Annotated in this window: 51 protein-coding genes and 2 tRNA genes (1 of these 53 cut by a window edge); 29 read left to right on the top strand and 24 right to left on the bottom strand. The window is 69.0% G+C overall.

The genetic code is table 11. The annotated features are described in order from the left end of the window. The 3 genes from dnaK to C9F13_RS09620 all read left to right on the top strand — a co-directional run. Positions 1–1,261, top strand: partial view of a molecular chaperone DnaK gene (gene dnaK / locus C9F13_RS09630; protein ID WP_108446056.1) — the 3' portion only. The gene continues 668 nt to the left of window position 1, outside the view; the window shows 1,261 of its 1,929 coding nt (coding positions 669–1,929); its start codon lies off the left edge, out of view; it ends in the stop codon at positions 1,259–1,261. A gap of 92 nt (positions 1,262–1,353) precedes the next feature. Next, on the top strand, positions 1,354–2,493 hold the full coding sequence (gene dnaJ / locus C9F13_RS09625) for a molecular chaperone DnaJ (protein WP_108446055.1): 1,140 nt from the start codon (positions 1,354–1,356) through the stop codon (positions 2,491–2,493). Positions 2,494–2,761: 268 nt separating this feature from the next. Beyond that, a complete protein-coding gene (locus C9F13_RS09620) occupies positions 2,762–3,667 on the top strand; it encodes a DMT family transporter (RefSeq protein ID WP_108446054.1) in 906 nt (301 codons plus the stop codon). On the opposite strand, the gene C9F13_RS09615 is transcribed toward C9F13_RS09620, so the two are convergent. The 4 genes from C9F13_RS09615 to corA all read right to left on the bottom strand — a co-directional run bounded on the left by C9F13_RS09615 (position 3,645) and on the right by corA (position 7,731). Next, a complete protein-coding gene (locus C9F13_RS09615; RefSeq protein ID WP_108446053.1) occupies positions 3,645–4,394 on the bottom strand; it encodes an ABC transporter ATP-binding protein in 750 nt (249 codons plus the stop codon). The genes C9F13_RS09620 and C9F13_RS09615 overlap by 23 nt on opposite strands. After that, a complete protein-coding gene (locus C9F13_RS09610; RefSeq protein WP_108446052.1) occupies positions 4,388–5,476 on the bottom strand; it encodes a FecCD family ABC transporter permease in 1,089 nt (362 codons plus the stop codon). Before C9F13_RS09610 ends, C9F13_RS09615 begins: the two co-directional genes overlap by 7 nt. Position 5,477: 1 nt before the next feature. Then, positions 5,478–6,605, bottom strand: coding sequence for an ABC transporter substrate-binding protein (locus C9F13_RS09605; RefSeq protein WP_108446051.1), 1,128 nt, complete (start codon positions 6,603–6,605; stop codon positions 5,478–5,480). Positions 6,606–6,765: 160 nt separating this feature from the next. Beyond that, entirely contained in the window at positions 6,766–7,731 is a 966-nt protein-coding gene (gene corA / locus C9F13_RS09600) for a magnesium/cobalt transporter CorA (RefSeq protein ID WP_108446050.1), read from the bottom strand. Between the two features lie 143 nt (positions 7,732–7,874). Between corA and C9F13_RS09595 the strand changes: the two genes are divergently transcribed. From C9F13_RS09595 to greA, 6 genes are all read left to right on the top strand, one after another. Continuing rightward, positions 7,875–8,153, top strand: a complete 279-nt coding sequence (locus C9F13_RS09595; protein WP_108446049.1) for a DUF2218 domain-containing protein — start codon at positions 7,875–7,877, stop codon at positions 8,151–8,153. Next, a complete protein-coding gene (locus C9F13_RS09590; RefSeq protein ID WP_245888751.1) occupies positions 8,150–9,073 on the top strand; it encodes a DMT family transporter in 924 nt (307 codons plus the stop codon). Before C9F13_RS09595 ends, C9F13_RS09590 begins: the two co-directional genes overlap by 4 nt. A 75-nt stretch (positions 9,074–9,148) precedes the next feature. After that, the gene (gene dapB / locus C9F13_RS09585; protein WP_108446048.1) at positions 9,149–9,952 is read left to right on the top strand and encodes a 4-hydroxy-tetrahydrodipicolinate reductase; all 804 of its coding nucleotides are present in this window, start codon (positions 9,149–9,151) and stop codon (positions 9,950–9,952) included. 386 nt (positions 9,953–10,338) lie between these two features. Continuing rightward, the gene (gene carA, locus C9F13_RS09580; protein WP_108446047.1) at positions 10,339–11,484 is read left to right on the top strand and encodes a glutamine-hydrolyzing carbamoyl-phosphate synthase small subunit; all 1,146 of its coding nucleotides are present in this window, start codon (positions 10,339–10,341) and stop codon (positions 11,482–11,484) included. Between the two features lie 54 nt (positions 11,485–11,538). Next, on the top strand, positions 11,539–14,769 hold the full coding sequence (gene carB, locus C9F13_RS09575) for a carbamoyl-phosphate synthase large subunit (protein ID WP_108446046.1): 3,231 nt from the start codon (positions 11,539–11,541) through the stop codon (positions 14,767–14,769). Next, the gene (gene greA, locus C9F13_RS09570) at positions 14,766–15,242 is read left to right on the top strand and encodes a transcription elongation factor GreA (RefSeq protein ID WP_108446045.1); all 477 of its coding nucleotides are present in this window, start codon (positions 14,766–14,768) and stop codon (positions 15,240–15,242) included. Before carB ends, greA begins: the two co-directional genes overlap by 4 nt. A 182-nt stretch (positions 15,243–15,424) precedes the next feature. Here greA and yhbY read toward each other — a convergent pair whose 3' ends face one another. Continuing rightward, positions 15,425–15,751 carry a ribosome assembly RNA-binding protein YhbY gene (gene yhbY / locus C9F13_RS09565; RefSeq protein WP_108446044.1) on the bottom strand — a complete coding sequence of 109 codons (327 nt, stop codon included), beginning with the start codon at positions 15,749–15,751 and terminating at the stop codon, positions 15,425–15,427. A 192-nt stretch (positions 15,752–15,943) separates the two neighbouring features. On the opposite strand from yhbY, the gene rlmE reads away from it, so the two are divergent. The 15 genes from rlmE (at position 15,944) to pnp (ending at position 31,558) form a co-directional block, all read left to right on the top strand. Next, positions 15,944–16,624, top strand: a complete 681-nt coding sequence (gene rlmE, locus C9F13_RS09560; protein ID WP_108446043.1) for a 23S rRNA (uridine(2552)-2'-O)-methyltransferase RlmE — start codon at positions 15,944–15,946, stop codon at positions 16,622–16,624. Between the two features lie 200 nt (positions 16,625–16,824). Further along, on the top strand, positions 16,825–18,789 hold the full coding sequence (gene ftsH / locus C9F13_RS09555) for an ATP-dependent zinc metalloprotease FtsH (RefSeq protein ID WP_108446042.1): 1,965 nt from the start codon (positions 16,825–16,827) through the stop codon (positions 18,787–18,789). Positions 18,790–18,854: 65 nt separating this feature from the next. Further along, a complete protein-coding gene (folP, locus tag C9F13_RS09550) occupies positions 18,855–19,718 on the top strand; it encodes a dihydropteroate synthase (protein WP_108446041.1) in 864 nt (287 codons plus the stop codon). Further along, complete coding sequence (gene glmM / locus C9F13_RS09545; RefSeq protein ID WP_108446040.1) at positions 19,711–21,060, top strand: phosphoglucosamine mutase; 1,350 nt, start codon at positions 19,711–19,713, stop codon at positions 21,058–21,060. Before folP ends, glmM begins: the two co-directional genes overlap by 8 nt. 80 nt (positions 21,061–21,140) lie before the next feature. After that, positions 21,141–21,890 (top strand): triose-phosphate isomerase, encoded by a 750-nt coding sequence (tpiA, locus tag C9F13_RS09540; RefSeq protein ID WP_108446039.1) that lies wholly within the window; start codon positions 21,141–21,143, stop codon positions 21,888–21,890. A gap of 4 nt (positions 21,891–21,894) precedes the next feature. After that, a complete protein-coding gene (secG, locus tag C9F13_RS09535) occupies positions 21,895–22,254 on the top strand; it encodes a preprotein translocase subunit SecG (protein ID WP_108446038.1) in 360 nt (119 codons plus the stop codon). 25 nt (positions 22,255–22,279) lie between these two features. Continuing rightward, positions 22,280–22,366, top strand: a tRNA-Leu gene (locus tag C9F13_RS09530). Between the two features lie 107 nt (positions 22,367–22,473). After that, positions 22,474–22,550 (top strand) — tRNA-Met (locus C9F13_RS09525). A gap of 218 nt (positions 22,551–22,768) precedes the next feature. Beyond that, positions 22,769–23,227, top strand: a complete 459-nt coding sequence (rimP, locus tag C9F13_RS09520; RefSeq protein ID WP_108446037.1) for a ribosome maturation factor RimP — start codon at positions 22,769–22,771, stop codon at positions 23,225–23,227. 43 nt (positions 23,228–23,270) lie between these two features. Further along, on the top strand, positions 23,271–24,764 hold the full coding sequence (gene nusA, locus C9F13_RS09515; protein ID WP_108446036.1) for a transcription termination factor NusA: 1,494 nt from the start codon (positions 23,271–23,273) through the stop codon (positions 24,762–24,764). Between the two features lie 27 nt (positions 24,765–24,791). Beyond that, positions 24,792–27,314: a translation initiation factor IF-2 gene (gene infB / locus C9F13_RS09510; RefSeq protein WP_108446035.1), complete on the top strand. Its 2,523-nt coding sequence runs from the start codon at positions 24,792–24,794 to the stop codon at positions 27,312–27,314. Positions 27,315–27,332: 18 nt separating this feature from the next. Beyond that, on the top strand, positions 27,333–27,752 hold the full coding sequence (gene rbfA / locus C9F13_RS09505) for a 30S ribosome-binding factor RbfA (protein ID WP_108446034.1): 420 nt from the start codon (positions 27,333–27,335) through the stop codon (positions 27,750–27,752). Then, positions 27,752–28,669 carry a tRNA pseudouridine(55) synthase TruB gene (gene truB / locus C9F13_RS09500; RefSeq protein WP_108446033.1) on the top strand — a complete coding sequence of 306 codons (918 nt, stop codon included), beginning with the start codon at positions 27,752–27,754 and terminating at the stop codon, positions 28,667–28,669. The genes rbfA and truB overlap by 1 nt, the downstream gene beginning before the upstream one ends. Positions 28,670–28,747: 78 nt before the next feature. Further along, the gene (gene rpsO / locus C9F13_RS09495; protein ID WP_108446032.1) at positions 28,748–29,017 is read left to right on the top strand and encodes a 30S ribosomal protein S15; all 270 of its coding nucleotides are present in this window, start codon (positions 28,748–28,750) and stop codon (positions 29,015–29,017) included. A gap of 405 nt (positions 29,018–29,422) precedes the next feature. After that, positions 29,423–31,558 (top strand): polyribonucleotide nucleotidyltransferase, encoded by a 2,136-nt coding sequence (pnp, locus tag C9F13_RS09490; protein ID WP_211310944.1) that lies wholly within the window; start codon positions 29,423–29,425, stop codon positions 31,556–31,558. Between the two features lie 207 nt (positions 31,559–31,765). Here pnp and C9F13_RS09485 read toward each other — a convergent pair whose 3' ends face one another. The 11 genes from C9F13_RS09485 to dksA all read right to left on the bottom strand — a co-directional run bounded on the left by C9F13_RS09485 (position 31,766) and on the right by dksA (position 44,079). Continuing rightward, positions 31,766–32,941 (bottom strand): acetyl-CoA C-acetyltransferase, encoded by a 1,176-nt coding sequence (locus C9F13_RS09485; RefSeq protein ID WP_108446030.1) that lies wholly within the window; start codon positions 32,939–32,941, stop codon positions 31,766–31,768. A 258-nt stretch (positions 32,942–33,199) separates the two neighbouring features. Next, positions 33,200–33,580: an aspartate 1-decarboxylase gene (gene panD / locus C9F13_RS09480; protein WP_108446029.1), complete on the bottom strand. Its 381-nt coding sequence runs from the start codon at positions 33,578–33,580 to the stop codon at positions 33,200–33,202. 35 nt (positions 33,581–33,615) lie between these two features. Beyond that, positions 33,616–34,464, bottom strand: a complete 849-nt coding sequence (gene panC, locus C9F13_RS09475) for a pantoate--beta-alanine ligase (RefSeq protein ID WP_108446028.1) — start codon at positions 34,462–34,464, stop codon at positions 33,616–33,618. Beyond that, positions 34,464–35,255 (bottom strand): 3-methyl-2-oxobutanoate hydroxymethyltransferase, encoded by a 792-nt coding sequence (panB, locus tag C9F13_RS09470; protein ID WP_108446027.1) that lies wholly within the window; start codon positions 35,253–35,255, stop codon positions 34,464–34,466. The genes panC and panB overlap by 1 nt, the downstream gene beginning before the upstream one ends. A gap of 113 nt (positions 35,256–35,368) precedes the next feature. After that, positions 35,369–35,869 (bottom strand): 2-amino-4-hydroxy-6-hydroxymethyldihydropteridine diphosphokinase, encoded by a 501-nt coding sequence (gene folK / locus C9F13_RS09465; protein WP_108446026.1) that lies wholly within the window; start codon positions 35,867–35,869, stop codon positions 35,369–35,371. 1 nt (position 35,870) lies between these two features. Beyond that, on the bottom strand, positions 35,871–37,268 hold the full coding sequence (pcnB, locus tag C9F13_RS09460; RefSeq protein WP_108446025.1) for a polynucleotide adenylyltransferase PcnB: 1,398 nt from the start codon (positions 37,266–37,268) through the stop codon (positions 35,871–35,873). Positions 37,269–38,155: 887 nt separating this feature from the next. Further along, positions 38,156–39,544 (bottom strand): sigma-54-dependent transcriptional regulator, encoded by a 1,389-nt coding sequence (locus tag C9F13_RS09455; protein ID WP_108446024.1) that lies wholly within the window; start codon positions 39,542–39,544, stop codon positions 38,156–38,158. Next, a complete protein-coding gene (locus C9F13_RS09450; RefSeq protein WP_108446023.1) occupies positions 39,522–42,482 on the bottom strand; it encodes an ATP-binding protein in 2,961 nt (986 codons plus the stop codon). Before C9F13_RS09450 ends, C9F13_RS09455 begins: the two co-directional genes overlap by 23 nt. After that, complete coding sequence (locus C9F13_RS17580) at positions 42,472–42,648, bottom strand: hypothetical protein (protein ID WP_170121140.1); 177 nt, start codon at positions 42,646–42,648, stop codon at positions 42,472–42,474. Before C9F13_RS17580 ends, C9F13_RS09450 begins: the two co-directional genes overlap by 11 nt. 11 nt (positions 42,649–42,659) lie before the next feature. Continuing rightward, a complete protein-coding gene (gluQRS, locus tag C9F13_RS09445) occupies positions 42,660–43,553 on the bottom strand; it encodes a tRNA glutamyl-Q(34) synthetase GluQRS (protein ID WP_108446022.1) in 894 nt (297 codons plus the stop codon). Between the two features lie 88 nt (positions 43,554–43,641). Beyond that, the gene (gene dksA / locus C9F13_RS09440) at positions 43,642–44,079 is read right to left on the bottom strand and encodes an RNA polymerase-binding protein DksA (protein ID WP_108446021.1); all 438 of its coding nucleotides are present in this window, start codon (positions 44,077–44,079) and stop codon (positions 43,642–43,644) included. 218 nt (positions 44,080–44,297) lie between these two features. Here dksA and C9F13_RS09435 point away from each other — a divergent pair, with 218 nt between their 5' ends. Both C9F13_RS09435 and sfsA read left to right on the top strand, forming a co-directional pair. Then, complete coding sequence (locus C9F13_RS09435; RefSeq protein ID WP_108446020.1) at positions 44,298–45,458, top strand: aminotransferase class I/II-fold pyridoxal phosphate-dependent enzyme; 1,161 nt, start codon at positions 44,298–44,300, stop codon at positions 45,456–45,458. Continuing rightward, complete coding sequence (gene sfsA, locus C9F13_RS09430) at positions 45,458–46,255, top strand: DNA/RNA nuclease SfsA (protein ID WP_108446019.1); 798 nt, start codon at positions 45,458–45,460, stop codon at positions 46,253–46,255. Before C9F13_RS09435 ends, sfsA begins: the two co-directional genes overlap by 1 nt. Here the strand turns inward: sfsA and C9F13_RS09425 are convergent. The 7 genes from C9F13_RS09425 to C9F13_RS09395 form a co-directional block, all read right to left on the bottom strand. Further along, the gene (locus tag C9F13_RS09425) at positions 46,214–46,558 is read right to left on the bottom strand and encodes a Rieske (2Fe-2S) protein (RefSeq protein WP_108446018.1); all 345 of its coding nucleotides are present in this window, start codon (positions 46,556–46,558) and stop codon (positions 46,214–46,216) included. The genes sfsA and C9F13_RS09425 overlap by 42 nt on opposite strands. Beyond that, a complete protein-coding gene (locus C9F13_RS09420; protein ID WP_108446017.1) occupies positions 46,555–47,007 on the bottom strand; it encodes a DUF4426 domain-containing protein in 453 nt (150 codons plus the stop codon). Before C9F13_RS09420 ends, C9F13_RS09425 begins: the two co-directional genes overlap by 4 nt. Positions 47,008–47,069: 62 nt before the next feature. Continuing rightward, positions 47,070–47,666 carry a methionine biosynthesis protein MetW gene (gene metW / locus C9F13_RS09415; protein ID WP_108446427.1) on the bottom strand — a complete coding sequence of 199 codons (597 nt, stop codon included), beginning with the start codon at positions 47,664–47,666 and terminating at the stop codon, positions 47,070–47,072. Then, positions 47,666–48,823: a homoserine O-succinyltransferase MetX gene (gene metX / locus C9F13_RS09410; RefSeq protein ID WP_108446016.1), complete on the bottom strand. Its 1,158-nt coding sequence runs from the start codon at positions 48,821–48,823 to the stop codon at positions 47,666–47,668. The genes metW and metX overlap by 1 nt, the downstream gene beginning before the upstream one ends. A gap of 40 nt (positions 48,824–48,863) precedes the next feature. Next, positions 48,864–49,457, bottom strand: coding sequence for a YggT family protein (locus C9F13_RS09405; protein ID WP_108446015.1), 594 nt, complete (start codon positions 49,455–49,457; stop codon positions 48,864–48,866). Between the two features lie 56 nt (positions 49,458–49,513). After that, positions 49,514–50,338: a pyrroline-5-carboxylate reductase gene (gene proC / locus C9F13_RS09400; RefSeq protein WP_108446014.1), complete on the bottom strand. Its 825-nt coding sequence runs from the start codon at positions 50,336–50,338 to the stop codon at positions 49,514–49,516. 55 nt (positions 50,339–50,393) lie between these two features. After that, positions 50,394–51,098, bottom strand: coding sequence for a YggS family pyridoxal phosphate-dependent enzyme (locus C9F13_RS09395; protein WP_108446013.1), 705 nt, complete (start codon positions 51,096–51,098; stop codon positions 50,394–50,396). Positions 51,099–51,161: 63 nt separating this feature from the next. Between C9F13_RS09395 and C9F13_RS09390 the strand changes: the two genes are divergently transcribed. Together C9F13_RS09390 and C9F13_RS09385 are read left to right on the top strand one after the other, a co-directional pair. After that, entirely contained in the window at positions 51,162–52,193 is a 1,032-nt protein-coding gene (locus tag C9F13_RS09390; RefSeq protein ID WP_108446012.1) for a type IV pilus twitching motility protein PilT, read from the top strand. A gap of 25 nt (positions 52,194–52,218) precedes the next feature. Then, positions 52,219–53,361 carry a PilT/PilU family type 4a pilus ATPase gene (locus C9F13_RS09385; protein WP_108446011.1) on the top strand — a complete coding sequence of 381 codons (1,143 nt, stop codon included), beginning with the start codon at positions 52,219–52,221 and terminating at the stop codon, positions 53,359–53,361. A gap of 24 nt (positions 53,362–53,385) precedes the next feature. Here the strand turns inward: C9F13_RS09385 and C9F13_RS09380 are convergent, their stop codons facing one another. Next, entirely contained in the window at positions 53,386–54,516 is a 1,131-nt protein-coding gene (locus C9F13_RS09380; RefSeq protein ID WP_108446010.1) for an anhydro-N-acetylmuramic acid kinase, read from the bottom strand. Positions 54,517–54,629: 113 nt separating this feature from the next. Between C9F13_RS09380 and tyrS the strand changes: the two genes are divergently transcribed. After that, on the top strand, positions 54,630–55,829 hold the full coding sequence (tyrS, locus tag C9F13_RS09375; RefSeq protein ID WP_108446009.1) for a tyrosine--tRNA ligase: 1,200 nt from the start codon (positions 54,630–54,632) through the stop codon (positions 55,827–55,829). Positions 55,830–56,425 lie beyond the last annotated feature (596 nt).

The following is a 56,425-nucleotide window of genomic DNA, read 5'->3' as shown; positions in this document are numbered from 1 at the left end:
CGACACCTTCCTGGGCGGCGAAGACTTCGACATGAAGCTGATCAACTACTTGGTCGATCAGTTCAAGGCCGACAGCGGCATCGACCTCTCCGGCGACAACCTGGCCATGCAGCGCCTCAAGGAAGCCGCCGAGAAGGCCAAGATCGAGCTGTCCAGCGCCCAGCAGACCGACGTCAACCTGCCGTACATCACGGCGGACAACACCGGTCCCAAGCACCTCAACGTGAAGGTGACCCGGGCCAAGCTGGAGTCGCTGGTCGAGGAGCTGGTCAAGCGCTCCCTCGAGCCGTGCAAGACCGCGCTCAAGGACGCCGGCCTCTCCAGCGGCGAGATCGACGACGTCATCCTGGTCGGCGGCCAGACCCGCATGCCCATGGTGCAGAAGTCCGTGGCCGAGTTCTTCGGCAAGGACGCTCGCAAGGACGTCAACCCGGACGAGGCCGTGGCCGTGGGTGCGGCGATCCAGGGCGGCGTGCTGGGCGGTGACGTCAAGGACGTGCTGCTGCTCGACGTCACCCCGCTGACCCTGGGCATCGAGACCCTGGGGGGCGTGATGACGCCGCTGATCGAGAAGAACACCACCATCCCGACCAAGAAGACCCAGACCTTCTCGACCGCGGATGACAACCAGACGGCCGTGACCATTCACGTGCTGCAGGGTGAGCGCAAGCAGTCCAGCGGCAACAAGTCGCTCGGTCGCTTCGACCTGGCCGACATTCCGCCGGCGCCGCGCGGCGTGCCGCAGATCGAGGTCGCCTTCGACCTGGACGCCAACGGCATCCTGAACGTGTCCGCCAAGGACAAGGCCACCGGCAAGGAACAGTCCATCGTGATCAAGGCCTCCAGCGGCCTGTCCGAGGAAGAGGTCGAGCAGATGGTCCGCGACGCCGAGGCCCACGCCGACGAGGACAAGAAGTTCGAGGAGCTGGTGCAGCTGCGCAACCAGGCCGACGGCATGGTCCACGCCGCCCGCAAGACCCTCGAGGAAGCCGGCGACAAGGCGACCGACGAGGAGAAGCAGGCCATCGAGAGCGCCGCCGCCGAGCTGGAAGAGGCGATCAAGGGCGACGACCAGGAGGACATCCAGGCCAAGCTCGACAAGCTGACCGAGGCCTCCGGCACCCTGGCGCAGAAGATGTACGCCGAGCAGGGTGACGCCGCGCAGCAGGCCGGTGGGGCCGACGAGGCCGCCGCCAAGCAGGACGATGACGTGGTCGACGCCGAGTACGAAGAAGTCAACGACGACCAGAAAAAGCAGTAAACCACGACATCTGTTTGACGGATGATGCCAGCGCGGGGGCCTGACTCCCGCGTTGGTGTTTCCGCAGAGTCCCTACGGAGGCGGACAGACTCATGTCCAAGCGTGACTATTACGAAGTACTGGGCGTCGAGCGCGGTGCCGACCAGAAGGACATCAAGAAGGCCTACCGACGCCTCGCCCAGAAGTTCCATCCGGACCGCAACCCGGACGATGACTCCGCGGCCGAGAAGTTCCGCGAGGTCTCGGAGGCCTACGAGGTCCTGGCCGACAGCGAGAAGCGCGCGGCCTACGACCAGTTCGGCCATGCCGGGGTGGACGGCCAGGCCGGTGGCGGTGGCTTCGGCGGGGCCGGGGCCGGGGGCTTCAGCGACATCTTCGGCGATGTCTTCGGCGACATCTTCGGCGGGGGCGGCGGTCGTCGCCACCCCAACGCCCCGCAGCGCGGCAGCGACCTGCGCTACAACCTCGAGCTCGACCTCGAGGACGCCGTGGCCGGCACCAGCGTGGACATCCGCGTGCCGCGTCACGTCGAGTGCGAGCGCTGTGACGGCGGCGGTGCCGAGCCGGGCTCCAGCAAGGAGACCTGCCCGACCTGTTCCGGCCACGGCCAGGTGCGCATGCAGCAGGGCTTCTTCGCCGTGCAGCAGACCTGCCCGACCTGTCACGGCAGCGGCCAGCACATCAAGGTGCCGTGCCACAAGTGCCATGGCGAGGGCCGGGTGCGCGAGACCCGTACCCTGTCGGTGAAGATCCCGGCCGGCGTGGACACCGGCGATCGCATCCGCCTGAACGGCGAGGGCGAGGCCGGCGTCAACGGCGGACCGCCCGGGGATCTCTACGTCCAGGTGGCGATCAAGCCGCACCACATCTTCCAGCGCGACGGCCGCCACCTGCAGTGCGAGGTGCCGATCAACTTCGTCGACGCCGCCCTCGGCGGTGAGCTCGAGGTGCCGACCCTGGATGGCCGCGTCAAGCTGAAGATCCCGGCCGAGACCCAGACCGGCAAGCTGTTCCGGCTGCGCGGCAAGGGCGTCAAGCCGGTGCGCGGTGGCCCCCCGGGCGACCTGCTGTGCAAGGTCGTGATCGAGACCCCGGTCAAGCTCAGCGAGGAGCAGAAGGACCTGCTGCGCGCCTTCCAGGACAGCCTGGAGGGCAGCAAGAGCCATCACTCGCCGAAGAAGTCGAGCTTCTTCGACGGCGTGAAGAAGTTCTTCGAGGACATGAAGCCCTAAGGGCGGTCCCCCAAGAATCGACGAGGCCCCGCGCTCCGAGAGGAGGCGGGGCCTTTTCGTGTCGTGATGCCCGGCTCAACGATGCCGGTGATCAGGCGCCTTGGGGCATGCGGGATGGGAATCATTCCCGATGGCGGTGTACCATGGCGGGCCCGGCAGCGAGGCGTGGCGATAAGCCCTGGTGGCGCCGTCGGCTCGGGGGATGTCGCCGGTTCTCGCGCCGGGTGATCGCCCCGTTTTCCCCTCAGAGCCATACACAAGGACCCTCATGAACGACGTCGCTGATCGGACGCTGGCCGGCATCCTGCTCAGGCTGCTTTCCGGCATTCTCTTCACCGGGATGATGGTGTGCGTCAAGGCGGCGAGCACGGCGGCGGTGCCGCTCGGGCAGACCGTGTTCTTCCGCTCGGCGTTCGCGTTGCTGCCCATCGTGGCGTTCATGGTCTGGCGGCGCGAGTTTCCCCGGGCCCTGGCCACGCGGCGCCCGCTCGGGCACCTGCTGCGCTCGGGCCTGGGGGCGGCGGCGATGTTCGCCTCCTTTGCCGCCGTGGCCCGGCTGCCGGTCGCCGAGGCGACGCTGCTGGCGCAGCTCGCCCCGGTGGCCATGGCGGTCGGCGGCGTGCTGTTGCTGGGCGAGCGCTTCAGCCGGCACCGGGCGGCGGCCCTGGCCCTGGTGCTGGGCGGTGTGGCGGCCCTGGTGGTGCCCGACCTGGGGCACGCCCGGGCGGACGGTCGCGTGCTGGGCTACGGGCTGGGCATTCTTGCCGCCCTGCTGACCGCGGGGGCGCTGGTGACGGTGCGGCGCATCTCGCGCACCGAGACTCCGGCCTCCATCGCCTTCTACTTCGTGCTGGTCACCACCCTGGCGGGCCTGGCCACCCTGCCGCTGGGCTGGGTGGCCGTGTCGGGCCCGACCCTGGGGCTGCTGATCCTCTCGGGCCTCTTCGGTGGCGCGGCGCATATCTGCATGACCCTGGCGCTGCGCTTCGCCGAGGTCTCGCGCCTGGCGCCGTTCGAGTACGTGGCGTTGATCTGGCCGGTGCTGGCGGACCTGCTGATCTTCGGGCTGCCACTCTCCGGCGGGTTCCTGGTGGCCCTGCCGCTGGTGCTCGGCGGGGCCGGGCTGGCGGCGCTCGAGGGGAGGCGAGGGCTTACACGGCCGCTTCGACAATGAGCTGGGGGCGGCCCTTCGAGCAGGGTTCGATGCGGGCGTCCACCCGGTAGACGCGTCGCAAAAGCTCGGGGGTGACCACCTGCTCGGTCGGCCCGCAGGCCACCAGTCGGCCGCTCTCGAGCACCATCGCCTGGTCGGTGAAGCGCAGGGCATGGCCCAGGTCGTGCAGGGCCGCGATGACCAGCATCTCCCGCTCGCGGGCCAGCCGTCGCAGGATCGACAGCAGGCTGATCTGGCGATGCAGATCCAGCGCCGAGGTGGGCTCGTCGAGGAGCAGGATCTCCGGGGCCTGCACCAGCGCCTGCGCTGCGCCCACCAGCTGTCGCTGCCCGCCGCTGAGGTCGCCGATGTCGCGCGCGCCGAGCTCGGCGATCCCCAGGTCCTTCAGGGCGCGCTCGACCTCGCTCAGGTCCTCGGCGCGGACCCTCAGGCTGCGCCCCTGCATGCGCGCCAGCAACACCGACTCGAAGACCGTGAGCACTGCGTTGGCGCCGGTGTCCTGGGGCATGTAGGCGACGGGGCGCTCGGTGGTGGCGCCGCTGATGCGGGCCTCGCCCTCGCCGTCGAGCAGGCCGAGGATACGTCGAAAGAGGGTCGACTTGCCGGCGGCGTTGGGGCCGAGCAGGGCCACCACCTGGCCGCCCGCAAAGGCGGGCGTGGTGATCTCGGCGAGGATCCGGCGCCGCCCGTAGCGGGCCGACAGCTGGTCGAGCGTCAGCGTTACCATGAGGCCTTCTTGTGGCTGAGGACGAGGAACAGGAAGAAGGGGATGCCCACCAGCGAGGTGATGATGCCGATGGGAATGATGGTGCCCGGGATCAGCACCTTCGACAGCACCGAGCCGACGGAGAGGATCAGGGCCCCGCAAAGAGCCGCGCCGGGCAGGAAGAAGCGCTGATCCTCGCCCAGCAGCAGGCGGGCGATGTGCGGCCCGACCAGGCCGATGAAGCCGATGGTGCCGACGAAGGCCACCGCGATGGCGGCCAGCAGAGAGACCAGCACCAGCACCTCGAGGCGCAGCGCCCGGGGTTTCACCCCCAGGCTCTCGGCCTTGGCATCGCCCAGGCGCATGGCGGTGAGCGCCCAGCCATGGCGAGCGAGCAGCGGCAGGACCACGGCCAGCACGCCGAGCGCGATCCACAGCTTGGGCCAGGTGGCCTTGGTCAGGCTGCCCATGGTCCAGAACACCACCGCGGAGACGGCCTGCTGGCTGGCGAAGAACTGGATCAGCGCCATCAGGGCGTTGAAGATGAACACCATGGCGATGCCCAGCAGCACAATGGTCTCGATCGTCACGCCGCGCCGCATGCTCAGCGCATGGATCGCGAAGGCGGTCAGCATGGCCATGACGAAGGCGTTGATCGGGATGACGTAGTCGACCGCGGCGGGCACGATCGCCACGCCGAAGGCCAGCGCCAGGGCGGCGCCGAAGCTCGCCCCGGCGGAGATGCCCAGCGTGAAGGGGCTGGCCAGCGGATTGCTGAGGATGGTCTGCATCTGGGCCCCGGCCACTGAGAGGCTCGCACCCACCACCAGTGCCATCAGCGCCACCGGCATGCGGATCTCCCACAGGATCACCCTGGCCTGCTGGCTTACGGCCTCGGGGGTGACCAGCGCGGCGATCACCTCGTCCAGGCCGAAGCGGGCTGGTCCCAGGGCGAGGTCGACGCACAGGCTCAGGAACAACGCCAGCGTCAGGGCGGCGAGGATCAGCTGGCGGCGGAGCACCAGGGCACGGTAGAAGCCGCGCTTCTCCGCGGCGGAGGGGGCGGCTTGCGGGGTCGGCGCTGCGCTCGTTCCGGCGTGCATCTCAGCGGTCCTTCAGCGAGAGCCAGTAGCCCGGCTCGTAGTCCACCGGCAGGAAGCGCGCGTGCAGCTCCTCCATCGTCGCCTCGGGATCGAGCCCATCGAACAGCTCCGGATGCAGCCACTTGGCCAGTCGCTGCACGGCGACGAAGTAGTAGGGGCTGTTGTAGAACTGGTGCCAGATGGCGTGGAAGTTATCGTTTTCCACGGCGGCGATGCCGGTCATGGCGGTGCGCTCGGTCAGCGCCTCGAGCTTGGCGTGGGCCGCATCCATGTCGGCACCGGGCCCCACGCCCACCCAGGCCCCACCGGGCACGTAGGCCTCCCAGTTCCCCCCCGTGACCACCACGTGGTCGGGATCGGCGGCGATGATCTGTTCGGGGTTCAGCGAGCCGAAGGTGTTCGGGATGATACCGTCGGCGATGTTGGTGCCCCCGGCGATCTCGACGTATTCGCCGAAGTTGCCCGGGCCGAAGCTCATGCAGCAGTCCTCGGAATAGCCGCCGGCGCGGTCGACGAAGACCTTCGGTCGCTCCGGGTCGGCGGCGGCGATCGTCTCGGTGACGCGGGCCATCTGGGCCTCGATGAAGTCGATGAAGGCCTCGGCATCCGCCTCCTCGCCCATCAGCTCACCCATCAGGCGCATGGAGGGGATGGTGTGCCCGAGCGGGTCCTCGCGGAAATCCACGTAGACGATCGGGATGCCGAGCTCGGCCAGCTTGTCGTCATAGGCGGCATCCTCGGTGGCGGCCCTGGCTTCGAGGTTCATCAGCACCACGTCCGGCTGCAGGGCGGCGGCCTGCTCGACGTCGAAGGTACCGTCCTTGAAGCCGCCGAAGGTCGGCAGTTCCCCCAGTTCCGGGAACCTGGCGGCGTAGCGTGCGTAGTTGTCCGGGTCGGCCTGGGAGAAGTCCTCGCGCCAGCCCACCACGTTGGCGAACGGGTCTTCCGGTTGCAGCGCGCCCAGCAGGTAGATCTGGCGCCCCTCACCGAGGATCATCCGCTCCACGGGGGCGTCGACGGTGACCTGGCGGCCGGCGACATCGGTGATGGTGATCGGCTCGGCCTGAGCGGCCGCACAACCGAGAGCGAGGGCCGTGCCACCGACGGCGTTGAGCAGTGAGGTATGCATGTGCGGAATTCGTACTCGTGGAAGGGGCGTTGCGACGCCTCGTGGGCCCGCGCTGTCCGGCGGTTTGCCGCAAGCGCATCTGGTTAGCTTCCTGCGTATCGTTCGTATTCGCAAGCGGCGGCTAGTATGGCCGAATCCCTCTTCGTCGTCGAGGTGGCGGTTACAGCCACCCCGCGCGCCGGAAGCGCCGGTAGAGTTCGCCGCAGGCGCCCCCCATCACCAGCAGCGCCAGGGGGTAGCCCAGGCGCCAGTCGAGCTCCGGCATGTGGGCGAAGTTCATGCCCCAGATACCGGCGAGGATGGTGGCCACCGCGAAGATGGCGGCCCAGGCCGCGAGCCGCTTGTGCACCTCGCCCTCGTCGATGGCCACCATCGAGAGGTTCACCTGGATCGCCGTGATGGTCATCTCGCGGATAGTGTCCACCGCTGCCTCGATGCGGCTCAGGTGGTCGTAGACGTCGCGGAAGTACTCCCGGGTCTTGCGGCACAGCCCCGGCACCCGGATGCCCGAGAGGTGGCCGGCGGCCTCGCTCAGCGGCATGGCGGCGTGCTTGAGTCGCATGGTCTGGCGCTTGAGCTGATAGAGCCGCTCCAGGCTCTGGCGCGCCGTGCCGCGGACGAAGATCTGGTCCTCGATGCTCTCGAGCTCCGCCTGCAGCGCCTCGACCACCGGGAAGTAGCGATCGACGATGGCATCCATCAGGGCGTAGATCACGAAGGCCGGGCCGTGTTTGAGCAGCTTCGGCTCCCGCTCGCAGCGTCGGCGCACCTCGGCAAAGCCCCGGCTCGGGTGATGGCGCACCGAGAGCACGTAGCCGGGGCCGGCGAACACCGCCACCTGGCCGGTCTCCAACTGGTCGTCGCGCAGGGTGACCATGTGCATGGTCACGAACAGCGCCTCGCCATACTCCTCGAGCTTGGGCCGCTGGCCCCCGTTCAGGGCGTCCTCCACGGCCAGCTCGTGCAGGTCGAAGAGCGCCTGGAAACGGGCCATCTCCGCCTCGTCGGGCTCGTGCAGGGCCACCCAGACGAAGCGATCCGGGTGCCCCAGGATGTCGCCGATCTCCTCGATCGCGATGTCGTGCAGGCGATGCCCCTTTTCGTAGGCCACGCAGTTGATGATCATTGCCGCCCCCTCCGCGTCATGACGATGCCCTGTGCCACAGCATAGTGCGCGGTCATCGCGTGACGGCCCGGCAGGCGGGGTGGCGTTGGCGGGGGTGGCCGTCATAGGCTGGTGGCTCATGTCCTAGGAACCCGGAGTCCCCCATGCCGATTTCACGAGCCGATATTCCCGCCGAGGATGCCAAGGGGCTGATCGAGCGCCTCTGCCAGGAGTGGGTCGACGCCCAGCCGATCGACCGGCAGGAGACCCAGGCGCGGGTGCGCTTCGACGAGGGCAGCTGCCTGCTCGAGGCGCGACCGGAACACCTCAGCGTGGCCATCGAGACGCTGGATGACGAGAGCCTGGATCGCCTGGAGGGCAAGGTGAACGCCGCCCTCGAGGGGCTGTCGGGCGTGACCCTGGAGATCGTCTGGGAGAATTGAACGCGTCGCGCTCGGCCCGGGCCGCCCACCTCGGCATGCTGCTCTGGGCGGCGCTGGTGGGACTCTCGTTCCCCGCGGTGGGGATGATGAGCGCGCTGCCGCCGCTCTCGCTCACCGCGCTGCGCTTTCTCATCGCCTGTGCGGGCCTGTGGTGGCTGGCCCGGCGCTCGCCGGCGTTCCTGCCCGACGCACGGGCCCTGCCGCTCTATGCCCTGATGGGGCTCTGCCTGGCCGGCTTCTTCGGCGCCATGTTCTGGGCGGCGCACCACGCCACGGCGCTCTCCATGGCTACCCTGTTCGTGACCGTGCCGCTGCTGGCCTTCCTGCTCGGCGCGCTCGTCGGGGTCGAGCGGCTGAGCTGGCGGCTGCCATTGATCCTGGCGCTCGGCGCGATCGGCGCCCTGGGGCTGGCCATCGCCGAGGCCCTGGGGTCGGGCGGGCGGCTGCGTTTCGGCCTCGGCGAGGCGGTGTTCTTCCTCGGCTGTCTCGCCACGGCGCTCTATCCGGTGCTCAGCAAGTGGGGGATGGCGACGGGGCGCCTGCCGGCCTCGGCGGCGGTGCGCACCTTCTGGAGCCTGGGGCTCGGCGCGCTCCTGGTCGGGATCGCGGGCCTCGCCGTCGAGCCGGTGGCGCGCCTGGCGACCATGACCGGCCGCGACCTGGCGCTGCTCGTCTATCTGGGGCTCTTCTCCAGCGCCCTGACCTTCTGGCTGCTGCAGCGCGCCACCGCGGTGCTGACGCCGGGGGCGGTCACCGCCTACAGCTACCTGGTGCCCTTCGTCTCGATGCTGCTGCTGTTCGTCCGCGACCCGGGGCGCATCGACTGGGTCTGGCTGCCGGGCAGCCTGCTGGTGGTGGTGGCGATCGCGCTGCTGCTGAGCGCCGGTTCGCCCGCTGAGCGCGGCGCCCCCGGCGGCTGAGCGGGCCGCCCGGCCCGGGCGCCCCTCTGGTATACTGCCGCCATTTCCGCAGCCAACGCATTCGCAGGAGTCCGCATGACCCGTATCGCCATCGTCGGCGTCGCCGGCCGCATGGGCCGCACCCTGGTCAACGCCGTGCAGCAGGACGCCGAGGCCACCCTGGCCGGCGGCATCGTCGAACCGGGCAGCTCGCTGGTCGGCGCCGACATCGGCGAGCTGGCCGGCATCGGCAAGCTGGGCGTGACGGCGGCGGACAGCCTCGGCGCCATCGTCGACGACTTCGATGTGCTGATCGACTTCACCGCCCCGCAGGTCACGCTTGCCAACCTGGCCTTCTGCGCCGAGCACGGCAAGCGCATCGTCATCGGCACCACCGGCCTGAACGATGCCGAGCTCGCCGAGCTCGACGGCTACGGCGAGCGGGTGCCGATGGTCTTCGCGCCGAACATGAGCGTGGGGGTCAACCTGACCCTCAAGCTGCTGGAGACCGCGGCCAAGGCGCTGGGCGACGAGGGCTACGACATCGAGGTGATCGAGTCCCACCATCGCCACAAGGTCGACGCCCCCTCCGGCACGGCGCTCAAGATGGGCGAGGTGATGGCCGACGCCCTGGAGCGTCCGCTCAAGGAGTACGGCGTGTTCGAGCGGGTCGGCCAGTGCGGGCCGCGCACCGACAAGGAGATCGGCTTCGCCACCGTGCGGGCCGGGGACATCGTCGGCGAGCACACCGTGATGTTCGCCACCGAGGGCGAGCGCATCGAGATCACCCACAAGGCCAGTAGCCGCATGACCTTCGCCAAGGGTGCGGTGCGCGCGGCACGCTGGGTGGCCGGACAGGGCAACGGCCGCTATGCGATGCAGGACGTGCTGGGCTTGTAAGGCGGTAGCATCCAGCAGGAGGGCCGAGGGGCGCCGGGCGCAAGTCGAAGAGGAGGTCATTTGCCATGGAGGGCAAATGTAGCGCCCAAGGATGGGTTTACAGCGCCTCCTCGCAGACTTGCTCCCGGATCAGCCCCGGCTTGGGCACTGATCAGGAGTCGGCAGGGGGTAGTCGCGGGGTAACGTTTCCTGTAATATCCCCAAAATTTTGGCCGGGCGCACGGGCGAAAGCCCCCCTCAACAGCGCTTGTTGCTTCGGCCCAGGCATTCCGAGCGAATGACAACAAGCGGGATGAAACCGGTCTAGCCATCGGGTTCGTCCCGCTTTTTTGCGGCCCGGCGAACGGCATTCCTTGACGAGCGGTTAACACTGGGAGGACCTAACATTGAACAGACCCGCGATACTGGCCCTGGAAGACGGCAGTGTGTTCCACGGCACGGCCATCGGTGCCGATGGACAAACCAGCGGTGAGGTGGTGTTCAATACGGCCATGACCGGCTACCAGGAAATCCTGACCGACCCCTCCTATACCCGACAGATCGTCACCCTCACCTATCCCCATATCGGCAACACCGGCGTCAACGCCGAGGACGTCGAGTCCGGCGGTATCGCCGCGGCGGGCCTGGTGATCCGCGACCTGCCGCTGCTGGCCAGCAGCTTCCGCTCCGAGCAGTCGCTCTCCGACTACCTCAAGGGCGAGAACGTGCTGGGCATCGCCGACATCGATACCCGCCGCCTGACCCGTATCCTGCGCGACAAGGGCGCCCAGAACGGCGCCATCCTGGCGGGCAGCGAGGCAGAGGGCGAGGACGCCGTCGAGCGTGCCCTGGCCGCGGCCCGCGCCTTCCCCGGCCTCAAGGGCATGGATCTGGCCAAGGTGGTCTCTTGCCAGACCGCCCACGACTGGAACGAGGGCGAGTGGGCCCTGGGCCAGGGCTACGCCGATGCGACGGCCGCGGAGCGCCCCTACCACGTGGTCGCCTACGACTTCGGCGCCAAGCGCAACATCCTGCGCATGCTCGCCTCCCGCGGCTGCCGGCTGACCGTGGTGCCGGCCCAGACCCCGGCCGACGAGGTGCTGGCGATGGCCCCGGACGGCATCTTCCTCTCCAACGGCCCCGGCGACCCCGAGCCCTGCGACTACGCGATCGCGGCCATCGAGACCTTCCTCGAGACCGAGATCCCGCTGTTCGGCATCTGCCTGGGCCACCAGCTGCTGGCGCTGGCCAGCGGTGCCGCCACGGTGAAGATGGGGCATGGCCACCACGGCGCCAACCACCCGGTGCAGGACCTCGACACCGGCAAGGTGATGATCACCAGCCAGAACCACGGCTTCGCCGCCGACGAGGCGAGCCTGCCGGCCACCCTGCGCGCCACCCACCGTTCGCTGTTCGACGGCACCCTGCAGGGCATCGAGCGCACCGACCGCCCGGCCTTCAGCTTCCAGGGCCACCCCGAGGCGAGCCCGGGGCCGCGTGACGTGTCGCCGCTGTTCGACCGTTTCGTCTCCATGATGAAGGAACGCCGCTAGGCGCGAATCGCCCTACATCAGACCGTCATTCATCGATTAGCCGCGGAAACCGTCATGCCCAAGCGTACCGACATCAAGAGCATCCTGATCATTGGTGCTGGCCCCATCGTCATCGGCCAGGCCTGCGAATTCGACTACTCCGGCGCCCAGGCCTGCAAGGCGCTGCGCGAGGAGGGCTACCGGGTCATCCTGGTCAACTCCAACCCCGCGACCATCATGACCGACCCGGTGATGGCCGACGCCACCTACATCGAGCCGATCACCTGGCAGGCGGTGGAGAAGATCATCGAGGCCGAGAAGCCCGATGCCGTGCTGCCCACCATGGGCGGCCAGACCGCGCTCAACTGCGCCCTGGACCTCGACAAGCACGGCGTGCTCGAGAAGCACGGCGTGGAGATGATCGGCGCCAACGCCGACGCCATCAACAAGGCCGAGGATCGCGACCTCTTCGACAAGGCGATGAAGAACATCGGCCTGGAGTGCCCCAAGGCCAAGGTCGCCCACAGCATGGAAGAGGCCTGGGAGATCCAGGCCGAGCTGGGCTTCCCGACCATCATCCGCCCCTCCTACACCATGGGCGGCTCCGGCGGCGGCGTGGCCTACAACAAGGAGGAGTTCGACGAGATCTGCCAGCGCGGCTTCGAGCTCTCCAACAACCATGAGCTCTTGATCGACGAGTCGCTGCTCGGCTGGAAGGAGTACGAGATGGAGGTCGTGCGCGACAAGCACGACAACTGCATCATCGTCTGCGCCATCGAGAACTTCGATCCCATGGGCGTGCACACCGGCGACTCCATCACCGTGGCCCCGGCCCAGACGCTGACCGACAAGGAATACCAGATCATGCGCGACGCCTCCCTGGCGGTGCTGCGCGAGATCGGCGTCGAGACCGGCGGCTCCAACGTCCAGTTCGGCATGGACCCGAAGACCGGGCGCATGGTGGTGATCGAGATGAACCCGCGGGTGTCGCGCTCCTCGGCGCTGGCCTCCAAGGCGACCGGCTTCCCGATCGCCAAGATCGCCGCCAAGCTGGCCGTCGGCTACACCCTGGACGAGCTGCAGAACGACATCACCGGCGGGCGCACCCCGGCCTCCTTCGAGCCGGCCATCGACTACGTGGTCACCAAGATCCCGCGCTTCACCTTCGAGAAGTTCCCCCAGGCCAACGATCGTCTGACCACCCAGATGAAGTCGGTGGGCGAGGTGATGGCCATCGGCCGGACCTTCCAGGAGTCGCTGCAGAAGGCGCTGCGCGGCATGGAGACCGGTAACGACGGCCTCGACCCCAAGGTCACGACCTTCACCGACGAGGCCCTGGCGCACATCAAGGGCGAGCTGCAGGCCGCCGGTGCCGAGCGCATCTTCTTCGTCGCCGACGCCATGCGCGCCGGGATGAGCGTCGAGGAGATCTTCGCGCTGACCAACATCGATCGCTGGTTCCTGGTGCAGATCGAGGAGCTGGTCCGCCTCGAGGCCGAGGTCGCCACGCGCTCGCTCTCCGAGTTCACCCCGCGCGAGCTCTACCAGCTCAAGCGCAAGGGCTTCAGTGACGCTCGCCTGGCGCGCCTGCTGGGCGTCGCCGAGAAGGAGTTCCGCAAGACGCGCCAGGCCGCCGGCATCCGTCCGGTCTACAAGCGCGTCGACACCTGCGCCGCGGAGTTCGCCTCCGATACCGCCTACATGTACTCCACCTACGAGGAGGAGTGCGAGGCCGAGGTGAGCGACAGGAAGAAGATCATGGTGCTCGGCGGCGGACCCAACCGCATCGGCCAGGGCATCGAGTTCGACTACTGCTGCGTCCACGCCGCCTTCGCCATGCACGACGACGGCTATGAGACCATCATGGTCAACTGCAACCCGGAGACCGTCTCCACCGACTACGACACCTCGGACCGCCTCTACTTCGAGCCGGTGACCCTGGAGGACGTGCTGGAGATCGCCGACAAGGAGCAGCCGGTCGGGGTGATCGTGCAGTTCGGCGGCCAGACCCCGCTCAAGCTCGCCCGCGAGCTCGAGGCCGCCGGCGTGCCGATCATCGGCACCACCCCGGATGCCATCGACCGCGCCGAGGATCGCGAGCGCTTCCAGCAGATGATCGACAAGCTGGGCCTCAAGCAGCCGCCCAACGCCACCGCGCGCAGCTTCGACGAGGCCTTCGCCAAGGCCGAGGCGATCGGCTACCCGCTGGTGGTGCGCCCGAGTTACGTGCTCGGCGGTCGGGCCATGGAGATCGTCTACGACGCCTCCGAGCTCGAGAACTACATGACCCACGCGGTGAAGGTCTCCAACGACTCGCCGGTGCTGCTCGACCACTTCCTCAACGCCGCCATCGAGATCGACATCGACGCGGTCAGCGACGGCCAGCAGGTGGTGATCGGCGGCATCATGCAGCACATCGAGCAGGCCGGCGTGCACTCCGGCGACTCGGCCTGTGCGCTGCCGCCCTATTCGCTGCCCGCCGAGGTGCAGGACGCGATGCGCGAGCAGGTCAAGCAGATGGCCGTGGAGCTCGGCGTCAAGGGCCTGATGAACGTCCAGCTGGCCTGGCAGGACGGCGAGATCTACGTCATCGAGGTCAACCCGCGCGCCTCGCGTACCGTGCCCTTCGTCTCCAAGTGCATCGGCACCTCCCTGGCCCAGATCGCGGCGCGCTGCATGGCCGGCCAGACCCTGGCCGAGCAGGGCTTCGAGCGCGAGATCGTGCCGCACTTCTACAGCGTCAAGGAGGCGGTCTTCCCGTTCAACAAGTTCCCGGGCGTCGATCCGATCCTGTCGCCGGAGATGAAGTCCACCGGCGAGGTGATGGGCTCGGGCGACACCTTCGCCGAGGCCTTCTACAAGGCGCAGCTGGGGGCCGGCGAGGCGATCCCGCGGCTCGAGGGCGAGCGCAAGGCGTTCCTCTCGGTGCGCGATCCGGACAAGGCGGGTGTTATCGAGGTGGCCCGTTCTCTGGTAACCTTGGGCTTCACACTCTGCGCGACCCGCGGCACCGCGAAGGCCCTCGAGGGCACCGAGCTGCCGGTGGAGATCGTCAACAAGGTCTATGAGGGCCGTCCCCACATCGTCGATCTGCTCAAGAACGACGAGGTCGCCTATATCGTCAACACCACCGAGGGCCGCCAGGCCATCAACGACTCCTCGGTGATCCGCCGCACCGCACTCGCCCGCAAGGTTCCCTACGCCACCACCCTGGCAGGAGCCAAGGCGGTGTGCATGGCGCTCGAGTATGGCAACGCCATCACCGTGCGGCGGCTACAGGAACTGCATGCAGGAGCTACGCAATGAACAAGGTCCCGATGACCGTCGCCGGCGAGCAGCGGCTTCGCAAGGAGCTCGAGGAGCTGAAGGGCGAGGCGCGTCCCCGGGTGATCGCCGCCATCGCCGAGGCTCGCGAGCACGGCGACCTGAAGGAGAACGCCGAGTACCATGCGGCTCGTGAGCAGCAGGGCTTCATCGAGGGGCGCATCCAGGAGATCGAGGGCAAGCTCTCCAACGCCCAGGTGATCGACGTCACCAAGCTGCCCCAGACCGGCAAGGTGATCTTCGGCGTCACCGTGGGCCTGATCAACCTCGACAACGACGAGGAGGTCACCTACCGGATCGTCGGCGAGGACGAGGCCGACATCAAGGAGCGTCGCATCTCGGTCACCTCGCCCATCGCCCGTGCCCTGATCGGCAAGGAGGAGGGCGAAGTGGTGGTGGTCAAGACGCCCGGCGGCGAGGTCGAGTACGAGATCTCGAGCGTCGAGCACCTCTAGGCGCCGAGCCACCAGCGCCCCCGCCGCCCGTTGGCGGGCGGCGAGTGCCAGGGCAGACGCCAGACGCCAGACAAAAGGCAGACGCCAGACAAGAAGAAACCCCGCGGACCGACGTCGGCGGGGTTTCTTTTTGGCGGATCGTGACGCTCGCGGGTCGTGACCCCTGGCGAGCGTCGGGCGCCTCAGCGCCGCCCGTGGTGCTCCTCGAAGCGGGTGATGTTGGAGAGCTTCGGGTTGACCCTGGGGTTGTGGCGATAGAGCAGGGCCATCTTGCCGATCTTCTGCACCAGCTCGGCGCCGCTCGCCTCGACCAGCTCGTCGAGCATGGCCGCGCGGTCGTCGCGGTCGGGCAGGGCGAGCTTGACCTTGATCAGCTCGTGGTCGCGCAGGGCCCGGTCGAGTTCGGCGATCACCCCCTCGGAGGCGCCGCTCTCGGCGACCGTGACCACGGGGTCGAGGTGGTGGCCGATGCTGCGAAATGCTTTCTTTTGTGCCTGTGACAAGCTCATGGTATCTTGCTTCTTCCCGGTTGGCGCGCAGCGCACATGGTACGGTGAATCGCCCCGCGGCGAAAGCGCGTTACCGCCCCGCCTGCTTCTCCACCGGCCGGGTCCGCAGGTCAGCACCCCGTCGCACCTCCCTCGGGTCTTCCCGGATTTCGCTCGACTACCTGTCATTCATGGCCATTCACAGGTGATGCCGTGGCACGTCCCCATGCTTCCCGCGCCAAGGGCGCTGCCGGCAAGAAGCCGGCCAGCAAGGCCTCCGTCAGCAAGACCAGCAAGGGCTGGATGAAGGAGCACTTCGACGACCGCTTCGTGCAGCAGAGCTGGCAGGACGGCTACCGCAGCCGGGCCAGCTACAAGCTGCTGGCGCTGGACGAGAAGGACAAGCTGCTGCGACCCGGCATGACGGTGATCGACCTGGGCGCCGCCCCGGGCGGCTGGAGCCAGGTGGCCGCCGAGAAGATCGGCTCGAACGGCGTGGTGATCGCCTCGGACATCCTCGAGATGGACGCCCTGGCCGACGTCGACTTCATCCAGGGCGACTTCACCGAGGCGCACGTGCTCGAGGCGATCCTCGAAACCCTCGGCGATCGGCCGGTCGACCTTGTGATGTCGGACATGGCCCCCAATATGAGTGGGATGGCCGCCATCGACCAGCCCCAGGCGATGTACCTGGTGGAGCTGGCCCTCGACCTGGCGCGCCAGACGCTGTCACCCGGCGGTACCTTCCTGGCCAAGGTCTTCCAGGGCGAGGGGTTCGACGAGTTCCTGAAGGAGCTGCGCGGCAGCTTCACGCGGGTGGTGACGCGCAAGCCGGAGGCCTCCCGGCCCCGCTCGCGGGAGGTGTACCTGCTGGCGGAAGGATTTCGCGGCTGAGGCGTGGCCTCGGCGGCAATACGGGGCGCTGCCACGATAGGCGGCGCCTAATGGGCCGATGGCCGGACAGGATGCCGCGACTGTGTCACAGTGGAGGGCATTCCCGCTCCGGCCCCAGGCTGGCTGAACATGTGCCGCTCATGTAGTGTCGAAGGACCAGGCATTTTCGGCCGACAGATTCTTGCAATGAGGGTAGTCCCTTGAACGACATGGCGAAGAACCTGATTCTGTGGTTGGTCATCGCGGCGGTACTGCTGACGGTGTTCAACAACTTCAGCGTCGACAGTTCCCCCCAGGCGATGAACTATTCCCAGTTCGTCCAGCAGGTGCAGAACCAGCAGGTCAAGAGCGTCACCATCGATGGCTACACCATCAGCGGTGAGCGCAACGACGGCTCCCAGTTCCGGACCATCCGCCCGGCGGCGGAGGATCCCAAGCTGATGGACGACCTGCTGGCCAACGACGTCACCGTGGTGGGCAAGGAGCCCGAGCAGCAGAGCCTGTGGATGCGCCTGCTGATCGCCAGCTTCCCGATCCTGCTGATACTTGCCATCTTCATGTTCTTCATGCGCCAGATGCAGGGCGGTGGGGCCGGCAAGGGCGGGCCCATGAGCTTCGGCAAGTCCAAGGCCAAGCTGCTCTCCCAGGACCAGATCAAGACCACCTTCGCCGACGTCGCCGGCTGCGACGAGGCCAAGGAGGAGGTCGAGGAGCTGGTCGACTTCCTGCGCGACCCGACCAAGTTCCAGCGCCTGGGCGGCACCATCCCGCGCGGCGTGCTGATGGTCGGCCCGCCCGGTACCGGCAAGACGCTGCTCGCCAAGTCGATCGCCGGCGAGGCCAAGGTGCCGTTCTTCTCGATCTCCGGCTCCGACTTCGTCGAGATGTTCGTCGGCGTCGGCGCCTCCCGCGTGCGTGACATGTTCGAGCAGGCCAAGAAGCAGTCGCCCTGCATCATCTTCATCGACGAGATCGACGCCGTGGGCCGCTCGCGCGGCGCCGGCATGGGCGGCGGCAACGACGAGCGCGAGCAGACCCTGAACCAGCTGCTGGTCGAGATGGATGGCTTCGAGGCCAACGAGGGCATCATCGTCATCGCCGCCACCAACCGTCCCGACGTGCTCGACCCGGCGCTGCTGCGCCCGGGCCGCTTCGACCGCCAGGTGGTGGTGCCGCTGCCCGACATCCGCGGCCGCGAGCACATCCTCAACGTGCACCTGCGCAAGGTTCCGCTGGCCGACGACGTCAAGCCGTCGCTGATCGCCCGCGGCACGCCCGGCTTCTCCGGCGCCGACCTGGCCAACCTGGTCAACGAGGCCGCGCTGTTCGCCGCGCGTCGCAACAAGCGCCTGGTGGGCATGGAGGAGCTCGAGCTCGCCAAGGACAAGATCATGATGGGCGCCGAGCGCAAGTCCATGGTCATGACCGACAAGGAGAAGCTCAACACCGCCTATCACGAGTCGGGCCACGCCATCATCGGCCTGGTGATGCCGGAGCACGACCCGGTCTACAAGGTGACCATCATCCCCCGCGGCCGGGCGCTCGGCGTGACCATGTTCCTCCCCGAGGAGGATCGCTACAGCCTGTCGCGCCAGCAGATCATCAGCCAGATCTGCTCGCTGTTCGGCGGCCGCATCGCCGAGGAGATGACCCTGGGGCCGAACGGTGTCACCACCGGCGCCTCCAACGACATCAAGCGCGCCACTGAGCTCGCCCACAACATGGTCGCCAAGTGGGGTCTTTCCGAGGAAATGGGGCCGATCATGTACGACGAGGACGAGTCCCACCAGTTCCTCGGCGGCCCCGGCCAGGGCGGCAAGCTCAAGTCCGGCGAGACCACCTCCAAGCTCGACAAGGAGGTGCGCAAGATCATCGACGGCTGCTACGAGCAGGCCCAGCGGATCCTCGAGGAGAACCGCGACAAGCTGGATGCCATGGCCGACGCGCTGATGAAGTACGAGACCATCGACTCGACGCAGCTCAAGGACATCATGGAAGGCCGCGACCCGCGTCCCCCCGAAGGCTGGGACGACCCGAGCGGCGGCGCCCCCACCGGCGGCGAGCCCCGTGCCGAGACCGGCCCGGCGGCGAGCGACGACGCCGAGGATGACGACACGCCCTCGCGTCGACCCTCCGACCCGCTGGGTGGCCCGGCCGGCAGCTGAGCCGCCCAGGCAGCACTCTCAGGCGCCCTGCGGGGCGCCTTTGCCGTTCGACCAACAGGAAGACGATGGATACCAGCACAGCGACCCACCTGCAGTGCGGCCGGCACCGCCTCGACCTCTCCTTTCCCCGCGTCATGGGGATCCTCAACGTCACCCCCGACTCCTTCTCCGACGGCGGGCGCCACGCGGTGCCGGACGACGCCCTGCGCCATGCCGAGCGCATGCTGGCCGAAGGGGCCGCGATCATCGACGTGGGCGGCGAGTCCACGCGCCCGGGCGCCGAGCCGGTGTCGGTCCAGCAGGAGCTGGATCGGGTGGTGCCGGTGGTCGAGGCGCTGGTGCGTGAGTTCGATGCCCTGGTCTCGGTGGACACCAGCACGCCCGAGGTGATGACGGCGACGGCCGAGGCCGGGGCGGGCATGATCAACGACGTGCGCAACCTGCGCCGCGAGGGCGCGCTGTCGGCGGCCATCGCCAGTGGCCTGCCGGTGTGCCTGATGCACATGCTCGGCGAGCCCGGCGACATGCAGCAGGACCCGCACTATGAGGTGCCGGTGGAGGAGGCGGTGGCCGACTTCCTGGCGCAGCGGGTGGCGGCCTGCGAGGCCGCCGGGCTGCGCCGCGAGCGCCTGCTGCTCGACCCCGGCTTCGGCTTCGCCAAGACGGTGGAGCACAACCTGCGCCTGCTCAAGCAGATGGAGCGCGTGGCGGGGCTCGGCCTGCCGCTGCTCGTCGGCATGTCGCGCAAGAGCATGATCGGCAAGGTGCTGGGGCGGCCGGTGGAGGAGCGCCTCGCCGGCGGCCTGGCGCTCTCCGCCCTGGCGGTGGAGCGTGGCGCCCGTATCCTGCGCGTTCACGACGTGGGGCCCCACGTGGACGCGGTGAACATGACCTGGGCCGTACTCGAGGAAGGCGCTTCGCATGACTAGACGCTACTTTGGCACCGACGGTATCCGCGGCACCGTGGGGGAGCCCCCCATCACCGCCGACTTCATGCTCAAGCTGGGCTGGGCCACCGGTCGCGTGCTGACCCGCGAGACCGGACGGGCGCGGGTGATGATCGGCAAGGACACGCGGATCTCCGGCTACATGTTCGAGTCGGCGCTGGAGTCCGGGCTCTCCGCCGCCGGCGTCGACGTGATGCTGCTGGGGCCGATGCCGACCCCGGCCATCGCCTACCTGACCCGCACCTTCCGTGCCGACGCGGGCATCGTCATCTCGGCCTCGCACAACCCCTTCCAGGACAACGGCATCAAGTTCTTCTCCGCCGCCGGCACCAAGCTGGCCGACGCGGTCGAGGCCGAGATCGAGGCGATGCTCGAGGAGCCGCTGACCACCGTGGGGCCGTCCCGGCTGGGCAAGGCGACGCGGGTCGATGACGCCCCCGGCCGCTACATCGAGTTCTGCAAGTCGACCATTCCCGACCGGGTCAGCCTGCACGGCCTGAAGATGGTGGTCGACTGCGCCCACGGCGCCACCTACCACATCGCCCCCAGCGTGTTTCGCGAGATGGGCGCCGAGGTCAGCCTGATCGGCGCCTCGCCCGACGGCCTCAACATCAACCAGGCGGTGGGCTCGACCCATCCCCAGGCCCTGAGCAAGGCGGTCGTCGCGCAGGGCGCCGACCTCGGCGTGGCCTTCGACGGCGACGGCGACCGGGTGCTGCTGGTGGATGCCGACGGCCGCGAGATCGACGGCGACGACATCCTCTACCTGATCGCCCGTGATCGCCACGCCCGGGGCGACCTGAACGGCGGCGTGGTGGGCACCCTGATGTCCAACTTCGGCCTCGCCACCGCCATGGAGTCGCTCGAGATCCCCTTCGAGCGCGCCAAGGTCGGCGACCGCTACGTCATGGAGCGCCTGGCGGCCAACGGCTGGCAGCTGGGCGGCGAGTCCTCCGGGCACATCGTCTGCGGCCACGTGCAGACCACCGGCGACGGCATCGTCTCGGCGCTGCAGGTACTGGCGATCATGGTCCGCGAGGGCGAGTCGCTCGGCCACCTGCTCGCCGGGCTGGAGAAGGCGCCCCAGGCGCTGGTCAACGTGCGCCTGACGCCGGGCAGCGATGCCAAGGCGCTGCTCGAGCAGGCGTCGCTCAAGCAGGCGGTCAGCGCCCTGGAGGCGGAGCTCGGCGATCAGGGGCGGGTGCTGCTGCGCGCCTCGGGCACCGAGCCGCTGATCCGCGTGATGGTCGAGGGGCGGGCGCACCTGGACGTCGACGGCCTGGCGCGGCGCCTGGCCGACGACGTCGAGGCGCTGCTCGGCTGAGCGGGCCCGCCCGCCGGGGCTGGTTGTCTTGGCTGGGCCCCTCCTATACCATTTCGCACCACCTTGAAAGAGGAAGCTCCATGCGCATGCCGCTGATCGCCGGGAACTGGAAGATGAACGGCTCCCTGTCCCTGGTCGAGGAGTTCGGCCGGGCCTTCGCCGGCGTCTCCCTGCCCGTGAACGTCGAGGTGGCCCTGATGGTGCCCTTCCCCTACCTGGGCGCCGCGGCCCAGGCGCTGGGCGAGACCGCCGTGATGGTGGGCGCCCAGACGCTCAGCGATCGGCCCGCCGGCGCCTTCACCGGCGAGGTCAGCGGCGCCATGCTGCGCGAGTGCGGCGCCCGCCTGGTGCTGGTCGGCCACTCCGAGCGCCGCGCCCTGTTCGGCGAGGACGACGCGGCGGTGCTGGCGCGGGTCCAGGCGGCGCTCCACGAGGGGCTCACCCCGGTGCTCTGCGTCGGCGAGACCCTCGAGGAGCGCGAGGCCGGCCGCACCGAGGCGGTGGTGCTGGGCCAGCTCGAGGCGGTCGTCGAGGCCCTCGACGCGACCCAGCGGCCGCGCCTGATCGTCGCCTATGAGCCGGTCTGGGCGATCGGTACCGGCCGCACCGCCACCCCCGAGCAGGCGCAGGCGGTACACGCGGCCCTGCGCGCGCGCCTGGCGCGCCACGACGAGGCGCTCGCCGCCGGCATGCGTCTGCTGTACGGCGGCAGCATGAAGGCGGATAATGCCGCCGAGCTGCTCGCCCAGCCCGACATCGACGGCGGCCTGGTGGGGGGAGCCTCCCTCAAGGTCGACGATTTCCTAGCCATTTGTCAGTCAGCAGGTTGAATCCATGCAAGTTGCCATTCTCATGACCCACGTGGCGATCGCCATCGCCCTGGTCGTCCTGATCCTGCTGCAGCAGGGCAAGGGCGCCGAAGCCGGTGCCGCCTTCGGCGGCGGTGCCTCCCAGACCGTGTTCGGCTCGCGGGGCAGCGGTAACTTCCTGGCGAAGTTCACCGGCCTTCTGGCCGTGGCCTTCTTCGCCACCTCGCTGACCCTGGCGTACTTCGCGTCCCAGGCCGGCGATGCGCCCGAGGCCGGCATTCCCGATGCCGAACTGATCGAGCAGCAGAATGCCGTTCCGACCCTTGACGAAGGCAGCAGTGATATGGATAATACTGCGCCAGTGCTGGAGGAAAGCGGCGACTGAGTCGTCTTGATCCAGCCTCCCCGATGCCGAAGTGGTGGAATTGGTAGACACGCTATCTTGAGGGGGTAGTGACCTTACGGTCGTGCGGGTTCAAGTCCCGCCTTCGGCACCAAATCGAAGCAAGCGAACCTTTCGCGCCTTCGAAGCAGGATTGGCAGAATGCGGTGTTGCCGCTTGACCAACAGGTCATGTGGGCTTACAATCACCGACCTAGATTGATGCGGGGTGGAGCAGTCTGGTAGCTCGTCGGGCTCATAACCCGAAGGTCATCGGTTCAAATCCGGTCCCCGCTACCATCTTCTTGGCAGGCATGCGCAGCATCAGGGGCGTGCCAGAGTGCCGAAGTGGTATACAGGTTTCTTGTAAAAGCCCCTTCCTGTGAAGGGGCTTTTTGTTAGCAGCTTGCCAGCCGGAAATGCCGGCGGCGCTGCTCGGGCAACGCCAATCAGCCACCTGACTCTTCTCTCAACTCCCGGCCAGGTGCCTGATGCAACGGCTGTAGGAGCTTTCTTCCGTGGCAATCAAGGATGCTGCGCTGCATGCGCTGATCGAACCGGTGGTCTCGGCCATGGGGTTCGAACTCTGGGGCATCGATCATCTGTCCCAGGGCAAACACTCCCGCCTGGTGATCTACATCGACCACGAGAACGGGATAAGCGTGGACGACTGCGCCGACGTCAGTCGTCAGATCAGCGCGGTGTTCGATGTCGAGGACCCGGTGCCGGGCGAGTATCGACTGGAAGTGTCCTCGCCGGGCATGGATCGACCGCTCTTCACCCTCGAGCAGTTCGCCCAGTATGCCGGCCATGTGGTCACCGTGAAGCTGCGCGCGCCCTTCGACGGCCGGCGCAAGTTCAAGGGGCTGCTGGCAGGCGTCGAGAATGACGAGGTGCTGTTGCAGGTCGACGGCGAGGAGTATTGCTTTCCCATCGAGGGCATCGATCAGGCGCGGGTCGTCCCGCAGTTCACGTGACGAGCTCGGTGTATAAGGACAGGTTCACTGGCGAGGCTAAGGCATGAGTAAAGAAATTCTGGCGGTCGTCGACACGATCTCCAACGAGAAGGGGGTCTCCCGCGAGGTGATCTTCGAGGCCGTCGAGGCGGCCCTGGCCAGTGCATCGCGCAAGCGCTTCGAAGACGAGGAAGCCAGCGTGCGCGTGCACATCGATCGCCACACGGGCGATTACGAGACCTTCCGCCGCTGGGAGGTGGTCGAGGACGACGACTTCGACGGGCCCGACGCCCAGATCAAGCTCTCCTACGCCGAGCGCCGCGATCCGCCCCTGGGGCTCGGCGACGTGGTCGAGGAGCGCATCGAGAATGCCGCCTTCGGCCGCATCGCCGCCCAGACCGCCAAGCAGGTCATCGTGCAGAAGGTGCGCGAGGCCGAGCGCGCCGAGGTGGTGCGCCAGTACGCCGAGCGCGAGGGCGAGCTGGTCGCCGGCATCGTCAAGAAGACCACCCGCGACGGCCTGATCATCGACCTGGGCGAGAACGCCGAGGCGTTCCTGCCGCGCAGCGAGATGATCCCGGGCGAGCGCTACCGCATGAACGAGCGGGTCCGCGCGCTGCTGGTCAAGGTCGATGCCGAGGCCCGCGGTGCCCAGCTGATCCTCTCGCGCACCTGCCCGGAGCTGATCATCGAGCTGTTCAGCATCGAGGTGCCGGAGATCGCCGAGCAGCTCATCGAGATCAAGGGCGCGGCGCGCGATCCGGGCTCCCGGGCCAAGATCGCGGTCAAGACCAACGACCGTCGCATCGATCCGGTCGGCGCCTGCGTCGGCATGCGCGGCTCGCGCGTGCAGGCGGTCTCCTCGGAGCTGCAGAACGAGCGCGTGGACATCGTGCTGTGGGACGACAATCCCGCCCAGCTGGTGATCAACGCCATGGCGCCGGCCGATGTCGCCTCGATCCTCGTCGACGAGGAATCCCACGCCATGGACGTGGCCGTCGCCGAGGACAACCTGGCCCAGGCCATCGGCCGCAGCGGCCAGAACGTGCGCCTGGCCTCCGAGCTCACCGGCTGGCGTCTCAACGTCATGACCGAGGAGGAGGCCGAGGCCAAGCGCGACCAGGAAGTGGACAGTCTCGTCGAACACTTCATCCAGCACCTGGACATCGACGAGGACGTGGCGCGCCTGCTGGTGGACGAGGGCTTCACCTCCCTGGAGGAGGTCGCCTACGTGCCGGTCGAGGAGATGCTGGAGATCGAGGAGTTCGACGAGGATCTCATCGAAGAGCTGCGCGCTCGCGCCAAGGACGAGTTGTTGAACCTCGCCATCGCCTCCGAGGAGGAACTCGACGGCGCCCAGCCGGCCGACGACCTGCTGGAGATGGACGGCATGGAGCGTCACCTGGCCTTCATTCTGGCCAGTCGGGGCATTGTCACCATGGAGGACCTGGCCGAGCAGTCCGTCGATGATCTGACCGACATCGAGGGTATCGACGAGGAGCGCGCCGCGGCACTGATCATGACTGCCCGTGCGCCATGGTTCGAGAACGAACAGTAAACGGGTCACGGGCTGAGGAGGGTCGTAATGTCAGAAATGACCGTTAAGGATTTTGCAGCGAAGGTGGGGCGCGACGTGCCTCGCCTGCTGGAGCAGATGAAGGAAGCAGGGCTCGGCCAGAAGGCCGAGAATGACGCCGTGTCCGAAGAGGACAAGCGCCAGCTGCTCGACTATCTCACCAAGAGTCACGGCGGCACCGGCGCCGGGGCGGCGAAGAACCGCATCACCCTGACGCGCAAGACGCGCAGCCGCATCAAGACAGGCGAGCGTGGCAAGAGCATCGAGGTGCAGGTGCGCAAGAAGCGCACCTACGTCAAGCGCGCCGAGGAAGAGACCGCCAAGAGCGAGCCCGAGGTCGACGCCGGGCCGCGCCAGCTGGTCGGCGACATGGCCGATTCCCAGCAGGCCCAGGCCGCCAAGGATGCCCGCGAGGCCGAGGAAGCCAAGGCACGTGCCGCCGAGGAATCCGCGCGCGAGGCCGCCGCCAAGCTGGAGGCCGAGAAGGCCGTCAGCGAGCCGGCGATCCCGGTGCCGGAGCTGGAGACCCAGCCAGCCCCCGACGAGCCGCCGGCGCCCCCCAAGGAGGGGCGTGCTGAGCCGCGTCGTGCCGCGGTCAAGAAGGCCAGCGGCAAGGCCGGCAAGAAGGGCCGTGACGATCGCGACGACGATCGCGGTGACCGCGAGGAGCGTCGCCGGGGCGGCAAGAAGGCCAAGCGTGCCGAGCGTCGCGGCGGTCGCCGGGGCGGCGGTACCCAGGGCGGCGGCAAGCACGGCTTCCAGAAGCCGACCCAGCCGATCGTCCGCGAGGTCTCGATCCCCGAGTCGATCAGCGTTGCCGACCTGGCCGACAAGATGTCGATCAAGGCGAACGAGGTCATCAAGGCCATGTTCACCATGGGCGCGGCGGTGACCATCAACCAGACCATCGATCAGGACACCGCGGCCATCGTGGTCGAGGAGATGGGCCACACGCCCAAGCTGGTCAAGGACGATGCGCTGGAGACCGAGGTCCTCGAGGGCATCTCCTACGAGGGCGAGGAGATCACCCGTTCGCCGGTCGTGACCGTCATGGGTCACGTCGACCATGGCAAGACCTCGCTGCTCGACTACATCCGCAAGGCCAAGGTGGCCACCGGCGAGGCGGGTGGCATCACCCAGCACATCGGTGCCTACCACGTGGAAGACGACCACGGCGGCGTGACCTTCCTGGATACCCCGGGCCACGCGGCGTTCACCGCCATGCGTGCCCGCGGTGCCAAGGCCACCGACGTGGTGGTGCTGGTGGTGGCCGCCGACGACGGCGTCATGCCCCAGACCATCGAGGCCATCGAGCACTCGAAGGCCGCCGAGGTGCCGATGGTGGTCGCGGTCAACAAGATCGACAAGTCGGGCGCCGATCCGGACCGGGTCAAGAACGAGCTCTCCCAGCACGGCGTCATCTCCGAGGAGTGGGGCGGCGACACCCAGTTCGTGCACGTCTCCGCGCACACCGGGGAGGGCATCGAGGCGCTGCTGGAGTCGATCCAGCTGGTCTCCGAGGTGCTCGAGCTCAAGGCCGTGCCCGAGGCGCCCGGCAAGGGCGTGGTGGTCGAGTCGCGCCTGGACAAGGGCCGCGGCCCGGTGGCCACCGTGCTGGTCCAGAACGGCACCCTGAAGAAGGGCGACATCGTGCTCGCCGGCCTGCACTACGGCCGCGTGCGTGCGCTGACCAACGAGCTGGGCAAGCAGGTCGACGAGGCCGGTCCCTCCACCCCGGTGGAGATCCAGGGCCTGGACGGCACCCCCGAGGCGGGTGACGACTTCATGGTGCTGGCCGACGAGAAGAAGGCCCGCGAGGTCGCCAACTTCCGTCAGGGCAAGTACCGCGAGGTGCGCCTGGCGCGCCAGCAGAAGGCCAAGCTGGAGAACATGTTCAGCCAGATGGGCCAGGACGTCGCCGCCAAGCTCAACATCGTGCTCAAGGCCGACGTGCAGGGCTCGCTGGAAGCCATCAAGGGCGCCCTGGAAGAGCTCTCCACGGACGAGGTCGAGGTGGCCGTGGTCTCCTCCGGCGTCGGCGGCATCACCGGCACCGACGCCAACCTGGCGCTCGCCAGTGACGCCATCGTGGTCGGCTTCAACGTGCGTGCCGACGCCGCGGCTCGCGAGATCATCGAGCGGGAAGGCCTGGATCTGCGCTACTACAGCGTGATCTACCAGCTGATCGACGAGGTCAAGCAGGCCATGAGCGGCATGCTGGCCCCGGAGTGGAAGGAAGAGATCGTCGGCGTGGCCGAGGTCCGCGACGTCTTCCGCGCACCGAAGATCGGCGCCGTGGCCGGCTGCATGGTCGTCGAGGGCAGCGTGCATCGCAACAAGAAGATCCGCGTGCTGCGCGACAACGTGGTGATCTACGAGGGCGAGCTCGAGTCGCTGCGCCGCTTCAAGGACGACGTCCAGGAAGTGCGCAACGGCATGGAGTGCGGCATCGGCGTGAAGAACTACAACGACGTCCAGGTCGGCGACAAGATCGAGGTCTTCGACCAGGTCAAGGTCGAGCGGACGCTCTAACCGCTCGAGGAGCCGATCATGCGCGAGTTCAAGCGTACCGACCGGGTGGCCGACCAGCTCCAGAAGGAGCTGGCGGTACTCATCCAGCGCGAGGTCAAGGATCCGCGCCTGGGCATGGTCACCGTCAGCGGCGTCGAGGTCAGTCGTGACCTCGGCTATGCCGATGTCCACGTGACCCTGCTGGGTGAGCAGGCCCCCGAGCGCATCAAGGAGAACCTGGCGGTGCTCAAGCGTGCCGCCGGTTTCCTGCGCAGCCAGATCGCCCGGCGCATCAAGCTGCGCCACGTCCCGGAGCTGCGCTTCCACTACGACGAGAGCGTGGTGCGCGGCCAGCGGCTGTCGTCGCTGATCGACGAGGCGGTGGCCAGCGACCAGGCCCAGCAGGGCGAGGCGCCGGACGACGACAACGCCGAGCGTGGCGGAAGCGAGCGCGACTGATGGCACGTCGACGTCGCGGACTGCCGGTGAACGGCGTGCTGTTGCTGGACAAGCCCGCGGGAGCGTCCAGCAATCACGCCCTGCAGCGGGCGCGGCGCCTGTTCCAGGCGCAGAAGGCCGGCCACACCGGGACGCTGGATCCCATGGCCACCGGCCTGCTGCCGGTCTGCTTCGGCGAGGCGACCAAGTTCTCCGCCCACCTGCTGGAGGCCGACAAGGTCTACCGCACCCGGGTGGAGCTCGGGGTGGTCACCGACAGCGGCGACGCCGAGGGCGCGGTGATCGAGCGTCACGCGGTGCCGCGGCTCACCGAGGCCGATATCGAGGGCGTGCTGACGCGCTTTCGCGGCGAGATCGAGCAGGTGCCGCCGATGTACTCGGCGCTCAAGCACCAGGGCCGCAAGCTCTATGAGCTCGCCCGCGAGGGCAAGTCGATCGAGCGTGCAGCCCGCCGCGTGACGGTGTATGATGCCCGGCTTCTCGCCAGCGAGGCCGAGGCCTTCGAGCTGGAGGTCCGCGTCAGCAAGGGCACCTACATCCGCACGCTGGCCGAGGACATCGGCCGCGCCCTGGGTTGCGGGGCCCACATCAGCGCGCTGCGGCGGCTGGCGACCGGGCCCTTCACGAGCGACGGCATGCAGGACTTCGCCGCGCTCGAGACCCTGGCCGACCAGGCCGCGCGCGAGGCGGTGCTGCTGCCCGTGGACGTGCTGGTCGATCACCTGCCGCGCCTCGACGTCGACGCCGAGGCGGCGGGACGCCTGACCCACGGCCAGTCGGCCCGGGTCGAGCCCTGCGGGCTCGCCGAGGGCGAGACCGCCAGACTCTATCGCGGCGAGGCCTTCCTGGGGCTCGCCACGGTAACGGGGCCACAGGAGGTGGCGCCGAAGCGGCTGCTGAGCACCGCAGCCGAGTGAAGGGAGAGACGCCCGAGACTGCAAATATGCGTGGTCTCATACATTCAACTTCAAGCATATTGCTTACTGGAGAGACAGATGGCACTGACAGCCGAGCAGAAGTCCGCAATCGTCAGCGAGTACGGTCGCGGCGACAACGACACCGGTTCCCCCGAAGTGCAGGTGGCCCTGCTGAGCGCCAACATCGACGGCCTGCAGGATCACTTCAAGACCAACAAGCAGGATCACCACTCCCGTCGTGGCCTGATCCGCATGGTCAACCAGCGCCGCAAGCTGCTGGACTACCTGAAGCGCAAGGACTTCGAGCGCTATCAGTCGCTGATCCAGCGTCTGGGCCTGCGCCGCTAAGCGTCGCACCCCAAGCGGTAACGAAAACGGGCAGCCTTCGGGCTGCCCGTTTTGCGTTGTTGGAAAGAAACAGGCAGAGCGCCGCTGGGGGCAAGCCGGGGAGGAGGTCCTACGCCAGGGGTGAGGAGGATTGCTCCGAACGGGCTGGCCATGGATGGCCTGCACCGGCCCTGCAAGCGGAGCGGGACGCGAGAGCGCCGCAGGGCGTCGGTAGCGCCCATGGATGGGTTTACAGCTCCTCCTCGAAGGTCTGTCGACGGGCCAGCCCAGGTCCTTCAAGAAGGTGGGGATGAGGCAGTCGCTGGAAATGTCGCCGCCTGGTGGTCCCGGCGGGCGTCACGCCCTAAAATGGTCGGCGAGTCAAAACGACCCAAACACAGAAAAGTAACGTTGAAGGAAGTCGCCGTGAATCCGGTCAAGAAGACATTTCAGTACGGTCGCAGCACCGTCACCCTGGAAACCGGGCGCATCGCCCGCCAGGCCACCGGTGCCGTGATGGTCACCATGGACGACACCGTGGTGCTGTGCACCGTGGTGGCCAAGAAGGAGGCCAACCCGGCCCAGCCCTTCTTCCCGCTCTCCGTCCACTACCAGGAGAAGACCTACGCCGTCGGCAAGATTCCCGGTGGCTTCTTCAAGCGCGAGGGGCGTCCCACCGAGAAGGAGACCCTCACCTCGCGGCTGATCGACCGTCCGATCCGCCCGCTCTTCCCCAAGGGCTTCATGAACGAGGTGCAGGTGGTCTGCTCGGTGCTCTCCACCGACCGTAACCACGATCCGGATATCGCGGCGATGCTCGGCACCTCCGCGGCGCTGGCGATCTCCGGCGTGCCCTTCAACGGCCCGATCGGCGCCGCGCGGGTGGGCTTCACCGAGGAGAACGGCTACTTCCTCAACCCCACCGTGGAGGAGCTGGTCGACTCCGAGCTCAACATGGTCGTCGCCGGTACCGAGAAGGCGGTGCTGATGGTCGAGTCCGAGGCCAAGGAGCTGCTCGAGGACGAGATGCTGGGCGCGGTGCTCTACGCCCACCAGGAGATGCAGGTCGCCATCGGCGCCATCAACGAGCTGGCCGCCGAGGCCGGCAAGGCCAAGTGGGAGTGGCAGGCTCCGGCCGAGAACGTCGCCCTCAAGCAGGCGATGGCCGAGGCCTTTGAGGCCAAGGTCGGCGAGGCCTACCGCGTCACCGACAAGATGGCGCGCCAGGACGCGCTCTCCGTCCTCAAGGACCAGGCGGTCGAGCAGCTCGCCGGTGAGGAAGAGGGCCAGTTCGCCGCCGACGAGGTGAAAGGCGCCTTCGCCAGCCTCGAGAAGCGCGTGGTGCGCTCGCGGGTGGTAAAGGGCGAGCCGCGCATCGACGGCCGCGACCACAAGACCGTGCGTCCGCTCTCCATCGAGGTCGGCAGCCTGCCCAAGACCCACGGCTCGGCGATCTTCACCCGCGGCGAGACCCAGGCCATCGTGGTGGCGACGTTGGGCACCCTGCGCGACTCCCAGCTGATCGAGTCGCTGGAAGGCGAGCGCAAGGACCGCTTCCTGCTGCACTACAACTTCCCCCCCTACAGCGTGGGCGAGGCCGGCTTCATGGGCGGGCCCAAGCGCCGCGAGATCGGCCACGGCCGCCTGGCGCGCCGCGGCGTGCAGGCGATGCTGCCCGACGAGGCGGACTTCCCCTACACCATCCGCGTGGTCTCCGAGATCACCGAGTCCAACGGCTCCAGCTCCATGGCCTCCGTGTGCGGCTCGTCGCTCGCGCTGATGGACGCCGGCGTGCCGATGAAGGCCCCGGTGGCCGGCATCGCCATGGGCCTGGTCAAGGATGACGACGGCTTCGCCGTGCTCACCGACATCCTCGGCGACGAGGACCACCTCGGCGACATGGACTTCAAGGTGGCCGGCAGCGCCGAGGGCGTGACCGCCCTGCAGATGGACATCAAGATCGAGGGCATCAACGAGGAGATCATGGAGCAGGCGCTGCAGCAGGCCTACGACGCCCGCCAGCAGATCCTCGAGCAGATGAACACCGTGATCGCCCAGAGCCGTGCCGAGGTCTCCGAGAACGCGCCCTCCATGGCGACCCTCAAGATCGATCCGGAGAAGATCCGCGACGTCATCGGCAAGGGCGGCGCTACCATCCGCAAGATCTGCGAGGACACCGGCGCCTCCATCGACCTGGATGACGACGGCACCGTGCGCATCTATGCCGAGGACAAGTCGGCGGCCAAGGCGGCCATCGACATCGTGCTCGCGATCACCGCCGAGCCCGAGATCGGCAAGCTCTACCGCGGCAAGGTGGTGCGCATCGCCGACTTCGGTGCCTTCGTCAACATCATGCCGGGCACCGACGGCCTGGTGCACATCTCCCAGATCGTGCCGGAGCGGGTCAACGACGTGCGTGACTTCCTCAACGAGGGCGACGAGCCCATCGTCAAGGTGCTCGACATCGACAACCGCAACCGGGTGAAGCTCACCATCAAGGAGATCACCCCGGAAGAGAAGGCCGCCTTCGAGGCCGAAGCGGCCGCCGAGCCCGAGCTCTGAGCCGTCAGCCTTAAGCGTTAAGCCGTAAGACAAACCGCCCCCGCAGCCTGGCTGCGGGGGCGGTTGTCGTATGGGGTGAGCGGCTTTCCCGGCGACAGGTCTATGCGGAGGCGCTGTGAACCCTTCCCTGGGCGCTACCGATGCCATCCATGGCATCGGACCTCCGCTTCGACCTGTCCCCGAGGCCGATCGTATCGTGGTGTGTGCTTACCGTTCGATCGCCAGGGCCACGCCCTGCCCGCCGCCGATGCACAGCGTCGCCAGGCCCTTCTTGGCATCCCGGGCGATCATCTCGTGCACCAGGGTCACCAGGATGCGGCAGCCGGAGGCGCCGATCGGGTGGCCGATGGCGATGGCGCCGCCGTTGACGTTGACCTTGTCGGTGTCCCAGCCGAGCTCCTTGTTGACCGAGAGCGCCTGGGCGGCGAAGGCCTCGTTGGCCTCGACCAGGTCCAGGTCGTCCAGGCTCCAGCCGGCCTTCTCCAGGCAGCGACGGGTCGCCGGGGCCGGGCCGATGCCCATGATCGACGGGTCGACGCCGGCGTTGGCGTAGGCCTTGATGCGCGCCAGCGGCTCGAGGCCCAGCGCCTTGGCCTTCTCGGCGGAGCAGAGCATGACCACGGCGGCGCCATCGTTGATCGAGGAGGCGTTGCCGGCGGTGATGGTGCCGTCCTTCTTGAAGGCGGGGCGCATGCCGGCGAGCTTCTCGGCGGTCACGTCGCGCGGGCCCTCGTCGGTGTCGAAGACCACCGGGTCGCCCTTGCGCTGGGGAATCTCGACCGGAACGATCTGGCCCTTGAACTTGCCCTCGCGGATAGCGGCGGCGGCCTTCTGCTGGGAGCCGGCGGCGAACTCGTCCATCTGCTCGCGGGTGATGCCGTACTTCTCGGCCAGGTTCTCGGCGGTGATGCCCATGTGGTAGTCGTTGAAGGCATCCCACAGCCCATCGTGGACCATGCTGTCGATGGCCTTCCAGTCCCCCATGCGCTGGCCATTACGCGAATTGGGCAGCACGTGGGGCGAGGCGGACATGTTCTCCTGGCCGCCGGCGATGATCAGCTCGGCATCGCCGCAGCGGATCGCCTGGGTCGCCAGGTGCAGGGCCTTGAGACCGGAGCCGCAGACCTTGTTGATGGTCATGGCGGGCACCGCGTCGGGCAGGCCGGCCTTGATGCTCGCCTGGCGGGCGGGGTTCTGGCCGACCCCGGCGGTCAGCACCTGGCCGAGCAGGACCTCGTCAACCTGGTCGCCGGCGACACCGGTGGAGGCCAGGATGTCCTTGATGACATGGGCGCCCAGGTCGCTGGCGGGAATGCCGGCCAGGGAGCCGCCGAAGGTGCCGACGGCGGTACGGCGTGCAGCAACGATCACCACGTCTTGCATGCGGGATACTCCTGAAGAATAAGGTAGCGGACTGGCGGCCGTGTCCGGAGGGCACCCTGCGTTCGATGGCGTCTCAGACAGGGCCGGTCCCTCAGCATAGGGGAGTCTTGTGCGTCGCGGCAATGCTTCCATGGCCGTAAGGGCGTCGCGGCGAGGCCGTCGCGAGGAGGGCGGCAGGGAGAGGGCGCTACGGGGAGGGCCTGGGGAAAGGCACGGGGAGGAGGCGCGGGCACCCCGGGGTGGGGTGCCCGAGTGGCGTCAGGCCAGCTGTACCGGGATGGCGTTGCTGGTGTGGCTGACGACGTTGCCTTCCTGGAGATAGACCAGGGCCGGCTGGTGGGCGTCGAGCTCCGCCTCGCTGTAGTGGGCGTAGCTGCAGATGATCACCCGCTGCCCTTCGGTGGCGAGGTGGGCGGCCGCGCCGTTCACCGAGATGATCCGCGAGCCCTCCTCGGCGCGGATGGCATAGGTGGTGAAGCGCTGGCCGTTCTCGACGTTGTAGATCTGGATCTGTTCGTTCTCGCGGATGCCGGCCATGTCCAGCAGCTCACCGTCGATGGCGCAGGAGCCTTCGTAGTTGAGCACGGCATGGGTGACGCGGGCCATGTGCAGCTTGGCCTTGAGCATGATGGTCTGCATGGGACAGGGGTTCCTCTGGTCGCGATGCCGCGCCGTCAGCGCGGCAGGGTCAGGCTCAGGTTATCGATCAGTCGGGTCGGGCCCAGGCGAGCCGCGGCGAGCAGCACGGCTTCGCGGGTTGTCGCCGTGACCGGGCCCAGGTCGGCGGCGCGCAGCTCCAGGTAGTCCGGTGCGAAGCCGGCCTCCCTCAGCCGGGCGAGGCCGTCGGCCAGGGCGTCATGTGGGGCGGCGCCGTCCTCCAGCGCCGCGCGCAGGGTGCACAGGGTCGCGTAGAGCGTCGGCGCGACGGCGCGCTGCGCCGCGTCCAGGTAGCCGTTGCGCGAGGAGAGCGCCAGGCCGTCCTCGGCGCGTACGATCGGCACGCCGACAATCTCCACCCGCAGGTGCAGGTCGGCCACCAGGCGGCGGATCACCGCCAGCTGCTGGTAGTCCTTCTCGCCGAAGCAGGCCACGTCGGGCTGCACCAGCTGGAAGAGCATGGTCACCACGGTGGCCACGCCGTCGAAGTGGCCGGGGCGGTCGCCGCCGCACAGCCCCTCGCTGACCTCGGGCACGCTGACCCGGGTCTGGGCATCCAGGCCGCGCGGGTAGAGCGTGGTGGTCTCGGGGGCGAACAGCAGGTCGCAGCCGGCCGCCTCGAGCTTCATCTGGTCCTCGGCGAGGGTGCGCGGGTAGGCGTCCAGGTCTTCGCCGGGGCCGAACTGCAGCGGGTTGACGAAGATGGTCGCCACCACCACGTCGCCCCGGCGGCGGGCTTCCGCGACCAGCGCCAAATGGCCCTCGTGGAGGTTACCCATGGTCGGCACCAGGGCAACGCGCTGGCCGCGACGACGGGCGTCGTCCAGGGCCTCGCGCAGGGGGGCAATCTCGTGCAGGGTGCGCATCAGAAACAGTGCTCCTCGGCGGGGAAGCGGCGGGCCTTGACGTCCTCGTGGTAGCGACGGAAGGCGCCCTGGATGTCGTCGGCCTCCGCCATGAAGTTCTTGACGAAGCGCGGCGTGCGGCCGTGGGTCACCCCCAGCACGTCGTGCATCACGAGGATCTGGCCGTCGGTGTCGGGGCCGGCGCCGATGCCGATCACCGGCACCTCCAGCGCCTCGCTCACCGCCCGTCCCAGGCTCGCCGGCACGCACTCCAGCAGGATCACCGAGGCCCCGGCCTCGACCAGCGTGCGGGCGTCCTCGAGGATCCGGGTCGCCTGCTCGGCCTCACGACCCTGCACCTTGTAGCCGCCCAGCTGGTAGACCGACTGGGGCGTCAGGCCGAGGTGGGCGCAGACCGGCACGCCGCGCCGCGTCAGCTCACGAATGCCCTCGGCCATCCACGCCTCGCCCTCGACCTTGACCAGCTCGGCGCCGGCCCGCATCAGCTCGCCGGCATCCTGCAGCAGGCGCTCGGTGCTGGCGTTGCTCATGAAGGGCAGGTCGACCATCAGCAGGCTCTTGCCCTTGCCGCGGGCCACGCAGCGGGTGTGATAGCAGACCTCGTCGAGGGTCACCGGCAGGGTGCTGGCGTGCCCCTGCAGGACCATGCCCAGCGAATCGCCCACCAGCAGCACCTCGATGCCGGCCTCGCCGGCCGCCCGCGCGAAGGAGGCGTCGTAGGCGGTCAGGCAGCTGAAGGGCTCACCGGCGCGCTTGAGGGTCGACAGCGTGCTCAGGGTGACGGTTTTCATGGCGTGTTCTCATCGTCTGGTCGGGGGAGGCCTCTGGCGGGCCGTCCTCGGTGTAACCCGCGATTGTTACCCGAATCGTGTCGGGGTGTCGATAGGTAACAGTGTGGGGGCGATCATCCGCCGGTCGGTAACACCGGCGCCAGCCCGTCGCGATCGAGCCCGGCCGCGAGGCGGGCCAGCGGCTGCCCGTCGAGGGTCAGGCTCGGGGCCAGCTCGGCCAGCGGCACCAGCACGAAGGCACGCCGGGTCATCTCCGGATGGGGCAGGGTGAGGCGCGGCAGCGCCAGCCGGCGGTCGTCGTAGAGCAGCAGGTCCAGGTCCAGGGTGCGAGGGCCCCAGCGGCGGCCGCGCACCCGGCCGTGGCGCTGCTCGAGGGCCTGCAGCTGATCGAGCAGGGCAAGCGGCGAAAGCCGCGTCGCCAGCTGCGCCACGGCGTTGACGTAGTCGGGCTGGTCGGCGGGCCCCACCGGGCGGCTGGCATAGAGTCTTGAGGCGGCGACGCGGCGCGTCAGCGGCAGGCGGTCGAGCTCCTCGAGGGCGCGCGCGACGTGCTCGCGGGGGCCATCGAGGTTGCTGCCCAGGCCGATCCAGGCGTGATGCTCCGCGCGGCTCATGTCATGCGTCGCTCGCGGGGCCCCGCGGCTTGCGGCGGCGCCGGCGGCGCTTGCGCGGTGCCGCACTGCCGGCCGGGTCGGCGCCGACCTTGCTCAGCAGGCGGCGCTGCTCGTGCTCGTCGGCCTGCTGGAAGGCGGTCCACCAGTCGCCGAGTCCCGGCTCGAGCTCGCCGGCGGTCTCGCGCAGCAGCAGGAAGTCATAGGCCGCCCGGAAGCGCGGATGCTCGCGGGTCTGGAAGACGCGCTTGCCGCGGCGCAGCGGCAGCCGCTGCTGGAGGTCCCAGATGTCGCGCATCGGCAGGCTGAAACGCTTGGGAATGGTGATGTGCTGGAGCTGGCGCGACACCACCTGCTGGGAGGCCGCCTGCAGCGCGGGGATCGCCGGCATGCCGTCGGCCTCGAGGATCGCCTGGCGCTGCTGGACGGGCGCCCAGAGCAGGGCGGCGAACAGGAAGGCTGGCGTCACCGGGCGATCCTCGCGGATGCGACGGTCGGTGCTCTCCAGCGCGTGCTCGACCAGGCGCTCGGCCCAGGGCAGCGCCTCCATGGCCTCGTCGGCCTCGGGGAAGAGCATGGCGAACAGGCCGTACTGGCGCAGCAGCCGGAAGGTGACGACCCCGTGGCCGGCCATGAACAGCTTGAGCACCTCGTCGAACAGCCGGGCCGGCGGAATCTGCAGCAGCAGCGGCGCCGCCTCGGCGATCGGCGCCTCGGTGGCGGGATCGAGGTGGAAGTCGAGCTTGGCGGCGAAGCGCACCGCGCGCAGCATCCGCACCGGATCCTCGCGATAGCGCGTAGCCGGGTCGCCGATCAGCCGCAGGGTGCGGGCCTCGATGTCCTTCACGCCATCGGCGAAGTCGTGGATCGAGAAGTCGGCGATGTTGTAGTAGAGGGCGTTGACCGTGAAGTCGCGGCGCAGGGCATCCTCCTCGAGGTTGCCCCAGACGTTGTCGCGCAGCAGCAGGCCATCGTCCGACTGCTGGGAGATATGGTCGGCGTGGTCGTCGTTGGGCTTGCCGCGGAAGGTGGTGACCTCGATCACCTCGCGGCCGAAGCGGACGTGCACGATGCGAAAGCGCCGGCCGATGATCCGCGAGTTGCGAAACAGCTCGCGGACCTGTTCCGGCGTGGCGTCGGTGGCGACGTCGAAATCCTTGGGCATGTGACCGAGCAGCGAGTCGCGGATGCACCCCCCGACCAGGAAGGCCTGGAAGCCGGCGTTATGCAGGCGGTAGAGCACCTTGATGGCGGCGTCACTGAAGTGCTGACGCGAGACCGGGTGTTCCTGGCGGGGGATGATGCGAGGGCCGGTGCTGCCGGCCGGCGCATCCTGAGGGCCGAACAGCGACTTGAGGTGCTGGCCCGGGCTCTGCAGAAAGCGGGTAAAACCTTTGATCATGCGGCGATATCGACTCGCGGGACGCGGAAAAGCGTTGAGTGTAGCCGACCACTGACACCTTGCAAAGCGCGGTGCGGCAATGCCCTGGCGATGAGGGGCTGGCGGCGCGCCGGTCACGGCTCGCCAGATAGAGAAAGGGGAGGCCGATGGCCTCCCCTTGAAAGCAGGATGCTGCGTCCGTGCAGCTGATTCTTCTTCGTGATGGCGCATCGCCCTGAATACGCACCACAGTCACCAAGGAGGTTCAGGCAAGCGGTGTTGTTATGTTTGTTGATGCTCCTGACGGCGACCGTCTCGTATTCAAAACAATAGTCCAACCACGACGGCATGAAAGTATGCCTCCTCCCGGATTGTTGGCATTGTTGCCGGGAGTGCACCTCGTTGGCCCTTGTCATTGTTGTTGGCCGTCTCTGGGTGCGTCGCGTCCTGATGGCTCCGGTGCTTCGAGCAGACTTGTTGTTGTTGAGTCTCGAAGACCTCGCGCCGTGCCGCTGCTGTTCTTGTTGTCGGCAGGCGCCGAAGTCGTAGGGGCCCGGGTCTCTTGTTGTTGTTGTCGGGTCGAGCCCTGTCACGCCTGATGGCCGAGTTGTTGTTGTTGGCCCCGGGTGACGTCCGGATTTGTTTTTCTTGGTCAGGTAGTAGCAGGCGGCGTGCCACTGTCGAAAAAATCTATATAAAACATGGTGATGGAGATGTCGCTTCGAGGCCATGTGGCGACGCGTCGGCGGAGTGTTACCCATCTGGCCCCGCCATGGGGCATTGGCTGTGTGGGAAGGTAACAAATGGTGCAAAACGGGGGACGGAAGGGGGAAAAACGGCGCCCGCGGCGTCGGCCGCGGGCGCTTGCACTATGGTCGTATGGTCAGAGGGCGCATGGCCTGGTCGCGTCATCCCGTGCTGCGGCGCGGGCTCTTCTTGCGCGGGATGCCGAGGCGCTGGCGCCGTTCCCACAGGCACTTGCGGCTGATGCCGAGCTTCTGGGCGAGCTCGGTCTCGCTCATCTGGTCCTGGTGCTCCAGCACGAAGTGCTGGAAGTAGTCCTCCAGGGAGAGGTCGTCCTCCTCGCTCGGCTCCGACTCCGCGGGCGGCGGCGGGGCCGAGGCCTCGCCGGCGGGAGCGACGGGTGGCCGGGGCGCGCTGGCGAGCCCCAGGTCGTCGGGGTGGATCAGGTGGCCCTCGGCGAGGATGACGCCGCGCTCCAGGGCGTTCTCCAGCTCGCGCACGTTGCCGGGCCAGGGGTAGTCGCGGATGGTGCGGCGGGCGGCCCGCGACAGCCGCAGGCCCTCGCGCTCGTGACGCCGGCAGGCCTTCTCCAGCAGCACGTCGGCGATCTGCAGGATGTCGTCGTCGCGTTCGCGCAGCGAGGGCAGATCGATCTGCATCACGTTGAGGCGATAGTAGAGGTCGAGGCGAAACTCGCCGGTCTTCGACAGGCTCTGCAGGTCGCGGTGGGTGGCGGCGATCAGGCGCACGTCCACGTGGCGGGTCTCCACCGAGCCGATCTTGCGGATCTCGCCCTCCTGCAGCACGCGCAGCAGCCGCGCCTGGGCGTCGAGGGGCAGCTCGCCGATCTCGTCGAGGAACAGGGTGCCGCCGTCGGCGGCCTCGACGAGCCCGGTGCGGGCGGCGCTGGCGCCGGTGAAGGCGCCCTTCTCGTGGCCGAACAGCTCGGACTCGATCAGTGTCTCGGGGATGGCCGCGCAGTTGACGCAGATCAGCGGCGCCGCGGCGCGCCGGCTCTGCTGGTGCAGGGCCCGGGCCACTAGCTCCTTGCCGGTGCCCGACTCGCCCTGCACCAGCACCGTGACGTCGGCGGGCGCCGCCTTGCGGATGCGGGTGTAGACCACCTGCATGGCGGGGCAGTTGCCGATCATGGGCTGGCGCTTGCCGTCGGGTTCGGTGACGTCGGGCGGCTCGCCCTGCTGGGTGGCCTGCTGGTGCAGGACCCGGGCCACGGTCTCGAGCAGCTCGTCGTGATCGAAGGGCTTGGCGACGTAGTCCACGGCCCCCTGCTTCAGGGCCTCCACCGCCGAGCGCATGCTCGCGTAGCTGGTCATGATCAGCACCGGCACGGGGGCGGCGCGGGCGATCAGGTCGGTGCCGGGCTCGCCGGGCAGGCGCAGGTCGCTGATCACCAGGTCGAAGCCCTGGGGCTCGAGGGCCAGCGCCTCGGCCACCGACCCCGCCTCGCTGACCCGGTGGTCGTGCCGTTCCAGCAGCCGCCTCAGGGCGCTGCGGATGATGGCTTCGTCTTCAACGATCAGGATCCGGCTCATCGGTGGGGTCACCATGCTCTGTGTTGAGGGGCAGCCACAGGTGGATGCGGGTGCCCTGGGCCTGCCCGGGGGGCGGGGAGTCGATGTCGATCTGGCCGCCGTGTTCGGCGATGATGCTGTAGACCAGCGGCAGGCCGAGTCCGGTGCCCTCGCCGGGTGGCTTGGTGGTGGTGAAGGGCTCGAACAGGTGGTCGCGCACGTGCTCGGCGATGCCGTGGCCCTGGTCGGTGACGGTGACGTGCAGCCACTCGCCCTGGCGGCCGGCGTCGACGATCACCTCGCCGCCGGGGACGCTGGCGTCCCGGGCGTTGCCGAGCAGGTTGACCATCACCTGCAGCAGCCGCTGGGCGTCGCCCTCGACCTCGAGGCCCGCGGGGCAGCGATTACGGTAGTGGATATCCTCCCCCGAGCGGGCGAGGTGGATCAAGTGCAGGGCCTCGTCGGTCACCTCGGCCAGCGAGACCGGGGCGAAGGTCTGGCCCGCCACGTGGCGGCCGCCATGGGCGAAGCCGACCAGCGACTCGACGATCCGCGAGATGCGGTCGGTGAGCTGCTGGATCTGGGTGGCGGTCTCCAGCACCTCCGGGTCGTCGGTGTCGTAGCGCAGGTTCTGCGCCAGCGAGGAGATGCCGGTGACCGGGTTGCCGATCTCGTGGGCCACCCCGGCGGCCAGCTGGCCGATGGAGGCGAGCCGCGCGGCGTGCACCAGCTCGTCCTCCAGCCACTTCATCTCGCTGTGATCCTCGACCAGCACCACGGTGCCGCCGCGGATGTCCTCGTCGGCGGTGAGCTCGGCCTTGTGCAGGCTCAGATAGCGCGTGGTGCCGTCGAGGTGGACCGGCTGCTTGTAGAGGTGGTCGTGGTGCTCGAGGAACATGCGTCCCAGCAGATCGTCCCAGGGCGGGGGCAGGCTGTCCCGGCGGGAGCCGACCACGCTGTCGCCGTCGATGCCGGTGAGCTCGGCCAGGGCGTCGTTCCACATCAGCAGCTCGTCGTCGACGCCGAAGGCGCACAGGCCCACCGGCAGGCGGGTGAGGATGCGGCGGTGGTAGCGGCGCAGGCCGTCGAGCTCGCGGGCCAGGCCGGTCAGCCGGGTGCGGTAGGCCTCCAGGCGGCTCTCGACGAAGTGGATGTCGTCGGTGGGCTCCAGGCCGCCGCGGCGATAGGGCAGGTGGCGGTCGACGATGTCCTGGGCCACCGACGGCCCCATCAGCCCCGAGAGGTTGGCCTGGATGCGATCGCGCAGGCGGCGCAGCGCGTAGGGGCGCCCGTCCAGCGGCGACAGGCCCAGGTCGGTCAGCGCCCGGTCGACCTCGCGGCCGGCGACCTCCTCGCCGAGGGCGCGGGCCAGGTGATACTTGAACTCCTCGCCGTTGCCGGCGACCAGCGGCAGGCGCTTGGGGCGGATCACCGCGTCCACCGAGCAGGCCTCCGCCGCGGCGCGCTCGCCGTCGGAGGTGGGCGTGAGCAGCGAGACCAGGATGAAGGTCAGGATGTTGGCCGCCAGCGAGACGATCGTCACCACGTACCAGTCCGGCTGGCCGGCCAGGGCCTCGAGGCCGGGCGGCAGCAGCACCTGGGCCGGGAAGTCGGTGAGCAGCGGCACCCAGCTGCCGGCGAGCCACACCAGCACGCCGGCCGTCAGCCCGCTGACCATGCCCTTGCGGTTGGCGCCGGGCCAGTAGAGCAGTGCCAGCATGCCCGGCAGGCACTGGGCCATGCCGATGAAGGCCACGAGCCCGAGGGTGGTGAGGTCGTGGTTCACCCCCACCAGGCGATAGAAGAGCCAGCCGGCGAAGATCACCGCGCCGATCAGGGCGCGCCGCAGCCAGCGCAGCCAGTGGTAGAGGTCCGGCTGGTCCACCGGGGGGTGGGCGACCAGTATCAGGTGGTTGAGGATCATCCCCGAGAGCGCCAGCGAGATGATGATCATGGTGCCGCTGGTGGCGGCGAGGCCGGCGATGAACACCACCCCCTGCAGCCACAGCGACTCCGAGAGCCCGTAGGCCAGGTAGGCGCTGCCGAGCCCCGCGGCATCGGCGCCCAGGCGCTGGGCGGCCCACAGGATCAGCGGCACCGGCAGCGCCATCAGCAGCAGGAACAGCGGCAGCGCCCAGGCGGCCTGCAGCAGGGTGCGCCGCGAGAGCGTCTCGGCGAAGGTGATGTGGAACATGTGCGGCATCAAGAAGGCCGCGGCGAAGAACAGCAGCAGCAGGGTGCGCCACTGGGCCGGGTCCAGGTGCTCCACCCGCGCCTGGGCCAGGCGGCCCGGGCCGTCGAGCCAGGCCTGCAGGTCGCCGGGACCGTTGAAGACCACGAACAGCGCGAAGCCGCCCAGCGCCAGCATGGCGACCAGCTTGACCAGCGACTCCAGGGCGATGGCCGCCAGCAGGGTGTCGTGGCGGGCGTGGAGCCGGGTGTGGCGGGCGCCGAAGAGGATCGCGAAGAGCGCGATCAGCGCGCAGAACGCGAGCGCCAGCAGCGACGGCGAGGCGCTGTCGGTCAACAGGTGGATGCTGTCGCCCAGGGTCTGCACCTGGAGCGCCAGCAGCGGCAGCACGGCGAGCAGGCTGACCAGGGTGATCAGGGTGCCGACCCAGCGCGAGCGGAAGCGGAAGGCGAAGAGGTCGGCCAGCGAGGCGAGCTGGTAGGTGCGGGTCATGCGCTGGATCGGCACCAGCAGCACCGGGGCGAGCAGGAAGGCGCCGGCCACCCCCAGGTAGTAGGCCAGGTAGCCGTAGCCGGCACTGCCGGCCAGCTCCAGGCTGCCGTAGATCGCCCAGGCGCTGGCGTAGGTGCCGAGCGCCAGGGTGTAGACCACCGGGTGGCGCGCGACGCGCGTGGGGATCCAGCCGCGCTCCACCGCCAGGGCGCAGAGGAAGAGCAGCAGCAGGTAGCCGCTGCCCAGTGCCAGGACGGCGCCGAGACTAGCGTTCATCGAGCTTTCTCTTCTGTTCCAGCCACAGGGTCAGGGCGATCAGCACGCCCCAGACCACGAAGGGGCGATACCAGGCGATGTCGGGGCTCGCCCAGCCGCTCATCAGCAGCGGCGAGAGCAGGTACCCGCCGAAGACCAGGAAGAGCATGATGCGATAGACGTACACTCGGGCACCTCTCAGGGGGTGGGGGCGTGGCCCTGGCGGTGGGGCGTGGCGCGCAGCCGGGCGGGGTCCCAGTGCCTGATGCCCCACGCGAGCTGCTCGGCTACCGGGGCCGTGGCGAGCTCTTCCGGTGGCGCCTGGTCGAGCGACGCCAGGGCCGCGTGCAGCAGCGGGCGCACCGCGTCATCGGCCTCCGGCAGGGCCGGTGCCAGGTTCTGCTTGGAGAGCTTCTGGCCATCGTCGCCGAGGATCAGCGGCAGGTGCAGGTAGCGCGGTTCGGGGTAGCCCAGCGCCTGCTGCAGCTGGCGCTGCCAGGGGGTGTTGTCGAGCAGGTCGACCCCGCGCACCACGTCGCTGATGCCCTGGTCGGCGTCGTCCACCACCACCGCGAGCTGGTAGGCCCAGAGACCGTCCTTGCGCTTGAGCACCACGTCGCCGAGCGCGGCGGGATCGAAGCGCTGCTCGCCGAACAGCCGATCCGGCCAGACCACCGGGCGCGGGCCGAGGTCGCTGCGCAGCCGCCAGGCCACCGGCTTGGCGGGATCGCTCACGCCGTGGCGACACCAGCCGGGATAGACGGCGTGGTCGCGCCACTGCTTGCGCGAGCAGCTGCAGGGGTAGGCGAGCCCGGCGTCCTTGAGGCGGACGAGCGCGGCGGCGTAGGCCTCATCGCGGTCGTGCTGCCAGCTCACCGGGCCATCCCAGTGCAGGCCGAAGGCCTCGAGCTGGCGCAGGATGGTGTCGGCGGCGCCGGCCGGGCAGCGCGGCGGGTCGATGTCCTCGATGCGCAGCCGCCACTCGCCGCCCGCACGGCGGGCGTCGAGGAAGCTCGCCAGCGCCGCCACCAGGGAGCCGAAGTGCAGCGGGCCCGAGGGGGTCGGCGCGAAGCGGCCGCGATAGCCGCTCATCGCCGGGCTCCGGCGTGGGTGGCCGAGACGCAAACGGGCACCCTGAGGTGCCCGTCGCGGGGGGAGGTCCGGGGCATCGGCATCGCCGTCAGCCGCCCAGCTGCTTTTCCTTGAGCTCGGCCAGGGTCTTGCAGTCCACGCACAGGGTGGCGGTGGGACGCGCCTCGAGGCGGCGGATGCCGATCTCGACGCCGCAGGCCTCGCAGAAGCCGTAATCGTCCTCGTCGATCTTGTCGAGGGTCTCGTTGATCTTCTTGAGCAGCTTGCGCTCGCGGTCGCGGGTGCGCAGCTCCAGGTTGAAGCCCTCTTCCTGGGTGGCCCGGTCGGCCGGGTCGGCGTAGTTGTTCGCCTCTTCCTGCAGGTGGCGAACGGTGCGGTCGACCTCTTCCATGAGCTCCTGTTTCCAGCCCAGCAGGATCTTGCGGAAGTGCTCCAGCTGCTTCTCGTTCATGTACTCTTCACCCGCCGCCGGCTCGTAGGGGGTGAATTTCTTGGGAGCATCCATCTTCTTTTCTGCTACTGGCATGGGTCCGCCTCGTGTCTTGAGTGACTGCTGATCAATACCTGCCGCGTGCAGGGTATCTCACGCCAAAGGGGTGCTTGTTTATCGGAAAAAGGCGGGCGTTGCAACCTCCGTCGGCGTCGGGACTGCGACGTCACGCCAAAAGTCGTAACATGCCAAATTTGACCATCGGCCGCCGGAAAGATGCCCCCGAAATCCCGGCGCGACCCAAGGAGCCACGGATGTCCTGGAATGCCCGGGTGGCGCGCGTCGCCCCCTTTCGCGTGATGAGTCTGCTGGAGATCGCCCAGGCCCGGGAGGCCGCCGGTCACGACGTCATCCACCTGGAGATCGGCGAGCCCGACTTCGCCACCCCCGCGCCGGTGGTGGCGGCCGGCCGTGCCGCCCTGGACGCCGGCCAGACCCGCTACACCCCGGCGGCCGGCCTGCCGGCGCTGCGCGAGGCGATCGCCGGGCACTACGCCGAGCACTTCGGCGCCGCGGTCGACCCGGCGCGCATACTGATCACGCCCGGCGCCTCCGGGGCGCTGCTGCTGGCCAGCCAGCTGCTGGTCGGCCCCGGCGACCGGGTGCTGATGGCCGACCCCAACTACCCCTGCAACCGCCACTTCATGGCCCTGGCCGGCGCCGAGGTGGACGCCGTGCCGGTGGGGCCCGAGAGCGGCTGGCAGCTCGATGCCGAGCGGGTGGCGCGCCACTGGCGCGACGAGACCCGGCTCGCCATGCTCGCCACCCCCTCCAACCCCACCGGCCACATGCTCGACGCCGAGCGGCTCGCGGCGGTGGCCGACACCGTCCGGGCGCGCGGCGGCGCGCTGCTGGTCGACGAGATCTACCAGGGGCTCTGCTTCGATCTGCCGCCGCTCTCGGCGGCCGCGATCGCCCCGGGCGCCTTCGTGGTCAACAGCTTCTCGAAGTACTTCGGCATGACCGGCTGGCGCCTGGGCTGGCTGGTGGCGCCCGAGGCGGCGGTGGAGCCGCTCACCCGGCTGGCCCAGAACGTCTTCCTGGCCGCCTCCACCCCGGCCCAGCACGCCGCCCTGGCCGCCTTCACGCCCGAGTGCCGCGAGCTTCTCGAGGCGCGTCGCCGCGAGCTCGGCCGGCGTCGCGACGCCCTGCTGGCCGGCCTCTCGCGGCTGGGGCTGGCGCCGTCGCTGCCGCCCCAGGGGGCCTTCTACCTGTGGCTCGACATCTCGCGTTACAGCGACGACAGCGAGGCCTTCTGCCGGGCGCTGCTCGAGGAGGAGAACGTCGCCATCACTCCCGGCACCGACTTCGCCCTGGCGGGCGGCGAGCACCACGTGCGCATCGCCTTCACCACCGGCGAGGCGCGCCTCGAGGAGGCGGTGAGCCGCCTCGAGCGCTTCCTGGCGCGTCGCTGATGGAGTATCCGACCCTGGTGCCCGGCACCCTGCTGCGCCGCTACAAGCGCTTCCTGGCCGACGTGCGCCTCGACGACGGCCGCGAGGTGGTCGCCCACTGCCCCAACACCGGCTCGATGCGCGCGGTGAACGTGCCGGGCTGCCGGGTGTGGCTCGCGGCGAGCGACAACCCGGCGCGCAAGCTGGCCTGGACCTGGGAGCTGATCGAGCTGCCCCGGCCCGAGGGCGGCGTGGCGGCGGCCTCGGTGCACACCGGGCGCGCCAACCGCATCGTCGAGGAGGCGCTGCGGGAGGAACGGGTGGAGGAGCTTGCGGGCTACGCGGAGCTCCGCCGCGAGGTGCGCCTGGCGAGCCCCGGCGAGGGAGCCAGCCAGCGCGAGGGCCGCGAGCGCACCCGGCTCGACTTCTGCCTCGAGGCCCCGCACCGCGCCACGGCCTTCGTCGAGGTCAAGCAGGTGACGCTCAGGGAGGTCGACGGGCACGGCTACTTCCCCGACGCGGTCAGCGCCCGGGGGCGGCGCCACCTCGAGGCGCTGGCGACGCTGGCCGAGCGGGAGCATCGTGCCGTGCTGCTCTTCTGCGTGGCCCATGAGGGCATCGAGGACGTGGCGCCGGCCGCGCACCTGGACCCGGCCTATGCCGCGACCCTGCGCGAGGTGGCCGCGCGGGGTGTGGAGGTGCTGGCGCGGCGCTGCGTGTTCGTTCGCGAGGCCGGCGTGCCGGTCGCGGTGCGCCTGGGAAGCGCCCTGCCGGTCTCACTCGTCCGCGAGGTGGATGCGTCCGTCGCCGGCGACTGAGACGGGGATCTCGCGCAGCCGAGCGCCCTGGCAGGGGCCGAACACGCACTCGCCGTCCTCGGGGAGGAAGAGCGCGCCGTGCATGGCGCACTGGATCAGCTCGCCGCCGGCTTCCAGGAAGCGGTCCGGCTCGGCCTCGAGGGGCACGCCGAGGTGGGGGCAGCGGTTCTCGAAGGCGCTGACCCGGCCGTGCACTCGCACCAGCAGGATGTCGCGGCCGTCGGGCAGGCGCACGCCCCGGGCCGCGGTGGCCTCGAGGTCGGCGAGACGGGCGAGGGGGCGCGCGCTGATCGCGGCGCTCATCGATCGATGTAGAAGCGCTGGATGAAGCTCACCTCGGCGGGCTCGGCATTGCGGTCGTAGCGCACGCGCAGGTCGAAGCGCATCGGCTCGTCCTCGCGGATGCGGAACACCGCGACCTGGGAGGGGGTGTCGTCGATGCGCAGGCTGCGAAAGGCCAGTGGGCTTTCGTCGCTGCCGTCGAGGGTGGCGCTGCGGCCGTCGACCGAGGCGATCACGGTGCGGGTCGAGCCGTCCTCGAGGCGTTCCATCACGCTGACGTTGAGCAGCGCCATGGCCTGGCTGCGCTGGATGCCGTGCTCCCGGGCCACCGAGGCCGGCAGGAAGCTGGTGTTCACGGCGCTGTAGTGGATCTGGTAGTCCCCCACCTGTTCGAACTGCTGGGCCTGGGCCGGCAGGACCGCCAGCAGGATCAGGCCCAGCATCAGGGCCGTCAGGCTGTGTCGCAACATCGTCGGTTCTCCCTCTGGGCTCTTGGCTCCGGGCTCTGGGCCGCATCCCGGGTCGTGCGGACTCACGGCCGGCGGGCGACCCGGAAGATGGCGATCTCGCCGAACAGGTTGGGCCACCAGCGCGAGGTCCAGTGGCCCTCGTGGTCGCCGATGCCCACCGCCCGGTCGACAATGCTCAGACCCTTGTCGCGGCACAGGCGTTCAAAGTCGTTGAAGGTCGACAGGTGGATGTTGGGCGTGTCGTACCAGGCGTGGGGCAGCGAGCGGGAGACCGGCATGTAGCCCTTGAAGCCGAGGTAGGCGCGGTGGCGCCAGTAGGCGAAGTTGGGGAAGGTGATGATGCACTCCCCGGCCACGCGCAGCATCTCGTCGAGCATCAGGTCGGGGCGGCGCAGCGCCTGCAGCGCCTGGGTCATCACCACCAGGTCGCAGGCGTTGTCGTCGAAGTTGGCGAGCCCCTCGTCGAGGTTCTGCTCGATGACGTTGACGCCCTTGGCGACGCAGGCGGTGATGCCCTCCGGGTCGATCTCCAGGCCGTAGCCGGTGACGCCCTTGTCGCGGGCCAGCGCCGCCAGCAGCGTGCCCTCGCCGCAGCCGAGGTCGAGCACCCGGGCGCCTTCGGGGATCCAGGCGTGAATCAGCTTGAGGTCGGCGCGCATCATGAGTGGCCCTCCAGGCCCAGGTCCCCGGCCACGCGGTTCATGAAGGCGGCGAACACCGCCTGGTAGCGGGGCTCGGGCATCAGGAAGGCGTCGTGGCCGTGGGTCGAGTCGATGTTGACGTAGCTGACCGACTTGTCGGCGCGGATCAGGGCGTTGACCAGCTCCTTGGAGCGCGATGGCGGGAAGCGCCAGTCGGTGGTGAAGCTGACCACCAGGAAGGGGCAGGCCGCCGGGGCCAGCGCCCGGGAGAGCTCGCCGTCGTGGGCTCCCGCCGGATCGAAGTAGTCCAGCGCCTTGGTCATCAGCAGGTAGGTGTTGGCGTCGAAGGAGGTGGAGAAGGTGTCGCCCTGGTAGCGCAGGTAGGACTCCACCTGGAACTCCACGTCGAAGCCGAAGTTGAGGTCGGTCGTGCGCAGGTCGCGGCCGAACTTGCTGCCCATGGCGTCTTCGGACAGGTAGGTGATGTGGCCCACCATGCGCGCGAGCTTGAGGCCGCGGCGCGGCGCCGTGTCGTGATCCGCGTACCAGCCGTCGTGGAAGTCGGGGTCGGAGCGGATCGCCTGGCGCGCCACCTCGTTGAAGGCGATGTTCTGGGCCGAGAGCTTGGGCGTCGCCGCGATGACCACGGCGTGGGCGATGCGCTCGGGGTAGGAGAGGGTCCACTGCAGCACCTGCATGCCGCCGAGGCTGCCGCCGATCACCGCAGCGAAGCGCTCGATGCCCAGCCGGTCGGCCAGCCGCGCCTGGCTGTGCACCCAGTCGAGCACCGTCATGATCGGGAAGTCCGGGCCCCACTGGCGGCCCGTCTCCGGGTTCACGCTGGTGGGGCCGGTGCTGCCGTGGCAGCCACCGAGGTTGTTGACCGAGACTACGAAGAAGCGGTCGGTGTCGATCGACTTGCCGGGGCCGATATGCGCGTCCCACCAGCCGGGCTTGCGATCGTCGGCCGCGTGGAAGCCGGCGGCGTGGTGGTGCCCGGAGAGGGCATGGCAGATCAGGATGGCGTTGGAGCGCTCGGCGTTGAGCGTGCCGTAGGTCTCGTAGACCAGGTCATAGGCCGGCAGCGTCCTGCCGCAGGCCAGGGCCAGGGGGTCGGCGAAGTGCGCCGTCTCGGGCGTCACCAGGCCGACCGAATCGCGGGGAAACTCGGGCATCGGTGTGTGGTGTCCAGTCGTTCGTTGTCATGAGCCAGCGTCAGAGGCCGACCAGGGCCCCGACGACACCCGCGGCGCGGGTCAGCGAGCCCACCACGATACCATCGATCAGACTGATGGCGATGAACACCACGATGGGCGACAGGTCGATCATGCCCAGCGGCGGAATCACCCGGCGCACCGGCGCCATGATCGGCTCCACCAGCTGCATCACCAGCAGTGCCCCGGGATGGCTGGCCTGGGGCGCCACCCAGCTGAGGATGATCATCACGATCAGCGCGAAGAAGTAGATCTTGAGGATGGCGTTGGCCACCGCGGCCACCGCGCCGATCGCGACGCTTGCGATCGGCGCCATGCCGAAGCCGGCGAGCTGCAGGATCAGGATGATGGCGACCGCCTTGATCACGAAGGCCGTGGCCAGGGTCGCCAGGTCGAAGCGGCCCATCACCGGCCCCAGGAAGCTCTGGAAGGGGCGCACCGCCGGCTGGGTGACCCGCACCACCGACTGGCTGATGGGGTTGTAGTAGTCCGCCCGGGACGCCTGCAGCAGGAAGCGCAGCATCAGCAGGAAGATGTAGATATTGATCAGGGTGTTGACCAGCAGCAGGCCGGCGCTTCCCAATTGACTGCCCATTAGGGCTCCTCCATGTCCTTGAAACGTGATCGTGGGGCGCGTGCCGCCCCGAGGGCTCAGCGCTTGCCGAGTTCGTCGGCCATCTCGGCGGCGCGGTCGGCGCAGGCGGTCATCGCCTCGGCCATGATGCGGCGCAGCTCGGCCTTCTCGAGATGTGCGATGGCGCGTTCGGTGGTGCCGCCCGGCGACATCACGTTGCGCTTGAGCTCGGCCGGCGGCTTGTCGCTCGCCAGCGCCATCTTGGCGGCGCCCAGCGCGGTCTGCATGGCCAGGCGGCGGGCGGTGTCGGCGGGCAGGCCGAGCTTGACGCCGGCCTCCTCCATGGCCTCGAACATCAGGAAGAAGTAGGCCGGGGCGCTGCCGGAGACGGCGGTGACCGCGTCGAGCAGGGCCTCCTCCTCGACCCACTCCACCAGGCCCACCGCCTCCATCAGCTCGGTGGCGAGCCGGCGCTGGGTCTCGTCGACCCGCGCGTTGGCGTAGAGGCCGGCGGCCCCGGCGCCGACCAGGGCGGGGGTGTTGGGCATGCAGCGCACCAGCGGCAGGTCGCCGCCGAGCCACGCCTCGAGGGTCTCGGCCGGCAGGCCCGCGGCCACCGAGACGATCAGCGGACGGCGCGACTGGACGGCGTCGCGCATCTGCTCGCACACCTCGCGCATGATCTGCGGCTTGACCGCCAGCACCACCACGTCGGACTCGGCGACGGCCGCGGCGTTGTCGGTCTCGGTGCGGATGCCCAGCCGTTCGCGCAGCGGGGCGAGGACGTCGTCGCTGGGGGAGGTGGCGATGACGTCGTTCGGCGCGAAGCCGCTCTCGATCATCCCGCCGATGATGGCGCCGGCCATGTTGCCGGCCCCGATGAAGGTGATTGTGCTGGCCATGGGATCTGTCCTCGTGATGGTGGAAAGCCTCGGCCGGCAGTCGGCGCGGGCGGGATTATCGCGTGTGACGTTCGCCGAAGATGGCGGTGCCCAGGCGCACCAGGGTGGCGCCCTCGGCCACCGCGGCCTCCAGGTCGCCGCTCATGCCCATGGAGAGGGTGTCCAGCGGCGCCTCGGGGAAGCGCTCCTGAAGCCCCTTCAGGGCCTCGCGCAGCCGGGCGAAGGGTGCTCGCTGCTCGGCGGCGGTGGCGGCCGGGGCGGGGATCGCCATCAGGCCGCGCAGGCGCAGGCGCGGCATCGCCAGCACGGCCTCGGCCAGCGCCGGCAGTTCGTCTAGGGAGACGCCGGATTTGCTCGCCTCGTCGCTGATGTTGACCTGCAGGCAGATCTCCAGCGGTCCCCGGTCCTCGGGGCGTTGATCGCTCAGGCGCCGGGCGATCTTTTCCCGGTCTACGCTATGCACCCAGGCGCAGTGTTCGGCCACGTCGCGGGTTTTGTTGGATTGCAGCGGTCCGATGAAATGCCAGACGATGCCCGGGAGATCCGCCAGTTCGGCCTGCTTGTCCAGGGTCTCCTGGACGTAGTTCTCGCCGAACTCCCGCTGGCCCGCCTGCCAGGCCTCGCGGATCAGCGCGGCGGGCTTGGTCTTGCTCACCGCCAGCAGCCGGGCATCGTCGGCGGGGCGGCCCGCGGCGACGAGCGCCTCGCTGAGCCGGGCGCGAGCGGCGGCCAGCGACTCGCAAAGTACCAGGTCCGTCATGTCGTAGGGTCTGTCATACTGGTCATAGCGTAGGGAACCTCATCCCGGAAGCAGGGGAACCGCATGGATATTACCGAACTGCTGGCATTCTCGGCAAAACAGAACGCCTCGGACCTCCACCTCTCGGCGGGCCTGCCGCCGATGATCCGCGTCGATGGCGACATTCGCCGGCTCAACGTGCCGGCCATGGAGGACCGCGAGGTCCGCAAGCTGATCTACGACATCATGGCCGACCGCCAGCGCCGCGACTACGAGGAGTTCTTCGAGACCGACTTCTCCTTCGAGGTGCCGGGCGTCTCGCGCTTCCGCGTCAACGTCTTCAACCAGGCGCGCGGCGCCGGGGCGGTGTTCCGGACCATTCCCACCGAGGTGCTGACCATGGAGGACCTGGGCATGGGCCCGGTCTTCCGCCAGCTCTCGATGCTGCCCCGCGGCCTGGTGCTGGTCACCGGCCCCACCGGCTCGGGCAAGAGCACCACGCTCGCGGCGATGATCGACTACATCAACGACAACCGCTTCGAGCACATCCTCACCATCGAGGACCCGGTGGAGTTCGTCCACCGCAGCAAGCGCTGCCTGGTCAACCAGCGCGAGGTGCACCGCGATACCCACGGCTTCGCCCCGGCCCTGCGCAGCGCCCTGCGCGAGGACCCGGACATCATCCTGGTCGGCGAGCTGCGCGACCTCGAGACCATCCGGCTGGCGCTGACCGCGGCCGAGACCGGCCATCTGGTGTTCGGCACCCTGCACACCACCTCAGCGGCCAAGACCATCGACCGGATCATCGATGTCTTCCCGGGCGAGGAGAAGTCGATGGTGCGCTCGATGCTCTCCGAGTCGCTGCAGGCGGTGATCTCCCAGACCCTGCTCAAGCGCCAGGGCGGCGGCCGGGTGGCGGCCCACGAGATCCTGGTGGCCACGGCGGCGGTGCGCAACCTGATCCGCGAAGATAAAGTGGCGCAGATCTACTCGGCGATCCAGACCGGCGGCAACCTCGGCATGCAGACCATGGATGCCGCGCTGGCGCGGCTGGTGAGCGACAACACCGTGGCGCGGGAGGAGGCCCAGGCCAAGGCGAAGGGCGTGCTGGCCTGAGCGCGGACAACAAGGAGGCAGGGACATGACGGCAAAAGAGTGGCTCCACCAGCTGCTGGACATCATGGTGCAGAAGGAGGCGTCGGATCTGCTGATCTCGGTGAACGCGCCGCCCACGCTGAAGATGGCCGGCCAGCTCACCCCCCTGGGCGACCAGGGGCTCAGCGTGGCGCAGGTCAACGAGCTGGTCGGCGCCTCGCTGCCCGAGGCGCAGCAGGAGCGCTTCAAGACCGAGCACGAGGCCAACTTCGCGCTGAGCCTCAAGGGCATGGGACGCTTTCGCATCAGCGCCTTCCAGCAGCGCAACCAGATGGCCATGGTCGTGCGGCGGATCGGCTTCGACATCCCTCACCTGGAGGAGCTCTCGCTGCCCGCCACCCTCGGCGAGCTGGCCACCATCAAGCGCGGCCTGGTGTTCGTGGTCGGCGGCACCGGCACCGGCAAGTCGACCACCCTGGCGTCGATGATCCAGCAGCGCAACGAGACGATCGGCGGCCACATCATCAGCGTCGAGGATCCCATCGAGTACGTGCACCCGCACCGCAAGGCGATCATCAACCAGCGCGAGGTGGGCATCGACACCGAGTCCTTCGAGGTGGCGCTGAAGAACACCCTGCGCCAGGCGCCGGACGTGATCCTGATCGGCGAGGTGCGCACCCGGGAGACCATGGAGCACGCCCTGACCTTCGCCGAGACCGGTCACCTCTGCCTGGCGACGCTGCATGCCAACAACGCCAACCAGGCGCTGGACCGCATCATCAACTTCTTCCCCATCGAGCGCCACGCCCAGGTGTGGCTCGACCTCTCGCTCAATCTGCACGCCATCGTCGCCCAGCAGCTGCTGCCCACGGTGGACGGCGGGCGCTGCCCGGCGATCGAGATCATGCTCAAGTCGCCGCTGGTCGGCGACCTGGTGCGCAAGGGCGAGGTCGGCGAGATCAAGAAGGTGATGGCGCGCTCGCGGGATCTCGGCATGCAGACCTTCGACCAGGCGCTCTTCGACCTCTACAAGGCGGGCAAGATCAGTGAGGAGGTGGCGCTGGTGCATGCCGACTCGGCCAACGACCTGCGCATGATGATCAAGTTCGGCGACGAGAAAAGCGACGGGGTGGCCGGCGCCAAGGAGGCGGCCAGCCACCTCTCGCTGCGGGGCGAGGACGACTTCTAGCGCCCCGGCCCGCTCTCGAGCGGCTCAGGGGGCGTAGAGCCCCCCGAGCACCCGGGGGCCGGCGGCGCCGGTCACCGAGGGCAGGTTGCCCGGCTCGCCGTCGAGGCGCCGGGCGGCCAGCCAGGCGAAGGCGCCGGCCTCGAGCCAGTCGGCGGGCCAGCCCCAGTCGTCGCCGGTGGTGAGCGGCGTCTCCGGCAGCCGGCGCGCCAGGCGCGCCAGCAGGTCCGGGTTGTGGGCCCCGCCGCCGCAGGGGATCAGCCGCGCGGCCGGCGGGGCCGCGAACGACTCCCGGGCCATCTCCACGCCCAGCGCCACGCTGGCGGCGGTCAGCTCGGCCAGCGTCGCCTGGACATCTTCCGGCTTCTCCTCGCCCGTCAGGTGCGCGTCCAGCCACGCCAGATGGAACACCTCGCGGCCGGTGCTGCGGGGCGGCGGGCGGTGGAAGAAGGGCGCCGCCAGCAGGCGGGCCAGCAGCGCCTCGTCGACGCGCCCCGAGGCCGCCCAGGCGCCCCCGGCGTCGAAGCGCCCGCCCCGATGACGGGCGTGCCAGGCGTCCAGCAGGGCGTTGGCCGGCCCGGTATCGAAGCCCAGCGGCGCACGCGGGTCGTCGCTCGGCGGCAGCAGCGTGAGGTTGGCGAAGCCGCCCAGGTTGAGCACCAGGCGCCATTCGTCCCGCGCCCTGAAGAGCGCCTCGTGGAAGGCCGGGGCCAGCGGGGCGGCCTGGCCGCCGGCGGCCAGGTCGCGGCGGCGCAGGTCGCCGACCACCGGGCAGCCGGTGAGCTCGGCGAGCAGGCTGGGGTTGTCGAGCTGCAGCGTATAGGCCGGGCCGCCGTCGTGGCCCCAGGGGGCGTGCTCGATGGTCTGGCCGTGGCTGCCGATGGCGGCGATGGCCTCGCGTGCCACGCCGCTGCCGGCGAGCAGCGCGGTGACGGCGGCGGCCTGCCGGCGGCAGAAGGCGTCCTCGGCGGCCGCCAGCTCGGCGAAGGCGACCCGGTCGGCATGGCAGAGGCGCCACAGCGCGTCGCGCAGCGCCTCGGGCATCGGCTCGGCATGGTGGGCGATGAGGGTCGGCGGCTGCCCCGGGGTGATGTCGACGAGGGCGGCATCGATGCCGTCGAGACTGGTGCCTGACATCAGGCCGATGAAGAGGCTCATGGGGACTCCCGGGCGGGCTCAACCGTGGGTGGTCGGACATGGTACCATCCTCGACCATTCGAACACCGAGTGCCCGCCGGGTCGCGGGCCGCCTGCTGAGTGGAGAGGAGACAATGACCGATGTAGCTGGCGCCCTGGCGCTGCTCAAGCGCGGCACCCATGAGATCCTGCTCGAGGACGAGCTGGAGAAGAAGCTGGCCTCCGGGCGCACGCTGCGCATCAAGGCGGGCTTCGATCCCACGGCGCCGGACCTGCACCTCGGGCACAGCGTCCTGCTGACCAAGATGCGCCAGTTCCAGGACCTGGGCCACGAGGTGATCTTTCTGATCGGCGACTTCACCGGGCGCATCGGGGATCCCACCGGCAAGAACGTGACGCGCAAGCCGCTCACCGAGGAGGAGGTCAAGGCCAACGCCCAGACCTACAAGGAGCAGGTGTTCAAGATCCTCGATCCCGAGAAGACCGAGGTGCGCTTCAACGCCGAGTGGTTCTCGGCCATGAGCGCGGCCGACATGATCGAGCTCGCCGGCCAGAGCACCGTGGCACGCATGCTCGAGCGCGACGACTTCGACAAGCGCTACAGCGCGGGCCAGCCCATCTCCCTCCACGAGTTCCTCTATCCGCTGGTGCAGGGCTACGACTCCGTGGCGCTGGAGGCGGACGTGGAGCTCGGCGGCACCGACCAGAAGTTCAACCTGCTGATGGGCCGCGAGGTGCAGAAGCACTTTGGCCAGTCGCCCCAGGTGGTGATGACCATGCCTCTGCTCGAGGGGCTCGACGGCGTGCAGAAGATGTCCAAGTCGCTGGGCAACTACGTCGGCGTCGACGAGTCGCCGGGGGCGATGTTCAACAAGCTGGTCTCCATGCCCGACAGCCTGATGTGGCGCTACTTCGAGCTGCTCTCGCTCAAGCCCAACGAGGAGATCGAGGCGCTCAAGCGCGATGTCGAGGCCGGGGCCAACCCGCGCGACATCAAGATGGTCCTCGCCCGCGAGCTGATCGCTCGCTACCACGGCGAGGAGGCGGCCGCCAACGCCCATCGCAGCGCCGGCAACCAGCTCGCCGAGGGCGAGCTGCCGGAGGACCTGCCCGAGGTCGAGGTCGACTTCGCGGGCAGCGCCCAGGCGCCGATCGCCGCGGTGCTCAACCGCTCGGGCCTGGCCAACAACAGTGCCCAGGCCAAGGACATGCTCGGCAACGGCCGGGTCAAGGTCGATGGCGAGGTGGTCGAGCGTGATCATATGCTCGAGACCGGCAAGAGCTACGTCATCCAGGCGGGCAAGAAGCGCTATGCCCGGGTGACCCTCGGCTGAGCCCCGCCTCTCTATCTGTGGCTGACCGGTTCGCCCGTCACGACGCCCGCCTTGCGCGGGCGTTCGTGTCTCTGGAGGACGGAGAATCTATCCACACCCGGTCGCTGCAGCGGGCGTCGCAAGGCGCTGTGGATAAGGTGGCGTCGGCGTGCCGGTCATCTTCTCGTCACGGTCGCGACACGCCCCCGACATTTTTCTTCACGAAGGCCTTGCACGGCCCCCGGGAAATCCGTAAAGTACGCATCCGCTGCCGGCGACGGGCAAACGTTGCAGGCGGTGATGGTGGCAGAAGTGCTTGTTTCCATTTGGGTTTTTCGAAGGCGCTTTGAAAATTCCCGCTTGACGAACTCGCCGCATTCGGTAGAATGCACGCCACTCGATCGGCACTCGCAGCGCTCTGGCGCAACGAGGTTTCGGTCGCCCGCTTCGCTTCTTCGGAACGCCTCGCAGGGTTGACAAGAAACGCCGATCAGGTAGAATACGCCTTCCTCGCAGGGCGCCGGCGAGACCGCCGCTTCGCAAGAAGTTGGCCGGACACGACGGCAACAGCGAGATGCTCTTTAACAATCGATCAGGTAATTCATGTGGGCGCTTGT

This window comes from Halomonas denitrificans (genome assembly GCF_003056305.1).
GTDB lineage: Bacteria > Pseudomonadota > Gammaproteobacteria > Pseudomonadales > Halomonadaceae > Halomonas > Halomonas denitrificans.
Note: the sequence above shows the minus strand (reverse complement) of the source record. Positions and strands in the feature narration are given on the sequence as shown.

Bases quoted from the DNA above. Each gene is read 5' to 3' on its own strand.
- corA (WP_108446050.1), bottom strand. From the start codon at position 7,731: ATGATCATCAACTGCGTGGCCTACGAAAAGGGGCATCGCCTGCACGAC.
- metW (WP_108446427.1), bottom strand. From the start codon at position 47,666: ATGCGCGCCGACCTCAAGCTGATTCACGCCTGGATCCCCGAAGGCGCC.
- secG (WP_108446038.1), top strand. From the start codon at position 21,895: ATGCAAGTTGCCATTCTCATGACCCACGTGGCGATCGCCATCGCCCTG.
- folP (WP_108446041.1), top strand. From the start codon at position 18,855: ATGGATACCAGCACAGCGACCCACCTGCAGTGCGGCCGGCACCGCCTC.
- C9F13_RS09605 (WP_108446051.1), bottom strand. From the start codon at position 6,605: ATGCATACCTCACTGCTCAACGCCGTCGGTGGCACGGCCCTCGCTCTC.
- C9F13_RS09610 (WP_108446052.1), bottom strand. From the start codon at position 5,476: ATGCACGCCGGAACGAGCGCAGCGCCGACCCCGCAAGCCGCCCCCTCC.
- C9F13_RS09620 (WP_108446054.1), top strand. From the start codon at position 2,762: ATGAACGACGTCGCTGATCGGACGCTGGCCGGCATCCTGCTCAGGCTG.
- C9F13_RS09455 (WP_108446024.1), bottom strand. From the start codon at position 39,544: ATGAGCCGGATCCTGATCGTTGAAGACGAAGCCATCATCCGCAGCGCC.
- sfsA (WP_108446019.1), top strand. From the start codon at position 45,458: ATGGAGTATCCGACCCTGGTGCCCGGCACCCTGCTGCGCCGCTACAAG.
- C9F13_RS09380 (WP_108446010.1), bottom strand. From the start codon at position 54,516: ATGAGCCTCTTCATCGGCCTGATGTCAGGCACCAGTCTCGACGGCATC.
- panC (WP_108446028.1), bottom strand. From the start codon at position 34,464: ATGCGCACCCTGCACGAGATTGCCCCCCTGCGCGAGGCCCTGGACGAC.
- C9F13_RS09385 (WP_108446011.1), top strand. From the start codon at position 52,219: ATGACGGCAAAAGAGTGGCTCCACCAGCTGCTGGACATCATGGTGCAG.
- proC (WP_108446014.1), bottom strand. From the start codon at position 50,338: ATGGCCAGCACAATCACCTTCATCGGGGCCGGCAACATGGCCGGCGCC.
- dnaJ (WP_108446055.1), top strand. From the start codon at position 1,354: ATGTCCAAGCGTGACTATTACGAAGTACTGGGCGTCGAGCGCGGTGCC.
- glmM (WP_108446040.1), top strand. From the start codon at position 19,711: ATGACTAGACGCTACTTTGGCACCGACGGTATCCGCGGCACCGTGGGG.
- metX (WP_108446016.1), bottom strand. From the start codon at position 48,823: ATGCCCGAGTTTCCCCGCGATTCGGTCGGCCTGGTGACGCCCGAGACG.
- C9F13_RS09450 (WP_108446023.1), bottom strand. From the start codon at position 42,482: ATGAACGCTAGTCTCGGCGCCGTCCTGGCACTGGGCAGCGGCTACCTG.
- pcnB (WP_108446025.1), bottom strand. From the start codon at position 37,268: ATGATCAAAGGTTTTACCCGCTTTCTGCAGAGCCCGGGCCAGCACCTC.
- C9F13_RS09595 (WP_108446049.1), top strand. From the start codon at position 7,875: ATGCCGATTTCACGAGCCGATATTCCCGCCGAGGATGCCAAGGGGCTG.
- panD (WP_108446029.1), bottom strand. From the start codon at position 33,580: ATGCAGACCATCATGCTCAAGGCCAAGCTGCACATGGCCCGCGTCACC.
- C9F13_RS09390 (WP_108446012.1), top strand. From the start codon at position 51,162: ATGGATATTACCGAACTGCTGGCATTCTCGGCAAAACAGAACGCCTCG.
- C9F13_RS09615 (WP_108446053.1), bottom strand. From the start codon at position 4,394: ATGGTAACGCTGACGCTCGACCAGCTGTCGGCCCGCTACGGGCGGCGC.
- panB (WP_108446027.1), bottom strand. From the start codon at position 35,255: ATGAAAACCGTCACCCTGAGCACGCTGTCGACCCTCAAGCGCGCCGGT.
- gluQRS (WP_108446022.1), bottom strand. From the start codon at position 43,553: ATGAGCGGCTATCGCGGCCGCTTCGCGCCGACCCCCTCGGGCCCGCTG.
- tyrS (WP_108446009.1), top strand. From the start codon at position 54,630: ATGACCGATGTAGCTGGCGCCCTGGCGCTGCTCAAGCGCGGCACCCAT.
- greA (WP_108446045.1), top strand. From the start codon at position 14,766: ATGAACAAGGTCCCGATGACCGTCGCCGGCGAGCAGCGGCTTCGCAAG.
- C9F13_RS09395 (WP_108446013.1), bottom strand. From the start codon at position 51,098: ATGACGGACCTGGTACTTTGCGAGTCGCTGGCCGCCGCTCGCGCCCGG.
- truB (WP_108446033.1), top strand. From the start codon at position 27,752: ATGGCACGTCGACGTCGCGGACTGCCGGTGAACGGCGTGCTGTTGCTG.
- nusA (WP_108446036.1), top strand. From the start codon at position 23,271: ATGAGTAAAGAAATTCTGGCGGTCGTCGACACGATCTCCAACGAGAAG.
- rbfA (WP_108446034.1), top strand. From the start codon at position 27,333: ATGCGCGAGTTCAAGCGTACCGACCGGGTGGCCGACCAGCTCCAGAAG.
- C9F13_RS09405 (WP_108446015.1), bottom strand. From the start codon at position 49,457: ATGGGCAGTCAATTGGGAAGCGCCGGCCTGCTGCTGGTCAACACCCTG.
- tpiA (WP_108446039.1), top strand. From the start codon at position 21,141: ATGCGCATGCCGCTGATCGCCGGGAACTGGAAGATGAACGGCTCCCTG.
- dksA (WP_108446021.1), bottom strand. From the start codon at position 44,079: ATGCCAGTAGCAGAAAAGAAGATGGATGCTCCCAAGAAATTCACCCCC.
- C9F13_RS09485 (WP_108446030.1), bottom strand. From the start codon at position 32,941: ATGCAAGACGTGGTGATCGTTGCTGCACGCCGTACCGCCGTCGGCACC.
- infB (WP_108446035.1), top strand. From the start codon at position 24,792: ATGTCAGAAATGACCGTTAAGGATTTTGCAGCGAAGGTGGGGCGCGAC.
- carB (WP_108446046.1), top strand. From the start codon at position 11,539: ATGCCCAAGCGTACCGACATCAAGAGCATCCTGATCATTGGTGCTGGC.
- rpsO (WP_108446032.1), top strand. From the start codon at position 28,748: ATGGCACTGACAGCCGAGCAGAAGTCCGCAATCGTCAGCGAGTACGGT.
- folK (WP_108446026.1), bottom strand. From the start codon at position 35,869: ATGAGCCGCGCGGAGCATCACGCCTGGATCGGCCTGGGCAGCAACCTC.
- yhbY (WP_108446044.1), bottom strand. From the start codon at position 15,751: ATGAGCTTGTCACAGGCACAAAAGAAAGCATTTCGCAGCATCGGCCAC.
- dapB (WP_108446048.1), top strand. From the start codon at position 9,149: ATGACCCGTATCGCCATCGTCGGCGTCGCCGGCCGCATGGGCCGCACC.
- C9F13_RS09425 (WP_108446018.1), bottom strand. From the start codon at position 46,558: ATGAGCGCCGCGATCAGCGCGCGCCCCCTCGCCCGTCTCGCCGACCTC.
- C9F13_RS09420 (WP_108446017.1), bottom strand. From the start codon at position 47,007: ATGTTGCGACACAGCCTGACGGCCCTGATGCTGGGCCTGATCCTGCTG.
- C9F13_RS09435 (WP_108446020.1), top strand. From the start codon at position 44,298: ATGTCCTGGAATGCCCGGGTGGCGCGCGTCGCCCCCTTTCGCGTGATG.